Genomic DNA, 55,916 nt, shown 5'->3' on the forward strand with positions numbered 1-55,916 from the left:
TCCTCGACGCGATCCTCAGCTCCGACGCCACGTCGGCGGACTTCGCGGCGCTCAAGCTCCCCGAGTCCTACCGGGCGGTCACGCTCCACAAGGACGAGGAGCAGATGTTCGCCGGCCTCGACAGCCGCGACAAGGACCCCCGCAAGTCCCTTCACCTCGACGAGGTGGCCCTGCCCGAGCTGGGCCCGGGCGAGGCCCTGGTCGCCGTCATGGCCAGCTCGGTGAACTACAACACCGTGTGGAGCTCGATCTTCGAACCGGTCTCCACCTTCGGCTTCCTGGAGCGCTACGGCCGCCTCTCCCCGCTGACCAGGCGCCACGACCTGCCCTACCACGTCCTCGGCTCCGACCTCGCCGGCGTCGTGCTGCAGACCGGCGCCGGCGTCAACACCTGGAAGCCCGGCGACGAGGTCGTCGCCCACTGCCTCTCGGTCGAGCTGGAGTCCCCCGACGGCCACAACGACACGATGATGGACCCCGAGCAGCGCATCTGGGGCTTCGAGACCAACTTCGGCGGCCTGGCCCAGATCGCCCTGGTCAAGACCAACCAGCTGCTGCCCAAGCCCAAGCACCTGACCTGGGAGGAAGCCGCCTCCCCCGGCCTGGTCAACTCCACCGCCTACCGCCAGCTCGTCTCCCGCAACGGCGCCGGCATGAAGCAGGGCGACAACGTCCTGATCTGGGGCGCCAGCGGCGGCCTGGGCTCCTACGCCACCCAGTACGCCCTGGCCGGCGGCGCCACCCCGATCTGCGTGGTCTCCAGCGAGGCCAAGGCCGACATCTGCCGCGCGATGGGCGCCGAGGCGATCATCGACCGCTCCGCCGAGGGCTACCGCTTCTGGAAGGACGAGCACAACCAGGACCCCCGCGAGTGGAAGCGCCTCGGCTCGAAGATCCGCGAGTTCACCGGCGGCGAGGACGTCGACATCGTCTTCGAACACCCCGGCCGCGAGACCTTCGGCGCCTCCGTCTACGTCACCCGCAAGGGCGGCACCATCGTCACCTGCGCCTCCACCTCCGGCTACATGCACCAGTACGACAACCGCTACCTGTGGATGTCCCTCAAGCGCATCGTCGGCTCCCACTTCGCCAACTACCGCGAGGCCTTCGAAGCCAACCGCCTGATCGCCAAGGGCAAGATCCACCCCACCCTCTCCAAGGTCTACACCCTGGAGGAGACCGGCCAGGCCGCCCTCGACGTCCACCACAACAAGCACCAGGGCAAGGTCGGCGTCCTGTGCCTCGCCCCCGAAGAGGGCCTCGGCGTCCGCGACCACGAACTGCGCGAGAAGCACCTTCCGGCCATCAACCGCTTCCGGGACGTGTGATGACCGACGCTCAGAAGCGCGACCGCCCCTGGCTGATGCGCACCTACGCCGGCCACTCCACCGCGAGCGACTCCAACGCGCTCTACCGGCGGAACCTGGCGAAGGGCCAGACCGGCCTTTCCGTCGCCTTCGACCTGCCGACCCAGACCGGCTACGACTCCGACCACATCCTCGCCCGCGGCGAGGTGGGCCGGGTCGGCGTCCCGGTCGGCCACGTCGGCGACATGCGCACCCTGTTCGACGGCATCCCGCTCGAACAGACCAACACCTCCATGACGATCAACGCCACCGCGATGTGGCTGCTGGCGCTCTACCAGGTGGTCGCCGAGGAGCAGGGCGCCGACATCGCCAAGCTCACCGGCACCACCCAGAACGACATCGTCAAGGAGTACCTGTCGCGCGGGACGCACGTGTTCCCGCCCGGCCCGTCGGTGCGCCTGATCACCGACATGATCGCCTACACGGTCGGCAACATCCCCAAGTGGAACCCGATCAACATCTGCAGCTACCACCTGCAGGAGGCCGGGGCCACGCCCGTCCAGGAGATCGCCTACGCGATGTGCACCGCCATCTCGGTGCTCGACGCCGTCCGCGACTCCGGGCAGGTGCCCGCCGAGCGGATGGGCGACGTGGTCGCCCGGATCTCCTTCTTCGTCAACGCCGGCGTGCGCTTCGTCGAGGAGATGTGCAAGATGCGCGCCTTCGCCCAGCTCTGGGAGAAGGTCACGCTGGAGCGGTACGGCGTCACCGACGCCAAGCAGCGCCGGTTCCGCTACGGCGTCCAGGTCAACTCGCTCGGGCTGACCGAGGCCCAGCCGGAGAACAACGTCCAGCGGATCGTCCTGGAGATGCTGGCCGTCACCCTCTCCAAGGACGCCCGCGCCCGCGCCGTCCAGCTGCCCGCCTGGAACGAGGCGCTCGGCCTGCCCCGCCCGTGGGACCAGCAGTGGTCGCTGCGGATCCAGCAGGTGCTGGCCTACGAGTCGGACCTGCTGGAGTACGGCGACCTCTTCAACGGCTCCGAGGTGGTCGAGGCCAAGACCGCCGCGCTGCTGGCGGGCGCCGAGGCGGAGATCGCCAAGGTGCTGGAGATGGGCGGGGTCATCCCGGCCGTCGAGTCCGGCTACCTCAAGTCCAACCTGGTCGCCTCGCACGCCTCCCGCCGGGCCCGGATCGAGTCCGGCGAGGACAAGATCGTCGGCGTCAACTGCTTCGACACCACCGAGCCCAGCCCGCTCACCGCCGACCTGGACACCGCGATCATGGTGGTCGACCCGGCCTCCGAGCAGTCCGTGCTCGCCGCCCTGGAGGCCTGGCGCGAACAGCGCGACGAGGCCGCCGCCCAGCAGGCGCTGGCCGAGCTCAAGGCCGTCGCCGCCACCGAGGCCAACCTGATGCCGGCCACCCTCGCCTGCGCCCGGGCGGGCGTCACCACCGGCGAGTGGTCCTTCGCCCTGCGCGAGGTGTTCGGCGAGTACCGCGCCCCCACCGGTGTGGGCGGCGCGCCCGTCGCGGTCGCCGCCGAGCCCGGCGGGGAGCTGGAGCAGGTCCGCGCCGCCGTCGCCGCCACCGCCGAGGAACTGGGCGCCGGCAAGCTGCGCCTGCTGGTCGGCAAGCCCGGTCTGGACGGACACTCCAACGGCGCCGAGCAGATCGCCGTCCGGGCCCGCGATGCCGGGTTCGAGGTGGTCTACCAGGGCATCCGGCTCACCCCGGAGCAGATCGTCTCGGCCGCCGTGGCGGAGGACGTGCACTGCGTGGGCCTGTCCATCCTCTCCGGCGCCCACTCCGAGCTGGTGCCGGACGTCCTCAAGCGGCTGCGCCGCGCGGGGGTGGAGGATGTCCCGGTGATCGTGGGTGGCATCATCCCGGCAGCGGACGGCGAGGCCCTCAAGGCCGCCGGCGTCGCCGCCGTGTTCACCCCGAAGGACTTCGGCATCACCACCATCATCGGCCGGATCGTGGACGAGATCCGGCTCGCCAACAAGCTCCAGCCGTGGACGCCCGCACCGACCGCGGCCACGAACTGACCAGCTGACCAGCTGACCACTGGGAAGGAACCGAACCACCCTCATGACGACCGTCAACCGCCTGCGCCCGCGCCGCTCCTGCCTCGCCGTACCGGGCAGCAACCCGCGCTTCCTGGAGAAGGCCCAGGGCCTCCCGGCCGACCAGGTCTTCCTCGACCTGGAGGACGCCTGCGCCCCGCTGGTCAAGGAGAGCGCCCGCCACAACATCGTCGACGCGCTGAACAACGGCGACTGGGGCAACAAGACCCGCGTCGTCCGCGTCAACGACTGGACCACCCACTGGACCTACCGCGACGTGATCACCGTGGTCGAGGGCGCCGGCCCCAACCTCGACTGCATCATGCTGCCGAAGGTCCAGGACGCCGAGCAGGTCAAGGCGCTCGACCTGCTGCTCACCCAGATCGAGAAAACCATGGGCTTCGAGGTCGGCAAGATCGGCATCGAGGCGCAGATCGAGAACGCCAAGGGCCTGATCAACGTCGACGCCATCGCCGAGGCCTCGCCCCGGCTGGAGACCATCATCTTCGGCCCCGCCGACTTCATGGCCTCGATCAACATGAAGTCCCTGGTGGTCGGCGAGCAGCCGCCCGGCTACGGCGCCGACGCCTACCACTACATCCTGATGCGCATCCTGATGGCCGCCCGCGCCAACGACCTCCAGGCGATCGACGGCCCCTACCTGCAGATCCGCAACCAGGAGGGCTACCGCGAGGTCGCCCGCCGCTCCGCCGCCCTCGGCTTCGACGGCAAGTGGGTGCTGCACCCGGACCAGGTCGCCGCCGCGAACGAGATCTACTCGCCCTCGCAGGAGGACTACGACCACGCCGAGCTGATCCTCGACGCCTACGACTACTGCACCTCCGAGGCGGGCGGCGCCAAGGGCTCCGCGATGCTCGGCGACGAGATGATCGACGAGGCCAGCCGCAAGATGGCCCTGGTCATCGCCGGCAAGGGCCGGGCCGCCGGCATGCAGCGGACCACCAAGTTCGAGATCCCGGAAAGCTGAGGACCCGACCCATGCAGTTCGGACGCACCTACGAGGAGTTCGAGGTCGGCGCGGTCTACAAGCACTGGCCCGGCAAGACGGTCACCGAGTACGACGACCACCTCTTCTGCCTGCTCACCATGAACCACCACCCGCTCCACATGGACACCAACTATGCGGAGAAGACGACGGACTTCGGCAGGAACGTCGTGGTGGGCAACTACATCTACTCGCTGCTGCTCGGCATGTCCGTCCCGGACGTCTCCGGCAAGGCGATCGCCAACCTGGAGATCGAGTCGCTGCGCCACATCGCGCCGACCTTCCACGGCGACACCATCTACGGCGAGACCACCGTCCTCGACAAGTGGCCGTCCAAGTCCAAGAACGACCGCGGCATCGTCCACGTGGAGACCAAGGGGTACAAGCAGGACGGCACGGTCGTCTGCGTCTTCCGCCGCAAGGTGATGGTGCCGACCGAGACGTACATCAAGGAGCGCGGCGGCGAGCAGCCCGGGCGCCCCGAGCCGCTCTCCTGAACCTCTCCCCTCTATAGAGACCCCGGACGGGGAGGCCGCCGTCATCGGCCGACCCCCACCCGGTCGGGGGCCCTGCTGCCGCAGCCACGCCGGCAGGGCCCCCGGAAATCCCCCCCCCCCGCCCTCTTCAGACATTCCGGAGCCGCACGATGGGACGCCTCGCACAGACCGACGGCCTCACCGAGATCCAGCGGGACATCCTCGCCACCGTGCGGGATTTCGTCGACAAGGAGATCATTCCGGTCGCGACCGAGCTGGAGCACAAGGACGAGTACCCGACCGCCATCGTCGAGGGCATGAAGCAGCTCGGGCTGTTCGGCCTCACCATCCCCGAGGAGTACGGCGGCCTCGGCGAGTCCCTGCTCACCTACGCCCTGGTGGTCGAGGAGATCGCCCGCGGCTGGATGTCGGTCTCCGGCATCGTCAACACCCACTTCATCGTGGCGCACATGATCAACGCCCACGGCACCCAGGAGCAGAAGGACTACTTCCTGCCGAAGATGGCCGCCGGCGAAATCCGCGGCGCCTTCTCGATGTCCGAGCCCGGCCTCGGCTCCGACGTTTCGGCCATCTCCACCAAGGGCGTCAAGGACGGGGAGTTCTACGTCCTCAACGGCCAGAAGATGTGGCTCACCAACGGCGGCACCTCCACCCTGGTCGCGGTCCTGTGCAGGACCGACGAGGGCGGCAACACGCCGTACAAGAACATGACCACCTTCCTGATCGAGAAGACGGCCGGCTTCGGCCCGAACCCGACCGTCCCCGGCCTCACCGTGCCCGGGAAGATCGAGAAGATGGGCTACAAGGGCGTCGACACCACCGAGCTGGTGCTGCAGGACGTGCGGATCCCCGCCGACCGCATCCTCGGCGGCGTCCCGGGCCGCGGCTTCTACCAGATGATGGACGGCGTCGAGGTCGGCCGCGTCAACGTCGCCGCGCGCGGCTGCGGCGTCGCCCGCCGCGCCTTCGAGCTCGGCATCTCCTACGCCCAGCAGCGCTCCACCTTCGGGAAGAAGATCGCCGAGCACCAGGCGATCCAGTTCAAGCTCGCCGAGATGGCCACCAAGGTCGAGGCCGCCCACCAGATGATGGTCATGGCCGCCCGCAAGAAGGACAGCGGCGAGCGCAACGACCTCGAAGCGGGCATGGCCAAGTACCTGGCCTCGGAGTACTGCAAGGAGGTCGTCGAGGACGCCTTCCGGATCCACGGCGGCTACGGCTTCTCCAAGGAGTACGAGATCGAGCGCCTCTACCGCGAGGCCCCGATGCTGCTCATCGGTGAAGGAACTGCGGAGATCCAGAAGATGATCGTCGGGCGCCGGCTCCTGGAGGAGTACCGGATCGCCGAGTGACCGCCCGGCCTCCCGCCCCGGGCGGGACCGCCGAGTGATTGCGGGGCCGCCCCGATTGACGGGCGGCCCCCTCCGAACCGCCGGTCGACGGGCGTGCGGGCCCGTCCCGGCAGAGTGCCGTGCCCCGTCACGGCCCGGCCTGGTCCGCCAGGGTCCGGCACGGCCTCCGGAAAGCGGCCGCAGGGCGTACAGCTGCAGCGACGCGCCCTGCGGCCGCTTCCGTACACCTTCTTCCGGCCGCTACGGGCCGTGTCCCCCACGGGTTCCGCGCCCCACCCCGCTGAGACAAGAGTCACCAGCCGTGTCCGGTCCCTTGGGAACCGGACCGGGGCGAGCTACGGTCGTAGAGGCGGGACACGTGCACGCGCTCCCACCGGACACATGAACGAGCAGGCGGGTTGCCCACCCACCGTGTGCTCCCGATAGCATCCACCGGGACAGCAAGCCGTCCCTCTATTACCGATCCCGCGGTGGCCCCCGTCCAGCGGCCATGATCCCCCGCGACAAAGGTCTTCGATGCCCATCAGCCCGTCCCCTCACACCTCCGTCACGGACAGCGATGCCCTCGCATCCCCGACGGCCGGTCGGCGACCCCGCGTGACCATCGCGCGCGGAGCCACCCCCTGGTTCGTCCCCACCCTCGCCACGGCCGCCGTGACCACCGCCCTCACCCGGCGCAACGGCAAGTGGGCCCTGGCGGCGGTACCGGCCTGTGCGCTCAGCGCGGGCATGCTGTGGTTCTTCCGCGACCCCGAGCGTGAGATCGGCACGGGCAGAGTGATCTCCCCCGCCGATGGCGTGGTGCAGAGCATCGACGCCTGGCCGGACGGCCGCACCCGCGTCGCGATCTTCATGAGCCCGCTGAACGTCCACGTCAACCGCGCGCCCCTGCCGGGCACGGTGACGTCGGTCGAGCACGTCGCGGGCGGTTTCGTGCCGGCGTTCAACAAGGACAGCGACCAGAACGAGCGGGTCGTCTGGCACTTCGACACCGAGCTCGGCGACATCGAGATGGTGCAGATCGCGGGGGCCGTGGCCCGCCGCATCGTGCCGTACGTGGCCGCCGGAACCAAGGTCGAGCAGGGCGACCGGATCGGCCTGATCCGGTTCGGCTCCCGGGTCGACACCTACCTGCCGGCCGGCGTCGAGGTCGGCGTCGAGGTCGGCCAGAAGACCACAGCCGGGGTGACGCGCCTTGACCGTGACTGAACCTGAGACAATCGTCGGCCTGGACGACGAGGAGACGGCCCTGCGCCGCCGCCGCTGGGCGCGCGACCGCGAGCTGCGTGCCCCGCGCTCCCCGCAGCACCTGTCCACCGCCGACTTCCTGACCCTGGGGAACGCCGTCTGCGGCTTCCTGGCGATCTACTCGATCACCACCGGGGTCCTGATCCCGCACATCACCAACCCGGACGCCGCTCCGGACCGGCACAGCGCGGCCACCGCCGTCACGCTGCTGCTGATCGGCTCGATGTGCGACCTCTTCGACGGCCTGGTGGCGCGGAAGCTCCGCTCCTCCGCCCTCGGAGCCGAACTCGACAACCTGGCCGACCTGATCAGCTTCGGCATCGCGCCGGCCTACTTCGTCGCGGTCTGGGGCATGGTCTCGCAGGGCTCCAACCGGACGCTCTCGGCGCTGATCGCGCTGACCGTGCTGCTCGCGGTGGTGCTGCGGCTGGCCCGCTTCTCGGCCGTCAAGATGCGGCCCGGGGTGTTCCAGGGCATGCCCTGCCCGATGGGTGCGATGACGGTGATCGCCATCGTGCTGCTCGACCCGCCGTTCCTGCCCGGTCTGCTCGCCATCTTCGGCGCGGCGTACCTGATGGTCAGCCGGATCGAGTACCCGAAGCCGCAGGGGCTGCTGGCCACCGCCACGCTCTGCTGGGTCGTGGTGGCGATCGGCTGCCTGGCCGCCTGGGCGACCGGCCTGCCCGGTGGCGACACGTTGATGCACGTCGGCGCGTTCGCCCAGATCACCCTCGCCGCGATGGCGCCGCTGCTGGTCATCCGGCGCAAGGTGGGGCAGAAGGTCGGCGACGTCCGCGCCCGGCGGGCGGAGTCCCGGCTCGGCTGAACCGCCTCGATGTGGGAAGGGCCCGGAACCGTCTGGTTCCGGGCCCTTCTTCGTGCGCTTCTCTCCTCACGCACCACCGGAGTGGACGCTGAAGGCGGAGCGGCGGGCCGCGCGGGCCACGCCCGGGTCCGGGTGCACACCGGAGACCGCCGTCAGCACCGAGGCCGCCCGGGGGTGACCGGACTGCCGGGCGCGGGCGAACAGCCGCACCGGGTCACCCGCCGAGGCGCCCTCGACGTGGCCCACCAGCAGCTCCGTCTCGCCGTGGTCCAGCACCGCCGCCGCGGTGTCCACCCACAGCCAGGCCGCGTCCTCGGCGCCCAGCACGTCCGCCGGGGAGACCCCCTCGTCGGAGCGCTCGGCCAGCCACAGGAGCGCGTACGGGCGCAGCACCGGCTCGTCCACCGAGGCCCGCACCGCCTGCTCGGCCGGGCCGCCGGCCACCCGCAGCGCCTCGAAGGCCAGCCCGCGCACCAGCGCGTCGTCGCCCTGGGCGGCTTCCAGCAGCTCGGCCACCGCGCGGTCCGCAGGGCGGGCCGCCACCCAGGCGCGGAACTCCGCCCGCGCCGGGCCCGGCGAGTAGTCGGCGCAGGCGTTCAGCAGCTCGAAGGCGCTCTGCTCGATGTGCCCGGCCGCGGTCTGGGCGACCGTGCAGATCTCCTCCAGCTTCGCCCGCACCGCCCAGTGGCCCAGCGGGGACAGCTCGGCGGCATCGTTCCTGCGCACCACGGCACCGACCGCCGCCAGGCCGTCCAGCATCCAGTCCAGGACGGCGGCCACGTCGGAGGGGGCGGCCGGGGTGTCGATCTGCGGCGCCCGGCAGGTGCCGCGGACGGCGGACACCGCAGAGGCGGCGTGCGGCACCGGCGACAGGCCCGGGTTGCCGAGGCCTGCGCCGACCCGTCGCTCGTCCAGGCCGCGGCGCAGCAGCTCCAGCAGCTCGCTCTCGGCCACCGGGCCGTCGACCAGGTGCAGGAAGGACAGCAGCTGGGGAGCCTGGTCCACGGCCTGGCCGGCCAGGACGGCGAACACCCCGCGCAACGCGGCGGGCGGCACCGGGGCGAGCAGCGTCCAGGCGTCGAACAGCCCGGACCAGCCGCGCACCACGGCCTCGTCGTCGTGCTCCCAGGCGTGCAGCCGCCAGCCGGGGCCCGCACCGCCGTCCCGGGCCTCCACCAGGCCCACCAGCAGCGCCTGGCCCCACGCCTTGGCGGCGGCGCCGACCGTCATCGCCAGCGCCCGGCCGGCGGCGCGGGCGTCCTCCGGGAGCAGCTCGCCGCGCTTGTCGACCTCTTCCAGGTCCCCGGCCCAGCGGGCGATCCGGACGGCGTCCACCAGCATCCGGCGGGCCAGCGGCGCCAGCTCGGCCGGCGCGGGGAAGCCCTCCGGGACCGGAACCCGGCCTCGGCCGGGTGCCGGCGCGGGCCCTCGTCGCCGGGGTACACCGGCCCCGCCCGGCCTGCCACCGGAGGGCCGGTGGGCCGTACCGGGAAGACGGGTCACCGTCGCACCGGTACCGATCGTCGGCGGGAGCGGGGCATCACGGTCGCGCGGGTTCCGAGACGTCACGTCGAGCAGTCTTCCCCTTGCACGGGCCTTCTGTCACATCCGGTTGTCCGTACGACCGCTGGACCGGGTACCGCACCTCCGCAAGATCGGGCAACAGTGGCAAACCGCCTGGCCGGAAACGTGTGGCGGGGTCATGCCAGGTATGCGGCGAGGCGTCGCACTGACCGTTCGGTCGGTCACCCTCCGTGCCGGGAGCGGGGCGTTCCGGAACCGCGGGAGCGGGTCGGGCGGAAGCGGAGGGCTGGAATCCGGCCAGGTGGCATGTGCCTGCGGGGTGGTGGTGATGCGCAGGAAGTCGGCGGGGTCGACTGCCGTGCGGTGGAGGGTGCTCCGATTTCCGAGGTTCGGGAGCAAATTTCCTCCTTTACCGCTTTACCGCTTTACCGGTTCACCGCTTCGCCCGGCACCGTTCGGCGGCGCGGCCGCCGTTATCGGACTCGGTGCGGCGGATTCGGTGCGGCGGATTCGGTGCGGCGGATTCGGTGCGGCGGATTCGGTGCGGCGGGGTCGGAGCAGCGGGGGCAGAACAGCGGGGTCAGAGCAGCGGGGTGAGCCAGCGCCGGAGGAGTTCGGTGTAGTGCTCGGGGGCGGAATTCCACAGGGCCGCGTGTCGGGCGCCCGGGAAGCGCTGGAGGTTCACCACGTCGGGGCGGGCGGCGGCCAGGCGCTCCACGGTGGCGAAGGGGGCGAACCGGTCGTCCGGACTGTGCAGGACCAGGGTGGGCACCCGCAGGTCCGCGCCCTCCGCAAGGCGGGAGAAGTCCGCGAGGTCCACCCCCGTACGGCCCTGGGCGGCCAGCGCGCCCAGTTCGGCGGAGACACCGGTGAAGCCGGTCCTGGCGGCGTCGCGGCGTGCCGCGCTCGGGAGGTCGAGGACCGGCGAGTCCAGGACGAGCCCGCTGACCGCGTGCGCCCAGGCGGAACGGGAAACGGTCTGCAGGACCGTGGTGGCGCCCACCGACCAGCCGTAGAGGATCACCCGGCCCGCGCCGCTGTCCAGGGCCAGCCGCACCGCCGACTCGACGTCCCGCCACTCGGTCTCGCCGAAGTGGCTGTAGCCGTCGGGGGAGGCCGGGGCGCCCGCGTCGCCGCGGTAGGTGACGGCGAGGGCCGGCAGGCCGAGGCGGTGCAGGGCGGGCAGCACCGGGAGGGTCTGCTGGCGGTCGGCCTCCGGGCCGTGCACCAGGATCACCCAGGTGCCACGTTTGCCGTCGATCCGCCAGGCGGGCAGGGCGCCGAGCTCGCCGTCGGCGGCGGTCGCGGTGAAGGCCAGGCCGAACGCCTGGGCGGGGTCGCCCAGGTGCACGCGCGGGGTGAAGCGGACCTCGGTACCGGGCCTCAGGGTGCCCCGGTCGGCCCGGACCAGCCGACGGGTGACGCTCTGTGCGTCGCGGTGCAGGATCTCCTCGACCACCGCGTGCCCGTCGTCGTCCCACTCGACCGCCCAGCGGCCGGGCAGCAGGCTCTCGGGGCGGCGGCTGAACGTGACCCGGCCGGCGCCGAGGCTCTGCACGACCACCGGCCCCGCCTCCGGCTCCACCGGCCCCGGCACCCCGGGGCGGACCATCCGCTCGGAGGCCCGGCGGCCGACCACCAGGACGGCGGCCCCCGCCCCGACGGCGGCGGCCGCCACGACGGCTGCGGTTCCCCAACGCATTTCGTTCCCCGCTCTGTTTCACGGACCGGACGGTGTTCGAGCACCAGTCCACCGGAACTCCTCCGTTCCGGCCACCGGGCGGGCCCGTCCGGCGGAACGGACCTGCGGCCTGTCGGGCCGGTGGGACCGACGGACTGTCGGGCCGGTGACGGTCAGACGGGGATGGCGGGGCCCTGGGTGCTGAGGAGGTGCCAGAAGCGGGGCGTGAGGGGCTGTGTGGCGGCCCGGGGCTGGGTGGTGGTGCCCCAGTGGGAGGGGACGTGGTGCTCCTGGTGGAGGACCGGGAGGACGGCGGCGAGGTCGGCCTCCGGGACGGGCACCAGGCGGGCGAGCGGGCCCAGGTGGGGCTGCCAGCGGCCGGCCACGCACTGGCGCAGGAGGCGGTCGAGGGCCTCGCCGCGTCCGGTGGCCTCGACCAGTTCGGTCAGCCGCAGGCCCAGCACCTGGGCGAGGGCGTGGGTCTGGTCCGGGTCACCGTCCCACTGGCCGGTCAGTTCGGCCTGCCGGTAGGCGGGCAGCGACACTCCGGCCCGCTCGGCGACGGTCTCCTGGGGGAGCTCCCGGGCGAGGCGGTGGTCACGCAGGCTCACCGGGCGGCCGTCCATCAGTTGGTCGGCCGGGCACCAGAGGGCCCTGGCCAGTGCGACGAACTCGGCCTCGCCGGGGCGCAGCTCGCCGTTCTCCCAGGCGAGCACGTGGCCGGGCAGCAGCCGTACGCCGTGGGCGGCCATGCCCTCGGCGACCTGTTCGGGGGTCAGCCCGAGGCCGGCCCGGTGGGCGCGGGCGGCCTCGGGTGAGAACGGGACGGGAGAAGGGGCGGCAGTGGTGGGGGACTTTCTGCGGCGCATGGCACCGAACCGTAGGTGCGGTGCCCGGCCCGGCCCAGCCGACGAACGCACGAAGTGGAGCTGACGGGCCCTCCCCCGTGCTGGGCGATCGCACAGGTCCGGTACCCGTGGCGGGTGTGACCGACCCCTCCTTGACCTCGGTTGACTCCCGGTTCGGCCGCGTGATGGGATCCTGGGGCCAAACGGAGGCATGGAGAGGAAGCCGGTGCGAGTCCGGCGCGGTCCCGCCACTGTCACCGGGGAGCACGCTCGGAATCCCTCCTCGCCCGCCATCGCGCAGGAGGGGCCCATCACGGCGGGCCGTCAGGAGCCGCTGGAGGGCGCGGGGGTGCGTTCGACCCGGAAGCCAGGAGACTCTCGGCCCCCGGTACGTCGATCCAGGGCGCGGACCCTGAGTGAGGACACCCACGCGATGCAGGCTGCCCCGCCCCGTCGGACTCCGAGCTGCCCGTCGAGCTGCCTGCCGCCGTGCGCCCGCTGACCCGGGCCGCCGCCTTCGCGCTGGGGTCCGTCGCGGGATACGCCGCCGACGCCCGTTTCGCCGACCCGCGCCGCGGCCACCCCGTCGCCCTCTTCGGCAGCGCCGCGACCCGTCTGGAGCGCCGCGTGTGGCGCGACCACCGTGCCGCCGGAGCCGGGTACACGGCGCTGTGCGTGGGCGCGGTCGCGGCCGGCGCGCTGGCGCTGGACCGTACGCTCGGGCGCCGTCCGGCGGGCCGGGCCGCGCTGGCGGCCGCCGCGACCTGGACGGTGCTCGGCGGCACCTCGCTGACCCGGGAGGCGCGCACCATCGGCCGCTCGCTGGCCGCGGGCGATCTGACGGCCGCCAGGGAGCGGCTGCCGCACCTGTGCGGGCGGGATCCGAGCGCGCTGGACGGGCAGCAGATCGCCCGGGCGGTGGTCGAGTCGGTGGCCGAGAACACCGCCGACGCGGTGGTGAACGCGCTGGCCTGGGGCGCCCTGGCCGGCGCCCCGGGGCTGCTCGCCTTCCGCGCCGTCAACACCCTGGACGCCATGGTGGGCCACCGCTCGCCCCGCTACGCCCGCTTCGGCTGGGCCTCGGCCCGGCTGGACGACGTCGTGGGCTGGCCGGGCGCCCGGCTGACCGCGCTGCTGACGGTGGCCGCCGCGCCCGAGCCGCGGACCGCCTGGCGGGTCTGGCGCCGGGACGGCTCCGCGCACCCGAGCCCGAACGCCGGCCAGGCCGAGTCGGCCTTCGCGGGCGCGGTGGGCGTACGGCTCGGCGGGACGCTCCGGTACGGCGAGCGAGTGGAGCACCGGCCGGTGCTGGGCGCCGAGTTGCGGCCGGTGACGGTGGACGACATCGAGCGGGCCTGCACGCTGTCCCGGCGGGTGGGCGCGCTGGCGCTGGGTACGACGGTCGCGGGGCACGTCCTGCTGCGGATGCTGTTCGGGAGGGGTGGAGCATGAACAACGCGCTGCTGGTCGCCGGGACGACCTCGGACGCGGGCAAGAGCGTGGTGACGGCCGGGATCTGCCGTTGGCTGGCCCGTCAGGGCGTGCGGGTGGCGCCGTTCAAGGCGCAGAACATGTCGCTGAACTCCTTCGTCACCGCCGACGGCGCCGAGATCGGCCGTGCCCAGGCGATGCAGGCGCAGGCCGCCCGGGTGGAGCCGGAGGCGGCGATGAACCCGGTGCTGCTGAAGCCCGGCGCGGACGGCCGCAGCCAGGTGGTGTTGCTCGGCCGGCCGGTCGCCGAGGTGGGCGCGCTGGACTACCGCGAGCGCAAGCCCGTTCTGCTGGAACGCGCCCTGGAGTGCCTGGCGGACCTTCGCCGGCGCTACGACGTGGTGGTGTGCGAGGGTGCCGGGTCGCCCGCCGAGATCAACCTGCGGGACCGGGACATCGCCAACATGGGCCTGGCCACGGCCGCCGCCCTGCCCGTGGTGGTGGTCGGGGACATCGACCGCGGCGGGGTCTTCGCGGCGATGTACGGGACGCTGGCGCTGCTGTCCGCGGAGGACCAGCGGCACGTGGCGGGCTGGTTCGTCAACAAGTTCCGCGGCGACGCCCGGCTGCTGGCACCCGGCCTGGAGATGCTGCACGAGCTGACCGGCCGTCCGGTGCTGGGCACGCTGCCGATGCTGCCGGGGCTGTGGCTGGACGCCGAGGACTCGCTCGACCTGTCCACCGTGGTGGACCGGGCGGAGGGGCCCGGCCCGCTCGGGGCGGACGTGCTGCGGGTTGCCGTGGTGCGCTTCCCCCGGCTGTCCAACTTCACCGACCTGGACGCGCTGGCGCAGGAGCCCGGCGTGCTGGTGCGCTGGGCGACCCGGCCGGAGGAGCTGGCCGACGCCGACCTGGTGGTGCTGCCCGGCAGCCGGGCCACGGTGGCGGACCTCGCCTGGCTGCGTGAGCGCGGCCTGGAGCCGGCGCTGAAGGCCCGGGCGGCGGCCGGGCTGCCGATCCTCGGGGTCTGCGGCGGTTACCAGATGCTGGCGCGCTCGATCGACGACGCGGTGGAGTCGAAGGCGGGCCTCGTCGACGGGCTCGGTCTGCTGCCGACCGACGTCCGCTTCGGCGCCGAGAAGGTGCTGGCGCGGCCGGTCGGCGAGGCGTACGGCCAGCGGGTCGAGGGCTACGAGATCCACCACGGGGTGGTGTCCGTCGAGGGCGGCGAGGCCTTCCTCGACGGCTGCCGGGTCGGCTCGGTCTGGGGCACCACCTGGCACGGCGCGCTGGAGAACGACGGCTTCCGCCGTGAACTCCTGCGCGAGGTCGCCGAGTTGGCCGGGCGGGCGTTCGTTCCGGCGCCGGACACCTCCTTTGCCGAGGCCCGCGAGGCCCGGTTGGACCGGCTGGGCGACCTGATCGAGGAACACGCGGACACCGACGCGCTGTGGAAGCTGATCGAGGGCGGGGTGCCGGCGGCCGGAACGCTGCCCTTCCTCCCGCCCGGGGCACCTGGGAGTGACGCATGAGTGACGTCCGCTATCCGTTCACCGCGATCGTCGGCATGGCCGACCTGCGGCTCGGGCTGCTGCTGAACGCGGTCTCCCCGGCCGTGGGCGGCGTGCTGGTGCGCGGTGAGAAGGGCACCGCGAAGTCGACCATGGTGCGCGCGCTGGCCGGGCTGCTGCCCTCCATCGCCGCCGTGGACGGCTGCCGCTTCGCCTGCGACCCGGCCGCGCCGGACCCGCAGTGCCCGGACGGGCCGCACACCGCCGCCGCGAGTCACGAACGCCCTTCCCAGCTGGTCGAGTTGCCGGTCGGCGTGGCCGAGGACCGGATCGTCGGCTCGCTCGACCTGGAGCGCGCACTGGCCGAGGGCGTGAAGGCGTACGAGCCCGGGCTGCTGGCCAAGGCGCACCGCGGCGTGCTGTACATCGACGAGGTGAACCTGCTCCAGGACCACGTGGTCGACCTGCTGCTGGACGCCGCCGCGATGGGCCGCTCGTACGTCGAGCGCGAGGGCGTGTCGGTGCGGCACGCGGCGCGGTTCCTGCTGGTCGGCACCATGAACCCGGAGGAGGGCGAGCTGCGGCCGCAGCTGCTCGACCGCTTCGGCCTGACCGTCGAGATCGCCGCCACCCGGGACCCCGCCGAGCGCGCCGAGGTGGTCCGGCGCCGGCTCGCGTACGACGCCGACCCGGCCGGCTTCGCGGCACGGTTCGCGACACAGGAACGGGAACTGGCCGAACACATCACCGCCGCGCGGGAGTTGCTGCCCAAGGTCGAGCTCACCGACGCGGCTCTCCGTCAGATCACCGCTGTGTGCGCGGCGTTCGAGGTGGACGGGCTGCGCGCGGACATCGTGATGGCCCGCACGGCGGTCGCGCTGGCCGCCTGGGACGGGCGGACGGAGGTGCTGGAGGAGGACGTCCGCAAGGCCGCCCAGCTGGCCCTGCCGCACCGGCGCCGGCGCAACCCCTTCGACGCGCCGGGGCTGGACGAGGAGCAGTTGGACCGGACGCTGGAGGAGCACTCCCAGCCGGAGGAAGAGGAACCGGAGCCCGAGGGCGACGGTCCCGGTCCGGACGCTCCCGGTCCGGACGGGGACGGCGGTGACGGCGGCCCCGACGGCGGCCCCGACGGCGGCGGCGGTCCGGAGGGCGGCGGCCCCGACGGCGGCGGCGCCCCCGAGCCGTTCGACGGCGGCGCCCAGGAGGCCTCCGCCCCGGAGAGCGGCACCCCGGAGTCCGAGCCGCCCGCGCAGCAGCCCGTCCCCGCCCAACACCCCTCCCCCGCCCGGGAGTCTGCGCCGGTCGCCGCCGGGGACCCGTACCGCACCCGGCTGTTCACCGTGCAGGGCACCGGCCACGGCGCCCAGGGCCGGCGCTCCCCCGCCGAGACCACCGGCGGGCACACCGTCCGGGCCCGCCGACCGCAGGGCACCCTGAGCCGGCTGCACCTGACCGCGACCCTCCGGGCCGCCGCGCCGCACCAGGTGGCGCGCGGGCGGGACGGCCGGGCACTGGTGCTGCACAAGGACGACTTCCGCGAACAGGTGCGCCAGGGACGGGAGTCCAACCTCGTCCTGTTCGTCGTGGACGCCTCCGGCTCGATGGCCGCCCGGCAGCGGATGACCGCCGTCAAGGGCGCGGTGCTGTCGCTGCTGATGGACGCCTACCAGCGCCGGGACAAGATCGGCATGATCACCTTCCGGGGTGCGGACGCCGAGCTGGCGCTACCGCCCACCTCCTCGGTGGAGGTCGGCGCGGCCCGGCTGGAGTCACTGCCCACCGGCGGCCGCACCCCGCTGGCCGCCGGCCTGCTGCGCGCCCACGAGGTGCTGCGGGTCGAGCGGCTGCGCGACCCGAACCGGCGCCCGCTGCTGGTCGTGGTGACCGACGGGCGGGCCACCGGCGGGCGGGACGCGCTCGCCCGCTCGCAGCGCGCGGCCGCGCTGTTCGCCGCCCAGGGCACGGCCAGCGTGGTGCTGGACTGCGAGTCCGGACCGGTCCGCCTGGGCCTCGCCCGCACCCTGGCCGGGCTGCTCGGCGGCAGCGCCGTCAGCCTGGAGGAGCTGCGCGCGGAGGGCGTCGCCTCGCTCGTCCGCGACAGCCGCTCCGCGGGCCGTACGACCACCGGTCCGACCGGTCCGACCACTGCGACCAGTCCGACCAGTCCGACCACTCCGACCGCTCCGATGCGAAAGGCGGCCTGACCGACATGCCCAAGGGTGTCCCCGAGAGCGTTCCCGACGACGGCCTGACCACCCGCCAGCGCCGTACCCAGCCGATCACCGCCGTGCACACCGGCCCCGGGAAGGGGAAGTCCACGGCCGCCTTCGGCATGGCGCTGCGGGCCTGGAACCAGGGCTGGTCGGTCGGGGTGTTCCAGTTCGTGAAGTCCGCCAAGTGGAAGGTCGGCGAGGAGAACGCGCTGCGCGTGCTCGGCGCCTCCGGCGAGGGCGGCAGCGTGGACTGGCACAAGATGGGCTCCGGGTGGTCCTGGATCCAGCGCTCCGCCGAGCAGGAGATGACCAGCGAGGAGGCGGCCAAGGAGGGCTGGGAGCAGGTCAAGCGGGACCTCGCGGCCGAGACCTACCGCTTCTACGTGCTGGACGAGTTCACCTACCCGATGCACTGGGGCTGGATCGACCCCGAGGAGGTCGTCTCGGTGCTCAAGGACCGCCCGGGCAGCCAGCACGTCGTCATCACCGGCCGGTACGCCCCGGAGGCGCTGACCGGATTCGCCGACCTGGTCACCGAGATGACCAAGGTCAAGCACCCCATGGACGCCGGCCGCAAGGGCCAGCGCGGCATCGAGTGGTGACCTCTTGAGCACCGTCCCCCGCCTCGTCGTCGCCGCACCCTCCTCCGGCGCCGGCAAGACCACCGTCGCCACCGGCCTGATCGCGGCGCTCGCCGCGCGCGGGCTGGCGGTGTCGCCGCACAAGGTCGGCCCGGACTACATCGACCCGGGCTACCACGCGCTCGCCGCCGGGCGCCCGGGCCGCAACCTGGACGCCTTCATGTGCGGGCCGGAACGGATCGCCCCGCTGTTCCTGCACGGGGCCGCGGGGGCGGACGTCGCCGTGGTCGAGGGGGTCATGGGTCTGTTCGACGGGGCCTCCGGGCGTGGGGAGCTGGCGTCCACCGCGCACGTCGCCAAACTGCTGCGGGCGCCCGTGGTGCTGGTGGTGGACGGCTCCTCGCAGTCCCGCTCGGTGGCCGCGCTGGTGCACGGCTTCGCGTCCTGGGACCCGCAGGTGCGGCTGGCCGGGGTGATCCTCAACCGGGTCGCCTCCGACCGGCACGAGCAACTCCTGCGCGAGGCCCTGGAGGAGGGCTCCGGCGTGCCCGTCCTGGGCGCGCTGCGCCGCTCGGCGGCGGTGGCCACGCCGTCCCGCCACCTCGGGCTGATCCCGGCGGTGGAGCGCTCGGCCGAGGCGCTCAAGGCGGTCGCGGACATGGGCTCCCTCGTCGCGGACTCGGTCGATCTGGACGCCGTCCTGGAACTCGCCCGCACCGCGCCGGAGTTGGACGCCGAGCCGTGGGACCCCTCGGCGGAGGTCACGCCGGTCGCCGGAAGGCCGCGGATCGCGGTGGCGGGGGGCGCCGCGTTCTCCTTCTCGTACGCCGAGAACGCCGAACTGCTCGGCGCGGCGGGCGCGGAGGTCGTCCCCTTCGACCCGCTGCACGCCTCGGAACTGCCGGAGGGCACGGCCGGGCTGGTCGTCGGCGGCGGCTTCCCGGAGCTGTACGTGCGGGAGTTGAGCGGGAACGCCGCGCTGCGCTCGGCCGTCGCCGCGTTCGCCGCCACGGGCGGGCCCATCGCCGCCGAGTGCGCCGGACTGCTTTACCTGGGGCGGGAGTTGGACGGCCTGCCGATGTGCGGGGTGCTGGACACCACCGCCCGGATGACCGAACGGCTCACCCTCGGCTACCGGGAGGCCGTCGCCCTGCACGACTCCCCGCTCGCACCGGCCGGCGCCCGGGTGCGCGGGCACGAGTTCCACCGGACGGTCTGCGAACCGGGCGCGGGCGACCACCCGGCCTGGGGCTGGCGCCTGCCGACCGGGCCGCGGACGGAGGGCTTCGCGGGCGGCCACGTGCACGCCTCGTACCTGCACCTGCACTGGGCGGGGACGCCCGAGCTGGCCTCGTCGTTCGCGACGGCCGCGGCGGCTTTCAACGGCCGGGGCGGGGCGGGGTCCTGAAGCCGGGGGACCGGGGCCCCGAAGCCGGGGCGGAACCGGGGACGCGGCCGTAGGGTGGGCGCATGCATGTGATCGTCCTCAACGGCGGCTCCAGTTCCGGCAAGTCGAGCATCGTCCGGCGCCTCCAGGAGCTGCTGCCAGAGCCCTGGCTGCACCTCGGCGCGGACACCATGGTCGACGCGCTGCCGCCCTGGCTGCTCGGCGGGGACGGGGGCATCGGCGGTCTGGAGGACGGCGACGGCACGGTGGCGGTCGGGCCGGTCTTCGCCCGGCTGGACGCCGCCTGGACGCTCGGCGTGGCGGCGATGGCCCGGGCCGGGGCGCCGGTCCTGGTGGACGAGGTGTTCCTCGGCGGCGCCGCCTCGCAGCAGCGGTGGCGCGCGGCGCTGGAGGGCCTCGACGTGCTCTGGGTCGGCGTGCGCTGCGACCCGGAGGTGGCCGCCGCCCGGGAGGCCGCGCGCGGCGACCGGGTCGCCGGGATGGCCGCCGCGCAGGCCTCGGTGGTGCACGAGGGCGTCGCGTACGACCTGGTCGTGGACACCTCGCGGACCTCGGCGGGCGACTGCGCCGAAGCGATCCTCGCCCGGGTGACCGCGGCGCGTTGAGGCGCCGTGGCGGGCTCCTGCGGTTGACTGTCCGGCGGTGACGCCCTCGCAGCAGCACCCACCCCTTCCGGTTCCGGCAACACCACTCATCCCACGGAGGCACGCCCATGGCCAGGCAGCACGAGTACACCGCCGAGATCAGCTGGACCGGCAACCAGGGCACCGGCACCAGCGACTACCGCTCCTACTCCCGCGACGTCGAGGTCACCGCCGAGGGCCTGCCGGCCATCCCCGGCTCCGCCGACCCCGTCTTCCGCGGCGACAGGGCCCGCTGGAACCCGGAGCAGCTGCTGCTCGTGGCGCTCTCCCAGTGCCACCTGCTCTCGTACCTGCACCTGTGCGCGGTGAACGGGGTCGTGGTGACCTCGTACGTCGACCGGCCGGTGGGCACCATGACCGTGTCGCCGGAGGGCGGGCACTTCACCTCGGCGGTGCTGCACCCGCGGGTCGAGGTCGCCGAGGCCGGCATGGCGGAGCAGGCGCTCGCCCTGCACGCGCAGGCGAACCGGGCCTGCTTCATCGCCAACTCGGTCAACTTCCCGGTGCAGCACGAGGCCGAGGTGACGGTCGCGGGCCAGGAGTAGGGCCGGGCCTCTCGGACAGGCCCTACAGGGCGAGGGTCTGCCAGCCGCGGGTGATCTGGTCGTGGACGGCCGCCGGGTCCGGTGGCGTCGACCGGGCCGCCGCCAGCGCCGCCAGCAGGCCCGTGCCGTCCGCCGGGCGCTGCGCCGGGTCGATGGCCAGGGCGCGGGTGACGACGGCGGCGAATGCCGGGTCGAGGTCCCGGACCGCCGCCAGCGCGGCCGGTTCGGGACCGGTCTCCACGATCCGGCGGATCACCGCGCCGGTGTTGGTCGCCGCGAACGGGCTGGCGCCGTGCGCCGCGCACACCACGCAGCAGGCCCAGGCCCACACGTCGGCCGCCGGGCCGACCCGCTCCTCGCCGAACTGCTCCGGCGCCATGTACGTCAGGGTGCCCGGCCCGCCGCCGGTGGCGGTCAGCCGGGTGCCGTCCACGATCGCCGCGATGCCGAAGTCCAGCAGGCGCGGGCCGGCCGTGGTCAGCATGATGTTGGCCGGCTTGAGGTCCCGGTGGACCAGCCCCAGCCGGTGCACGCCCGACAGTGCCACGGCCAGCGCCAGCGCGAGGGCGCGCAGCGCCTCGGCGGAGCGGATCGGCCCCTGCTCGCGCAGGTGGACGTCCAGCGGGCGTCCGTCCAGCAACTCCATGGCCAGGTAAGGGCGTCCGGAGTCCACGCCGGTGTCGAGCACCCGGGCGGTGTAGGCGCCGGGGACCATGGCCAGCACCTCGGACTCGCGCTGGAAGCGGCGCAACAGGTCCGCGTCGTGGAGGAGTTCGAGGTTGATGGTCTTCAGTGCGACCTGGGTGGCGGAGCCCTGACGCTGGGCGAGGTAGACCGTGCCCATGCCGCCGGAGCCGATCCGGCCGAGGAGTTGGTAGCCGCCGATCGTACGGGGCTCGTGGGCACCGAGCGGGGTGCCGCGGGGCGGGCTCGACGGCACGGGCGGGGCGGTCGGGGGCTGCGCGGCGGGCGGGGTGAACTGCGTGGGCACGTAAGCGGGTTGCGGCGTCTGCGGGGTGTACGGCGTGTGCGGTGGCACGGTGGGGGCGTACGGATTCTGCGAGGCCTGCCGTGCCTGGGCGGCCCGGGCGGCGTCGGCCTCGGGGGTTCCCGAACCCTCCGGGCCGACCGGCTTGGGGTGGCGGCTCACCAGCAGGGCGGTCACCTGGAAGACCAGGGCGGTGAAGATCACGCCGACCGGCAGGAGGAACACGCCGATCACCGCGCGGAGCAGCACCAGAGCGATCAGCCGCGCCCGGGTCGAACCGGACGTCCAGACCTCCCGGGGCAGGCCGGTGGTCAGCAGCTTGCGCTGGGTCAGGTACCAGAGCAGCAGCCACAGCAGCAGGAACCCGATGAAGAGGGCGAGGTACCAGGTCCGCGCCACGGCCACGGAGATCCGCCACTCGTGGCCGAGGTACACGGAGTTGTTCAGGTCGAACGGCCGTTCCAGCAGGTAGTAGCTGTGGAGGTCCTCGCCGTGCACGGCGAAGTACGCTGCGAGGGCGGCGACCGGACCGGCCGCCAGCTCACCGAAGGTCGCACCGAGACCGCCGGGCGCTCCCCCGGTCGCGTCGGCACCGGTGGCCGCCAGCGCCCGCCGCCGGGTGGCCGTTTGGGCGCGCGCCAGCACCGGAAGCGTCACCAGCCTTACCAGCAGCGCCAGTCCGACCGTGATCAGCAGCGCCATGTCGAGCAAGTCCAGCATGTTCCCCCCCAGCCTGATCGGGCACACGGAGTATAGGGGGGCACCCGGGGACGCCCTCCCACCCCGTCGGCCCTCCCTGCTCAGCCCTCCTCGTCCAGCAGCGCGGCGAGGTAGCGGTCGAGGTCGACGCGCAGTTCCTCCGGCATCGGCACGTGCCAGTGCCCGCTGCCGGCCGTCGCGTTGAACAGCACACCGTCGCACCAGCGGATCAGCCGACGGGCGTCGGCCTCGGGGTCGGTGGAGCCGGAGGCGGCGAGCAGATCGGCGGCGAGCCGGATGAAGCGGGCGCCCAGGCGGTCGTAGACGGCGCGCAGTTCGGGCCTGCGGGTGGCCTCCAGGGCGAGTTCCAGGCGGGCCAGGGTGAGCCTGCGACCGCTGGTGAGCGCCTGGAAGAGCGCCTCGGCGCCGACCTCGATCAACAGGTCGCGCGGCGGGAGGGTGGCACCCGGGAGGCCGTCCTCGGCGAGGACGGGGTAGTCGGCGGTCTCTCGCTCGACGATCCGGGTGAGGACGAGTTCCAGCAGGGCGGCCCTGGTCCGGGCGAGGTTGGAGGTAGAGCCGGCGGGCAGGCCGGACGCGTCGTCCACGGCACGGTGGGTGAGCCCGCGCAGGCCGGCGTCGGCGATCAGGTCGATGGCGGCGTCGGCGATCAGGGTCGGCCGCGGGGGCGTCAGCGGGGCTGTCATGGGTCCGATCATGGCCTTTCCGGCAGGGCTCCCCCAACTCACTACAGCCGTAGTTTACCGCCCACTACATGTGTAGTAGCGTGCTGGAACAGTGGCCACTACGGCTGTAGTGGCCAGATCGTGTGACACGCGCGAGAAGAGGAGCCCCCTCATGCCTCCCACCGACCCGCACCGGGCGATCGTCGTCGGCGGCGGAATCGGCGGCCTCACCGCCGCCCTCGCCCTCCACCGACAGGGCATCCCCGTCACCGTCCACGAACGCGCCGCCTCGCTGGAACCCGTCGGCGCCGGGCTCGCCCTCGCCCCCAACGCCCTGCGCGCCCTCGACCGGCTCGGCGTCGGCCCCCGGCTGCGCGCCCTCGCCGCCCCGCACCCCGCCATCGGCGTGCGCCACCCCTCCGGCCGCTGGCTCGCCCGCACCAGCACCGCCGCCGTCGAAGCCCACTTCGGCGACCCGATCGCCGCCGTCGCCCGCGCCGACGTCATCGCCGCGCTGGTCGACGCCCTCCCGGAGGGCACCGTCCGCACCGACTCCCCCGCCACGGTCGTCGACCCGGGCGACGACCGGCGGCCCGCCGTCGTCCGCACCGCCGACGGGGACCGGCCCGCCGGGCTGGTCGTCGCCGCCGACGGCATCCGCTCCACCACCCGCCGCCTGCTGTTCCCCGAACACCCCGGCCCCCGCTACAGCGGCTTCACCACCTGGCGCGTCATCATCACCCCGGACCGCCGCCCGGCCGCCGCCGGCGAGGTCTGGGGCCCCGGCCGGCTCGTCGGGATCGTCCCGCTCGCCGACGGCCGGATCTACGTCTACGGCGCGGCCCTCGCCCCGGCCGGCGCCCGGGCCGCCGACGAACTCGCGGAGCTCCGGCGGCTGTTCGGCGACTGGTGCGCACCCGTCCCCCAGCTGCTCGCACTCGCCGAACCCGACCGGGTGCTCCGCAACGACATCTGGGACCTCGCCGACCCGCTGCCCGCCCACCACCGCGGCCGCGTCGCCCTCCTCGGCGACGCCGCCCATGCCATGTGCCCCTTCCTCGGCCAGGGCGCCTGCCAGGCCATCGAGGACGCCGTCGTCCTCGCCTCCCTCCTGACCCCCACCGCCGACCCGGCCACCGCCCTCCCCGCCTACACCGCCACCCGCCTCCCCCGCGCCACCGCCGTCGTCGCCGCCTCCCGCCGCACGAGCGCCCTCATCGCCCTCCACTCCCCCGCCGCCACCCTCCTCCGCACCACTGCCGTCACCCTCGCCGGCCTCCTCCCCACCCCCACCCTCCTCCGCCGCTCCGCCCCGATCTTCAACTGGCAGCCCCCGGAGCTGTCGGGCGGGGCGTGAAGGCACGCCACCGGCACCCACACGGCGGTCGGAAAGGTCTCGATCCAGCACTCCTGGCCGCGGGAGCGATGACGGCCCGGGCATCCTTCGACGACGTCGACCCGGACCGTCCGCAACGGCCGGCTCAGCCGGGCGGGTGTCGGAACACCCTCGTGCCGACCGGCGGCCCGTCCGGCGGTAGTAGCGGATGCTCCCGGCTAGGCGTCGGTGTCCTTCGGATGCCGCGGCGAGGCGTGAACGAAGTACACCGTGTGCGCCGCCTCGTCCACCAGGTACCGCACCCGGCCGCCGGCGGTGACCTCGTAGTCGACCGCATCGGCTGCACCCGCATGGTCGGCCGGGCCCCAAGTCCGGGCGGGTGTCGGTGGGGGCGGGGAGGATGGGCGGCATGAGTGACTCCAGGCGGGCCATTGCCGATTACTGGGACGCTGCCGCGGCGGGGTTCGACGACGAGCCGGATCACGGCTTGCGGGCGGCCGGGACGCGGGAGGCGTGGGATCGGCGGGTGCGGGGGTGGATGCCGGCGCGGGCGGCGGACGTGCTCGATGTCGGGTGCGGAACGGGCTCGTTGGCGGAGCTGGTCGCGGTGGGCGGGCACCGGGTGACCGGGGTGGATCTGGCGCCGCGGATGGTGGCGCGAGCCCGGGCCAAGCTGGCGGCGGCCGGGCTGGCGGGGCGGTTCCTGGTGGGGGACGCGGGCGCGCCGCCGGTGCAGGAGGGCGGTTTCGACGTACTGCTCTGCCGGCACCTGATCTGGACGCTGCCCGACCCGGAGCGGGCCCTGCGCGCCTGGGTCCGGCTGCTGCGGCCGGGCGGGCGGCTGGTGCTGGTCGAGGGGCGGTGGCGCGAGGCGGGTGCGCAGGCGGAGCCGTACGTCGCGGGGGCGGAGCGGCTGCCGTGGGGCGGCGGTGTCGGGGCGGAGCAACTCGCCGCGGCAGTGGGGCCGTTGGTCGCGCAGCTGCGGATCGAGCCGCTCAGCGGGGACGCCGCCCTGTGGGGCGGCCCGGTGGGGGACGAGCGCTACGCGCTGGTCGCGGACCTGTAGCGGGAGGTCACGAGCCGCTGCCGGAGGTGCCGTCGAGCGGGTCGCGGCCGCGGTGCGGCGGTTGACGAGTCCCGCACCGGTGCGACCGCGATTCAGTCGAAGAGGGACTCGGTGTCGCCGTGGGCGACGAGGAGCTTGCGCAGCAGGGCGTCGAGCTGGGCCCGCTCCTCGGCGTCGAGGGCGGTGAGGATCTGCTCCTCGTTGCGCAGGTGGCCGGGCAGGGCGGCGTCGATGAGCTCCTTGCCGGCCGGGGTGAGGCGGACCAGGACGGCGCGGCGGTCGGTGGGACAGGGGTTGCGTTCGACCAGGCCCTTGGCGGACAGCTTGTCGACGCGGTTGGTGATGGCGCCGGAGGTGACCATGGCGGACTTGAGCAGGGCGCGGGCGTTGAGCTCGTAGGGCTCGCCGGAGCGGCGCAGGGTGGCGAGGACGTCGAACTCGGAGGAGTCCAGCCCGCAGGTGAGGAAGTACTCGCGGAGGGCGGCGTCGACCCGGACGTTGAGCCGCCGGAGCCGGCCGATCAGGGCCATGGCCTCCAGGTCGAGGCCCGGGTCGACCCTCCGCCACTGCTCGGCGATGTCGTCGACGGTGTCGCGCTGCTGCATGACCTGTCATCTCCCTCTCGGTGCCGACCGGTACAGATATCTTAACATTCACATACTTGACGTTCGCCGATCTCGGGCGTAGAAATATCTCAACGTTCAGATAATCAACGTTGAGGGGATCGGGATCACCATGGACCGCAAGCGCGCGGGCATCGCCGCCACCGCCGCACTCGCCCCGGCCGCCTGGGGCACCACCTACCTGGTGACCACCCAGCTGCTGCCCGAGGGCCGTCCGCTGCTGCTCGCCGCACTGCGCGCGCTGCCGGCCGGGCTGCTCCTGCTGATGATCGGCCGCACACTGCCCAAGGGGCGCTGGTGGGGGCGCGCGGCGGTGCTCGGGATGCTCAACATCGGGCTGTTCTTCCCGCTCACCTTCGTCGGCGCCTACCGCCTGCCCGGCGGCGTCGCGGCCACCATCGGGGCGATCCAGCCGCTGCTGGTCGCCGGGTTCTCGATCGGGGTGCTCCGGGTACGGCCCGGGCGCCGGGCGCTGCTCGCCGGGCTGGCCGGAGTCGGCGGGGTGGCGCTGCTGGTGCTCAAGAGCGGGGCGAAGCTGGACGGCATCGGGATCGCCGCGATGGTCACCGCGATCGGCCTGATGGCCATGGGCACCGTCCTCACCCGCCGCTGGGGCCGCCCGGAGGGGGCCACCATGGTCGACCTCACCGCGTGGCAGCTGCTCGCCGGCTCGCTCTTCCTGGTCCCGCTCGCGGCGCTGGTCGAGGGCGCACCGCCGGCGCTGAGCGCCTCCAACGTGGTGGGCTTCGCCTACCTCGGGCTGTTCAGCACCGCGCTCGGGTACGTGCTGTGGTTCCGCGGCATCGACCGGCTCGGCGCCGGGCCGGCGTCCTTCCTGGGGCTGATCAACCCGGTGGTGGCCACCGTCGGCGGCCTGGTCGTGCTCGGCCAGACCCTCACCCTGTGGCAGGTGCTGGGCCTCGTCCTGGCGCTGAGCGCCATGCTCATCGGCCAGGCCCCGGCCCGCCGGGGTTCCGCGGCAGGCCCGGCGCCCGCGGCTCAGGCGCCCGCGGCTCAGGCGCTGGCGGCTCAGGCGCCCGCCGCCCAGCAAGCGGTCACCCGGGCGCCGGTCGCCCGGGGAGCGGGTGCCCAGGCACCCGCCGTCGAGCCGGAAGCGCTCCGGACCGCGGCCGCCCGCTGACGACCCCCACCTCGCCTCCGCCCCGACCGGCCACCGCCGGCGGGGCGGAGGCGTCTTCCGGCAGCGCCCGCCGGTGCCGCCTCAGCCCGTGGCGCGGATGTAGATGTCCGCGGACCCCGGCAGTCCGCCCGGGATGGCGGCGACGTAGATCCGGCGGGCCGTCGGCGCGTGGGTGGGGACGGCGGACGGGGTCGCCGTGGGCGTCCAGGTCGCGGTGGGCGTCCAGGTCGGGGTGGGCGTCCACGTCGGGGTGGGGCTCGGGCCGGCTGTGCCGCCGCCGGGGGCCTCCCCCTCGGGCTCCGCTGCCGCTGCCTCGCTTCCCTCTCCCTCGCCGTCCGGGTCGGTCTCGGTCGGCGTGGGCGTCGGCGTGGGCGTCGGCGTAGGCGTAGGCGTCGGCTCGGTCGCGATCGGCGTCGCGGGCGGGGACGGGGTGTCCGGCACGGCGGGTGCCCCGGGCGTCGCCGGGGCGCTCACCGGACCCGGCCCCGAGGAGGAAGCCGGCTCCTCCGGCAGCTCCGGCGCCTCCGCCGGCTCGTCGCCCCCGAGGGCGGCGGCGAGGTCCGGCGGCAGCGGCGCGGGGGCGCCGGGCTCGGGCAGACCGTAGGTGTGCAGGAAGTCGTCCAGGCCCGGTTCCTTGCCACCGCCGAGCCGGTAGTGCAGGTAGGCGACGGGCGCGCCGTCCGAGGTGCGGGTGTAGACGGCGCCGACCGGGACGTAGTAGCGCCCGGCGCCGGGGTGCTGGGAGGGGTGGAGGCCGGCCAGGCGTTCGGCGCGGTCGCGGTCGGTCTCCCGGCCGCCGACCCCGTCGACGGTGAGGGCGTTGACGCCGCGCACCACCAGGGCGGCGGCGACGGACACGCACAGCACCAGTCCGACGGCGACGGTGCGCCGCAGGACCGGGCGGCCGTGCAGGGCCGGCCACGAGTCGGTGACCATGCGCTCGGGTGGGATGCCGTCCACGGTTGTCTCGCTCCCCCGTATCGATCAGGACGTCCGACCGGACCCGCCGGTCAGGGCGTCACACTGTGCTCGACGTGGGACGCTAGCGGAGAGTTCCTCAGCCCAGGTAGGCGGGGGCGACGGCAGCCCTGGTGACCGGCCGAGCGGCGCCCGAGCCGTCCGCCGGGACGGTCCACAGGTCGGCGCCGTAGTCCCCGGGCAGCGCGTAGAGCAGGGTGCCGTCGTCGGACCAGAGCGCCTGGTCGTCGATGTTGCGCTGCTCGGCGGTGGCGGTCTCCGTCCCGGTCGCGAGGTCCAGCACGTACAGCCGCCAGGGGGCGTCGGGCGACAGGCCGGGGACGCGCTTCTTGTAGGCGACGCGGGTGCCGTCCGGGGAGAGGGAGGGGCATTCGACGTTGTCGTGCAGGGTGGTGAGGGTGCGGGCGGCGAGGTCGCCGCGGACGAGGTGGGTCTGGCCGGAGGTGGCGAGGGTGGCGTAGAAGGTGTTGTCGTCGGCGAAGGTGACGCCCCAGATGTTGACGTCGTGCGCCTGGTACGGGTGCCCGTCCTTGACGACGGCGAAGTCCTCCAGGTTCTCCCGCAGGTTCCAGTCGCGCACGTCCACGATCGAGGTGCGGGTGGAGAAGTCGGTGCCCGCGTAGGAGTCGCCGCTGACGAAGACCGTCCAGGCGGCGAGGTGCCCGGACGGGGAGACCCGGGCGCGGGTGGGGATGCCCGCGGCGGGGAACGAGCGCCGCTCGCGCAGGTGGTCGTCGAGGACCACGGCGCGGTAGGTGTCCTCCAGCGCGCCGTGCTCCGCCCGGAGGCAGATGCCGGTGCCGGCGGCGGCGTGGAAGCGCAGGCACTGGGTGCCGGAGGCGGTGCGCGGGCCGTCGGGGCGGTCGGCGGGGACGGTGGTGATCTCGTCCCGGTGCGGGCCCCAGGCCATGTTGCGGAAGAGCAACTGGCGGCCGCTCGAAGGCACTTGGAGCGAGACGCTCCCGGGTGTGACGACCGGGCCACCCGACTGGGCCTGGTCCCGGCGGGCGGTGCGGTCGGCCGCGTGGAGGACGGCCCCGGTGCCGACGGCGCCGAGCACCAGGACGGCGACCAGCAGCACGATCACCCTGGTGCGGTTGTTCTGCAGGTTCACGCGCCCTCCTCGGCGGCGACGGCGACGGCCCCGGACGTACGCAGCACCACCGCCGCGCCGGCCACGCACAGCGCCAGCGCCCCCGCCGACCAGGCGAGCGCGGTCGGGCCGCCCACGGCGCTCCACAACGCGCCGAACAGCAGGGAGCAGGCGAACCGGGCCAGCGCCTGCCCGGTGCCGACCAGGGCGAGGCCGGCGCCGCGCTGCTCGGCGGGTACGGCGTCGGCCGCCGCGGCGGCGAGCACGCCGTCGGTGGCGGCGTAGAACGAGCCGTGCAGCACCAGCACGCAGAGCGCCGCGGGCAGTCCGCGCAGCGGCGAGAGCAGCAGTCCGTACGCGAGCAGCAGCACCCCGTGCCCGAGCAGGAAGAGCCGGCGGCGGCCGATCCGGTCGGCGAGCGTCCCGAGCGGGACGGCGAGCAGCAGGAAGGCGGCCGCGGTGCCGAGCGGCAGCAGCGGGAACAGGTTGACGGACAGCCCGAGCCGGCGCTGGATCAGCAGGTAGAGGAAGGAGTCGCTGACGGTGGTGAGCCCGAGCAGCACCGCGCAGCCGGTGAGCCGGCGCAGTCCGGGCAGGCGCAGCAGGGTGAGGCTGCTGCGCAGCGAGGGCGCGATAATTGACGCCTCGTCACCCTCCTGCCGGCTGGGCACGAACAGCACCAGGATCAGCACGCCCAGCGCGGCGACACAGGCGCTGACGGTGAACACCGCGTCGTAGCCGTGCCGTTCGCCGCCGTCGGCGAGCATCGGGCCGCCGGCCAGGCGCAGCACCAGGAAGGCGGTGAGCGGGCCGAGCAGGGCGCCGGCCGTGTCCATCGCCCGGTGCACGCCGAACGCCCGTCCGCGGTGGGCGGGTTCGGTGGCCAGCGAGATCATCGCGTCCCGGGGTGCGGTGCGCAGGCCCTTGCCGGTGCGATCGACGGCGATGACGGCGCCGATCAGCGGCACGGTGTGGACCAACAGCAGCAGCGGCCGGCACAGCGCGGAGAGCCCGTAGCCGACGGCCGCGACGGCCTTGTGCCGGGCGGCGCCGTCGCGGCCGCGGCGGTCGGCGAGGTGGCCGCCGACGAGCCGGACCAGCGCGCTGAAGCCGTTCTGGATGCCGTCGAGCAGCCCGAAGCCGAGCGGGGAGAGGCCGAGTCCGGTGAGCAGGTAGAGCGGGAGCACGGCGTTGACCATCTCGGAGGAGATGTCAGTGACCATGCTGACGGTGCCGAGGGCGAGGACCGCTCCCGGCACGGCGCGCAGGGCGGCGCCCCGCCGCACCTGGCCGGCGGCCGGTGCGACGGGGGCCTTGGAGCTGCGGGAGTCCGCGACGTACACGGGCGTCAGTTCCAGATGCCGGTGATGTCGGTGGCGCTGGCGGAGTTGCCGGCGTGGGCGTTGACGCCGGCCAGGTCCTCCAGGGTGTGGAGCACGTCGTAGTGGTTGTAGGTGGTGGCGGTGGAGCTGCCGGGGGCGACGTGGGCGCCGTAGACCAGGGTCGGGATGCGGTTGCCGGCCAGGCGGTTGTCCTCGTCGAAGGTCACCACCAGCAGGCTGTTGTTGCTCCTGGCCCACTGGGCGTACGCGTCGAGGTTGGACTGGAGCCAGGAGTCGCCGGTGCCCACCGAGCAGTCGTGCATGTCGTCGCACAGGTCCGGAATGACGAAGGAGACCTTGGGCAGGGTGGTGAAGTCGGTCGGGAACGCGTCCATGCCGTAGGCGCTGGAGGTGGGCACGTTGCCGAAGCCGAACCAGGGGTTGTGCTTCTGGGCGTAGTTGCCGCTGCTGCAGTCGGTGGCGCCGACGGCGGGCAGGCCCTCGTTGTAGCTGGCCCAGGTCTGGTTGGCGGCGAGCAGTTCGGAGGCCAGGTTGGGCTGCTGCAGCGCGCCGACGTCCACGCAGCTGTCGTCGACGACGCCCTGCGAGCTGCCGGAGAACAGCATGTAGTAGTTGGGCTGGCTGGGGTGGGTGAGCGCGTACGACTGGGTCAGCGTCGCGCCGCCGGCGGCCAGGGTGCGGTTGATGTACGGCGCCCTGGAGCTGCCGATGACCTGCGAGTAAGCGTGGTTCTCCAGCATGACGACGACGACGTGGTCGGGCGAGGGCAGGCCGGCCGCGGTGTCGGCGGCCGCGCTGCCGCCCGTGGCCCACAGGCCGAGCGAGCCGGCGACCAGACCGAGGCCGGTGGCGAGGGCGGTGATCGGGCGGAGCCTGCGGCGACGGGCGGGGCGCGGGCCGGCGGTGGGGGCGGGGGTATCGGGGGTGCGGAGTCGTGCGAAGGCCATGGGGTCCTCCGGGTGTCGGGGCTGCCGGGGCGGGAGCGCCGAGAACAGTAGGATCGCGGTGGTGTCGTGTACCGCACAAGAGAGGTGAAGAACAGAAGAACAGCTGCGAGGCGGTGCCGGTACGGAGCAACCCGGCGCCGCGTCGGACGTCACACCCGCCGCGATTGACCCCTTTCGACCGCACGTGGTGGGATCACGGGGGCCCGTCAGCGTAGGGCCGGGGACGGCAAGGAGTGCGGTACGTGATCGGACTGGTCGCCATCTACGGGCCGGGCCGCCCGCTGGCCGACGAACTGCAGGCCCTCTGGCCGGAGAGCAGCCACGTCTACCGGGCCTCGCGCGGCAACTGCTTCCAGGCGCCGGAGGCGATGCAGTTCGCCCTCAACCAGCACCGACAGGTGATCGCCGTCGGCTCGCTCGCCATCGTCGTCCGGCTGCTGGCCGACGAGCGCGTCGGCGTCCCGCGCGGCGCCGAGGTGCTCTGCGTGGATCCGGGACGGCGCTGGGTGATCCCGCTGAGCCACACCGAATCGGCCGAGGAACTGGCCCGGGAGGTGGCGGCCGCCCTCGGGGTCACCCCGGTGCTCACCGGCCCGCTGCCCGACCCCGGGGACCCGCTCGACGTCCTGATCCCGCACGCCGTGCGCCACTACCGGGCCGGTGCCGATGCCGCCGCGCAGGCGACGGCGGACGGACGCCCCGTCCGGCTGGTCACCGAGGTGGCGTACCCGCTGCCCGCGCTGCCCCCGAACGTCCGGCCGGACGCGCCCGAGGACGCCCCGGTCCTGCGGGTCACCGACCGGGAGGACCCGGACGGCGATGACCTGCTGGTCGTCCCGCGCACCTTGGTCGTCGGCATCGGTGCGGGCAGCGGCACCGACGCGGCCGACGCCATGCGGCTGCTGGTGGCCGTGCTCAAGGAGACCGGGTACCTGCGCTCGGCCATCGCCCGGGTGGCCACCGTGGCGGGCAAGGCCGACCACCCGGCGGTGCGCTGGGCCGCGCGCTGCCTGAACGTGCCGGTGGAGGAGCATCCGGCGGAGGAGCTGGCGCAGGTCGCGGTGCCGAACCCGTCGGAGGCCGTCGGTACGGCGGTCGGCACCGCGAGCGTCGCCGAGGCGGCGGCACTGGCCAGCGCCGGCCGCGGTCATGGCGGCGGCCAACTCGTCGTCCCCAAGCGGAAGTCGGCGACGGCCACGGTGGCCATCGCCCGGGCCGCGGTGCGCGGACGGCTGGCGCTGGTCGGCCTCGGGCCCGGGGCGCACGACCTGCTGGTGCCGCGAGCGCTGGAGGAACTGCGGCGTGCCTCGGTGGTGGTGGGCCGGCCGGAGGCGGTCGAGGCGGTGACCGAGCTGCTCCGGCCGGGGACGCGACAGGTCGCGGTTCCGGAGCTCGGGTCGGTACGGAACACTCGCGGCGCGGTGCTGGACTGGGCCGGAGTGGCGACGGACGGCACCGGACAGGTCGTCGACCACACCGGGGCGGCCGTCACCCTGGCCGCACACGGGCACGCCGTGGCCCTGGTCGCGCTCGGCGACGGCGCGGGACTCAGCGCGCCGCCCGGGCCGTACGAGGTCCTGCGGGTGCCCGGGTTGCCGGAGGCTTCCGCATGACCGACCAGGAGGTGACCGCGCACGAGGTGACCGCCCAGGAGGTGACCGCCCAGGAGGTGACCGCGCACGAGCCCGACCTGCGCCACCACGGCGACGCCGAGGTGCGGGCGGACGGGCGCGGCCTGGTCGACCTCGCCGTCAACGTGCGGACCGGCACGCCCCCGGCCTGGCTGCGCGAACGCCTGGCCGCCACCCTCGGCGACCTCGCCGCCTACCCCGACCAGACCGCCGCCCGAGCCGCGGTGGCCGCCCGGCACGGACGTCCGGTCGAGGAGGTGCTGCTCACCTCCGGCGCGGCGGAGGCCTTCGTCCTGCTCGCGCGAGTACTGACGCCCCGTCATATGATCGTCGTGCACCCGCAGTTCACCGAGCCCGAGGCGGCCCTGCGGGATGCCGGCCACCGGGTGCACCGGGTGCTGCTCTCCCCCGAGGACGGATTCCGGCTGGGCGCCGTCCCCGAGGAGGCGGACCTGGTCGTCCTCGGCAACCCGACCAACCCGACCTCCGTCCTGCACCCCGCCGAGGCCGTCGCCGCGCTCGCCCGGCCCGGGCGCACCCTGGTGGTGGACGAGGCGTTCATGGACACCGTGCCCGGTGAGCGAGAGTCCCTCGCCCCGGTCCGGGACCTGCCCGGCCGGGTCGTCGTGCTGCGCAGCCTCACCAAGACCTGGGGCCTGGCCGGGCTGCGGATCGGCTACTTGCTCGGGCCGGCGCGGCTGATCGCCGCCCTGGGCGCCGCGCAGCCGCTCTGGCCGGTCTCCACCCCGGCCCTGGTCGCCGCCGAGGTGTGCAGCGGTCCGTCGGCACTGGCCGAGGCGGAACGGGCGGCCACCGAACTCGCCCTCCGGCGCGCGTACTTGGTGAAGGGCCTGGCCGCCTTCCCGGCGCTGCGGAGCTACGGCGAACCGGCCGCCTCCTTCGTCCTGGTCCGGCTGCCGGGAGCGGCCGCCGTCCGCGAGCGGCTGCGCGAGCACGGCTTCGCGGTCCGGCGCGGGGACACCTTCCCCGGCCTCGGCGAGGACTGGCTGCGGATCGCCGTACGGGACGAGGAGACCACCGACCGCTTCCTCAACGCCCTGGAGACGGTGCTCGGTTCAGCCTGACCTCGGCGCCCGGCTCGATCCGGCCGGGCGCCAGCACCTGCGCGTACACCCCCGCACAGGGCAGCGCCGGCATCCCCTCCAGCGGGACCAGCCGGTTGCGCTCGGCCGGCACCCGCAGCGCCTCCGCCCGGCGGGGCAGCGACCCGTGCGCCAGGGTCGGGACGGCGCAGCGCGGGGTGGGCGCCACGATCCGCAGCCGCAGCGTCCCCCCGACGGTCACCTCCCGCCCCACCCAGGCGTTCTCGACGAACCCCTCGCCCCCGGTGCGCAGCACCAGGTTGGGCCGGTAGCGCTCGGCCTCGACGCCGACGGCGCGCAGCGTGGCATCGGTGATCAGGTGCACCGGGGCGAAGTCGAAGAAGCCTCCCTCCGGGGCACCCCGGCCCAACTCGTTGACCGTAACGGCGACTTCGGCCTCGATCCCGCGCGCCAGCACCTCCTCGGGCACCGCCCGCTCGACCGCCGCGCCGGGCGGGCGCTCGGTGACCAGGGCGAGCTTGCGGCCGAGCGCCTCGGACAGCTCCGCCTCGTCCGCGGCCCGCCCGTCCGGGCCGGTGATCGCCACCCCGCCGTCCGCGGTGGCCGCCGCCGAGTACCGCAGCAGGGCCGCCCACAGCCGGGGGTTCTTCGCACTGGCCACCCGCCCGGTCGCCAGGTCCAGCAGCGCCCGCTCGCGGTCCCCGGACACCCCGCGCCCCGACACCTCCGCCGCCGAAAGCTCCTCCCCCAGCAGCGACTTCACCGGGTAGCGGAGCAGCCGCTCGACCTGACCGATCAGCACGGGGCCTCCTCCGCCCACTCCCGCAGCGCCGAGAAGTGCAGCTCGTGCAGCCCAGCCCGGGGATCGACCCACAGCGGCAGCGCCTCCCCCGGGTGGTTCGCCGCGATCCACTCGATGTCCTGCGGCCCCAACTCGTCGTCCAGCCAGACGAAGGGCCGCCCGTCCGCCCAGGCGACCAGGTCCCTGGTCTTCCAGTGCAACCCGTCCGGATCGGTGCCGAACAGGTTCGTCCAGGGGATGTACGGGAGTTCGGGCAGCCCCACCCGCGGGGCTATCAGGCTGTTCGCCTCGTCCATCCAGGTGGTCGCCCACACCAGTTGGTACGGCAGTGCCAGCAGCTCCGGCCCGTGCGCCGGATTCAGCCACACCCGCAGCGGCTCGACCTGCTCCCGCGGCAGCGGCGCGTGCCGCGCCACCCAGGACTCCGGCAGCAGCCGGTGCGTCCCGTACCCCTCCGGACACCGACTGTCCGGCGCGGCATAGGGATTGAGCGGTCCGTCCACGTCGAGCAGGAGCAGCGGTCGCCCGGTCATGCGGCGACCGCCCAGTCCCGCAGGGTCGCGAAGTCCTCGGCCCGCAGGCCGTTGCGGGGGTTGACGTGCAGCACCAGCGCCGGACCGGGGTGGTTCGTCCCGATCCACTCGGCGTCCTGCGGTCCCAGTTCGTCGTCCACCCAGACGAACGGACGGCCCTCCGCCCAGGCGACCACGTCCCTGGTCTTCCAGTGCAGCCCGTCCGGGTCCTCCCCGAACATCTCCGTCCAGCGGATGTAGGGGAGTTCGGGCAGTCCGAGGTTCGGCCCGATGTGGGTGTTCGCCTCCTCCATCCACCCGGTCGCCCACACCAGCTCGTACGGCAGCGCCAGCAACTCCGCCCCGTGCGCCGGATTCAGCCACACCCGCAGCGGCTTCGCCTCCCCCTCCGCCCGCCGGGCCTGCCGCTCCGCCCACCACGTGGGCATCAGCTCGTGGCTGCGGTACCCGGCCGGCCGCCGCAACCTCGGCGCGGCATAGGGATTGAGCGGTCCGTCCACGTCGAGCAGGAGCAGCGGCTGTCGGGTCATGCCGTGAATTGTCCGGCGGACGACCGGGATTGACCAGCGATTTGCCCGAGCCGCTACGCCCGCAGGACCCCCAACGGCCGCAGGCCCTCCCCCGGTGGGGGAGGGCCTGCGGGCGACGTGTGCCTCAGGGGCGGATCAGACCTGGCCGGCCTTCTCCAGGGCCTCGCAGCAGGTGTTGATCAGGAGGCGGGTGACGACGTAGGGGTCGACGTTGGCGTTCGGGCGACGGTCCTCGATGTAGCCCTTCTTCTCCACCTCGACCTGCCACGGGATGCGGACCGAGGCGCCGCGGTCGGAGACGCCGTAGCTGTAGACGTTCCACGGGGCGGTCTCGTGCTTGCCGGTCAGGCGGGACTGGATGTCGTCACCGTACTGGTTGACGTGCTCCAGCACCTTCTCCTGCGAGGCGCCGAGCGACTCGCAGGCGGTGATGATGGCGTCGTAGCCCTCGCGCATCGCCTTGGTGGAGAAGTTGGTGTGCGCACCCGCGCCGTTCCAGTCGCCACGGGCCGGCTTGGCGTCCAGGGTGGCGTCGATGCCGAACTCCTCGGCGGTGCGGTAGAGCAGGTAGCGGGCGATCCACAGGTCGTCCGAGACGGTCAGCGCGTCGACCGGGCCGATCTGGAACTCCCACTGGCCGGGCATGACCTCGGCGTTGATGCCGCAGATCGCCAGGCCGGCGTCGATGCAGCGGTCCAGGTGCAGCTCGACGATCTCGCGGCCGAAGACCTCCTCGGCGCCGACACCGCAGTAGTAGCCGCCCTGCGGGGCCGGGAAGCCGCCCTCCGGGAAGCCGAGCGGGCGGGAGCCCTTGAAGAAGGTGTACTCCTGCTCGATGCCGAAGATCGACTCCTGAGCGGCGTACTTCTCCTCGACCTCGCGCAGCAGGGCGCGGGTGTTGGACTCGTGCGGGGTGCCGTCCGTCTCCAGGACCTCGCAGAGGACCAGGATGTTGTCACCGCCGCGGATCGGGTCCTTGACGACCTTCACCGGCTCCAGCACGCGGTCCGAGGCGTGGCCCTCGGCCTGGTTGGTCGAGGAACCGTCGAAGCCCCAGGTGGGGATCTTGTCGGCGTTCGGCAGGACGCGAGTCTTGGAACGGAGCTTCGCGGTCGGCTTGGTGCCGTCGATCCAGATGTACTCGGCCTTGATTGCCACGGCTGGTCCCTCGCATTGCTGGGTGGTGGGTGCCCGCGTAGCGTCGCAAGCGGCCGTTTCCCGGTTGTTCCTCTCGTGTAACGCGCATGTGAACCAACCGTCCGCGTTGGCACGGTTACGGTGCGGGAGTGCCGGGCGCGGCACCCCGCACCGCTCCGGGTGGCCGGGCGCCGCCCACGGGCGTGCTCAGTGCCGACGGGCGTGCGCGGCCCGGCGGCGCCGGGTGGCCCACAGGGCGGCCGCGCCGCCCGCGACCAGGGCGGCCGCACCGGCGGCCAGCGGGCCGGTGGCGCTGCTACCGCCGGTGCTGGCGAGCGCCTCGGGCTTCCCGGCCCGCTCCACCGCCGCCTGCGGCACCGCGGCCCGCGAGGTGGTGGTGTCGGCGACCGGCTGGGCGCTGGGCGCCGTGCTCGGGGTGCCCGTCGGGGCGGGCGCGGCGGGCTTCTCGCAGCTCACCGAGGCGACGGTGACCGTGCCGGTGACCTTGGCGACGTTCAGGTTCAGCGGGTTCACCTCCACCTGCACCTCCAGGGCCGAGGCGGCGGCGGTGGTCGTGGTGGTGGTCTTCTTGGAGAACTCCACCGACACACTGCCGACCAGCGGCACGTCCACCTTGGTCGGGCCGTACAGCCCGACGGTGACGGGCTTGCCCAGCACGGTCAGCCCGGCGGGCGCGATCACGTTCGCGGTCGGCTGCCCGTCGACCGGACAGGTGACCTCGGCGCTCATCGCCTCCAGCCCGAGCAGCGCGGTGGCGGGCAGGCCGGGGGCGTGCACGTCGGCGTTGACCAGCTTGACGGAGGCGGCGGTGCCCTTGGCGTCGGAGCGGGTGACGGACCTGCCGACGTCGGCCTTGACCAGTTCGACCGGGCCGTGCTGGTCGACGCCGTCCACCTTGGCGGTGAGGACGGAGCCGTCGCTCTGCGCGGGTGTCTCCACCTTGTTGAGCGCGATGTCCACCGGGACGTCCACGGCGTTGTTCAACAGCTTGACGTCCAGGGCGACTTCGGCGGTGACGGCACGCGCCTTGCCCAGCGAGGAGGCGCCCGGCGAAGGAGCCGCCTGGACGGGCCCGGCGGTGAGCAGTGTGCACGCCACCGTGGCGGCGGCAGCAGAAACGATTCGACGAGAAGACATGGCGGGACCCCCACGCAGATGAAACGATGAGCCGCCAGTCTTCTCGAACAATCCGTCACATGAGCACCACGGAACGTCATTTCACCCGTTGGAGTGAGATTGACGTCCCGCACTGACCCCGATCTGCTACGGGCCGGCGCGGCGTCGCCCGGCCGCGCCAACTCGCCTACGGCAGGCGCCAGTCCACCGGCTGCGCCCCCTGCCGCACCAGCAGCTCGTTCGCCCGGCTGAACGGCCGCGAGCCGAAGAAGCCGCTACTGGCCGAGTACGGGCTCGGGTGCGCCGACTCGATCGCCGGGACGTCCCCGAGCAGCGGCCGCAGGTTACGGGCGTCGCGGCCCCACAGGATCGCCACCAGCGGGCCGCCGCGCGCCACCAGCGCCCGGATCGCCTGCTCGGTGACCTCCTCCCAGCCCTTGCCCCGGTGCGCGGCCGGCTTGCGCGGGGCGGTGGTCAGCGCCCGGTTGAGCAGCAGCACCCCCTGGTTCGTCCACGGGGTGAGGTCCCCGTTGGACGGCTGCGGCAGGCCGAGGTCGTTGCCGTACTCCTGGAAGATGTTGATCAGGCTCGCCGGGATCGGCCGCACCTCCGGCCCCACCGAGAAGCTGAGCCCGACGGCGTGGCCGGGGGTCGGGTAAGGGTCCTGCCCGACGATCAGCACCCGCACGTCGGCGAGGGGCTGCTGGAAGGCCCGCAGCACGTTCGGCCCGGAGGGCAGGTAGGTACGGCCTGCGGCGATTTCGGCGCGCAGGAAGTCGCCCATCGCGGCGACCCGTCCGGCGACGGGCTCCAGGGCTGCGGCCCAACCGGGCTCGACGATCTCATTCAGTGGACGCGGTGCCATGGGCGTCACCCTATCGGCCGATACCGACAGGGCGTCACCACGCACGATCGCCCGCCCGACCAGGGCGGACGCTCACCCCACCGGCCGCCCCCGCAGCACCACCAGGCGCGGGTCCGCCAGCACCCGGACATCCGCCCGGGGGTCCTCCCCGTACACCACGAAGTCGGCCGGCGCACCGTCCTCCAGCCCCGGCCGCCCGAGCCACGCCCGCGCGCCCCAACTAGCCGCCGACAGCGCCTCGGCCGGGCTCAGCCCCGCCTTCACCAGCTCCGCCACCTCGTCCGCGACCAGCCCGTGCGCCAGCGAGCCGCCCGCGTCCGTGCCGACGAACACCGGGATGCCCGCGTCGTGCGCCGCGCCGACGGTGTCGTAGCGCCGCTCGTGCAGCCGCCGCATGTGCGCCGACCAGGCCGGGAACTTGGCCTCCCCGCCGGCCGCCAGCTCCGGGAAGGTGGCGATGTTGACCAGCGTCGGAACGATGGCCACACCGCGCTCGGCGAAGGCCGGGATCAGTTCCTCGGTCAGCCCGGTGGCGTGCTCGACGCAGTCGATCCCGGCCGCCAGGAGGTCAGGCAACGACTCGGCCGCGAAACAGTGCGCGGTGACCCGCGCGCCCTCCTCGTGCGCCGCCGCGATCGCCTCGGCCAGCGCGTCGCCCGGCCAGCAGGCGGCGAGGTCGCCGCGCTCCCGGTCGATCCAGTCGCCGACCAGCTTCACCCAGCCGTCGCCGCGCCGGGCCTCGGCCCGCACGTACGCGGCGAGGTCGCCGGGCTCGATCTCGTGGGCGTAGTTGCGGATGTAGCGGCGGGTGCGGGCGATGTGCCGACCGGCCCGGATGATCCGGGGCAGGTCCTCGCGCTCGTCGATCCAGCGGGTGTCGGCGGCCGAGCCGGCGTCGCGGATCAGCAGGGTGCCGGCGTCACGGTCGGTGAGCGCCTGCTTCTCACTGGTCTCGGCGTCCACGGCGCCGTGCGCGTCCAGTCCGACGTGGCAGTGCGCGTCCACCAGACCGGGCAGCACCCAGCCGGTGACCGTCCGGACGTCCCCGGCGGTCACCGGGCGGGTGAAGCTCACCCGGCCGTCCACCACCCAGAGTTCGTCCCTGACCTCCTCTGGACCGACCAGCACCCGACCCCGGACGTGCAGCACCGCGCCATCACTCATGGCCGCACTCTACCGACGGGCACGTTCCGTGTAAGCAGCGAGAATGCGGCAGACTCGTTGCCGCACCCACCACCCCTGCGGCGAAAGGCATCGAAACCGTGAGTGAGCGCAGCGAGCGAACCATCGAGAGGTGCGCGTGGGCGAATGCCCCTGCCGAGCGGAGCGAGGCGGGCGCATGAGCGAGCGCAGCGAGCGAATCATCAAGAGGCGCGCGGGGGCGAATGCCCCTGCCGAGCGAAGCGAGGCGGGCGCATGAGTCCCTTCCTCGACCTCCCCCCGCTCAGTGCCGCCGGGTTCGCGGCGATCGAGGACCAGGTGGCCGCGCTGCTGCACACCGAGGCCGATGTGATCGTCACCCAGGGTGAGGCCCTGCTCCCGCTGGAGGCCGCGATCCGCGGTGCCGCCCACCCCGGCTCCACCGCGCTCAACATCGTCACCGGTCCGTACGGGCAGACCTTCGGCAACTGGCTGCGCTCCTGCGGGGCCACCGTCGTCGACCTCGCCGTGCCCTTCGACAGCGCGGTGAGTGCCGCTCAGGTGGCCGAGACACTCGAAAGCCACCCCGAGATCGACTTCGTCTCCCTGGTGCACGCCGAGGCCGCCACCGGCAACACCAACCCGGTCGCCGAGATCGCCGCCGTGGTCCGCGAGCACGGCGCGCTGCTGATGCTCGACGCGGTCGCCTCGGTCGCCGCCGAGCCGCTGCTCACCGACGAGTGGGGCATCGACCTGTGCGTGATCGGCGGGCAGAAGGCGATGGGCGGCCCGGCCGGGGTCTCCGCCGTGTCCGTCTCCGAGCGCGCCTGGGCGCGGATCGCCGCCAACCCGGCCGCCCCGCGCCGCTCCTACCTCTCCCTGCTCGACTGGAAGGAGCGCTGGACCGACGCCGGGCGCACCGTACTGCCGCACGCCCCGGCCCAGTTGGAGATGCTCGCGCTCGGCGCCTGCATGGACCGGATCGCCGCCGACGGCCTGCCCGCCGTGATCGCCCGCCACCGCGCCGCCTCCGCCGCCACCCGGGCCGGCGTGCGCGCCCTCGGGACGCTCAGCCCGTTCGTCCACGAGGACGCCCACGCGGCCCCGGTCGCCACCACCCTGTGCACCCCGGCCGGCCTGCACGCGGCCGAACTCGCCGCCACCCTCGATCCGGCGCTGCCGATCCAGCCGGGCGGCGGTGCGCTCGCGGCCGAAATGCTGCGGGTCAACCACTACGGCCGGGCAGCCTCGCTGGACACCGTCCGCGCCTGCCTGACCGCGCTCGCCGACGCCACCAAGGCCGACGCCGCGCCGGCCCTGGCGGCCGCCGAGGCGGCCTGGACGGCGACCGTCTGAGACGGAAGTACGCGAGGCGTCTGGGACGTACGTACCAGACGTCGGTCCGAGACGCACATCCGAGACAGGCCTCCAAGACGAACGTTCAATACGAAGGTCCGAGACGCAGGTCCGAGACAAATGTCCGAGACCAAGGTCCGAGACGACGAGCGGCCCCGGTCCGCAGACCGGGGCCGCTTCCGTACCGGCGGCTCAGTGCCCGCCCGCGTCCACCACCTCGACGCCGCGGATGTTCCGCTCGATCTCCGCCGCCGGCAGCGCCACCGCAAGGGCCCAGTAGTAGATGAACAGCGAGAACACCACCACGACCCCGATGTCCCACCACAGCGGCAGGTTCCCCTTGGCGCCCACGCCGAAGGACCCCTGCCAGGAGATGATCCCCATCCCGACGAGATAGACGGGCAGCCACTGCCCCGCCTTGAAGTCCATCCGCGGAGCGTTCGGCACCCCCTTCGAGGCGGCGTACGCCGAGTACCCGCCGAGCAGCAGGTACCCGATCACGATCGCCAGCCCGAGGCGCCACAGGGTGTCCCAGCCCGCCCAGTAGATGACCAGGCTCGCCACCACGAAGGAGATCGGCGAGATGATCGTGCCGCCGGGCAGGTGGTACGAACGCTCCATCCCCGGCAGCCGCTTGCGCAGCACCCCGAAGGCCAGCGGTGCGCCCGCGTACATCAGGACGACGGCCGAGGTGATGAAGCCGACCAGCTTCTGCCAGCTCGGGAACGGCAGGAAGCAGATCACCCCGGCGATCCAGGCGATCAGCAGGCCGAGCCAGGGCACCGAGTTGCGGTCGGTGAACTGCAGGGCCTGCGGCGCGTAGCCGTTGCGGCTGAGGCCGTAGGTGACCCGCGAGCTGGAGGTGATGTAGACCAGCCCGGTTCCGGCCGGGGAGACCACGGCGTCGATGAACAGGATCGTGGCCAGCCAGCCCAGGCCGATCAGCGTCGCCAGACCGGCGAACGGACCGCTGATCCCGGGGTAGGTGAGCTTGCTCCAGCCGCCCGCGATGGTCTCCGACGGCAGCGCGCCGATGAACACCACCTGGAGCAGCACGTAGATGACCGTGCCGATCACCACCGAGCCGAGCACCGCCCGGGGGATGTCCTTCCGGGGGTTGCGGCTCTCCCCCGCCCACTGGATGGCCTGCTCGAACCCGAGCAGCGCGAAGATCACCCCGCTGCTGCTGATCGCCGCGAGCACGCCCTTGGCACCGTCCGGCGCGAAGCCGTGGACGGTGAAGTTGGAGCCGTTGAACTCGGTGAGCCCGAGCGCGAAGATCGCCAGGATCGGGATCGCGACCTTCCAGACGGTGGCGGCGCTGTTGGTGTGGGCGAGCAGCCGGACGCCGAGGAAGTTGATCGCGACGAACACGCCCATCAGCACGGCCGCGACCACGAAGCCCGTCGCGGTCAGCGTCAGGTCCTTGTTCAGGAAGCCGTCCGCCCAGGACCAGTGCTGGGCGTAGTTGATCATCGCCTGCACCTCGATCGGCGCGATGGTCGCCGCCTGGAGCCAGGTGAACCAGCCGAAGGACATCCCGGCGAAGCCACCGAAGGCGTAGTGGGGGTAACGGGCGGTGCCGCCCGCCACCGGGAACAGCCCGCCCAGTTCCGCGTGGATCAGCGCCAGCAGGATGATCGCCACCGCGCCGATGCCCCAGGAGAGCAGGGCGGCCGGCCCGGCCGCCACTGCGGCCTTCTGCGCCCCGAACAGCCAGCCGGACCCGATGATCGCGCCCACCGAGGCCCAGAGCAGCCCGGCGAGGCCGACCTCGCGCTTGAGCCCGGTGTGCCCAGCGGCAGGCGGACTCGTGTTCGTACTGTGAGCCATCGGGGCGGTCACCTCTCGAATCAGGGAGAAATCCTCCCCGACAGTGCCGCAGACGCGAGTGCTCACCACGCCCCGAAACACCCTCCGACCTGCGCCCTCACCCGAACGGTCGCAGTGGCTTACAGCATGTGGGCCCGCCCCGAGCACCCTCGGGGCGGGCCCGTCACCCGTTCGCTCAGACGGTGCCGAAGTCCCCGTTCCGGACGGCGGAGACGAAAGCCGACCAGGCGTCAGCACGGAAGACGAGGGGAGGGCCTGAGGGGTCCTTCGAGTCACGGACGGGGACGACGCCGGAGGCGACCAAGTTCCCCGCCACCTCGACGCAGTTGCCGCCGTTGCTGCTGTACGAAGATTTGAACCACGCGGGTTCAGTGGCGGTCACGGTAGTTCCTCCCTCAGCCGGCTGATCAGGGCCACGGACTCAGCTTGCGAGAGTGCCAGGGCCTGAAGCTGATAGTAGGCCGTGAGCACCGGCAGCACTGCGCCACTGTCTTGCTCAAGGTGGCCCTGCTGCGAGCTTTCGGCGTAGGACATCAGCGAGCGGTCGGGAAGGGTGAGGATGTTCACCGGAAGATCGAACGACCGGTCTTCGCCTATGGCATACGGAGCAACCTGGAGCACCGTGTTGGGCATACCGGCGAACTCGATGAGTTGATCCAGTTGAGCTGCCATGACCGTTGGTCCGCCGACCGGCCGACGGATGCAGCTCTCGTCCAGCACGGCGTGGATCAGAGGCGGGGGGTCCCGGCGAAGGCCCGCTTGTCGGCGCGCAAGATAAGCCACTCGCTCATCACCCTGGGCAGTTGTGATGCTGCCCCGGCGTACAGCTCCCGCTGCGACGGCCTGCGCGTAGTCCATGGTCTGGAGGAGGCCCGGGACGATACCGATGTCGAACAGCCTCAGCTCCACGGCCTTCGACTCCCGCGCCACATACTGCGGGAACCCTTCGAGGAGTGCCGAGGTCTTGATGTCGAGAGCTCTGCGGGCGAACACGCGGTCCCACCCGAACGCCCTGTCAAGTTCGCGAGCCAGACGCTGCGTTGGGGGCCTCCGACCAGTTTCCACGGCCGACACATGCGTCGCGGAGTAGCCGATGACATGTGCCAGATCGTCCTGGGTCCATCCCCGCGCCTCTCGTGAAGTGCGGAGAAACACACCGAACTTCGCCATCGGGCCCCCGTCGGGGTCGAGCTCAACCTTGTTCATGGGCCGTGATCCCCACTCTTCGAGCAACTTTGACAGCTTGAAGACCTCCCAAGCATAGAGGAGAGTTGGCACCCCAGGTAGTCATCTCACTACTGAGAGGAGCGGGTCTTGAAGCTGCACCACACCCCACCGACCCCTTCGCCCCAGATCCCCGCCGAGCGCTTCCAGGTGGTGATCTACCCGGCCAAACCCACCTCCGCCTTCCCCGAGTTGGAGATGCGCACCTGCGAGAACTACGCGCTCGCCCACCACTGGGACGTCGCCCTCACCGTCCTGGACGACGAGACCGACAAGCCTCCGGAGCAGCGCCCCCTGCTCCTGGCCGCGCTGCAGACCATCAGCGACCGGACCGCCGGAGCGATCCTGACCCCGTCCAGAACCGCCATCTCCCCCATCGGCGGCGAGTTCGACGAGTTCGCCGCCCAGGTCGAGAAGGCCGGCGGCTTCCTCCAGGTGGCTCCCCGGTGAACAACCGCTACGGGATCGTTCCCGTCGACGCCCCCGGCGGGGCGGACTACCCGGTCTGGGTCATCCACGACCACCGCACCGGCCACCTGGTGAAGGCCCTCCCGCCCCGCCCCGAACCGCTCCGCTTCTACTCGTACGACCAGGCCCAGCGGTGGGTGAGCGCCAACGACCGGACGCTCCCGACCCCAGAGGTCGCCGGGTGACCACCGCCCTCTCCCGCAAGCGGTACGAGATCCGCCTGATCGGCCCCCGGAGCCCCCACTTCCTCCTCCTGGACAGCTGGGGAATCTGGGCCCCCGACCAGCACCGCTACCTCCGCGTGCGCGGCACCTCGGGCAGGATCAGACGCTTCTGCACCCGCGCCGCCGCCGAGGCCTACCTCCGGTCCACGCCCGGCGACCCCCAGTAGCCGTGCGCCCCCGTCCGACCGGGCAGGACGGGGCGCCGCACAACGGGACGAGCCGCCTCAGGACGGCACTTCGGCGAGGTGGCGGAACTTGCGGGCGTCGTTGGCCAAGTCGTCCGTGTCGAGCGTGATGTCGTCGCCGTGCTCCAGGTAGACGGCCCACATGCTGCCGTCGACCCAGACGCAGAAGGCCATGTCCTGGGGCTTCCCCGCCTTCGTCATGCCGCTGGCGTGGCCGCACTTCATGACGCCGCCGCGCTCACCCGGGTCGACGGTGCGCACGCTCTCGACGTGGAAGCCGGTCGACGACTCGGTGATCAGCGTGTCGATCACGCCCGAGGGCGAGACGATGGGCAGCTCGCGGACGGTGAGGAGGACGCTGCGCGACCTGTCCGAGGTCTGGTAGCCGGTGACCTTCACGTCCCTGGCGGCCCTGGACGGCTTGGACAGCTGCGCCGCGGGGACGCGCGACAGACCCAGGAACTCCTCCGGCGGGCTGTAGCGGTACGCGCGGAGGTCGGCCGTGTCGTGGGCGAAGGCGAGCGCGAGGGCGATGAAGGCGGCGAACCCCAAGGCGCCCAGGGTCAGCCAGAGCCGCTGGCGCGAGCCCGGCGGTGGGGGCACGGTCGGGATGGGGGCGACGGGGGTCATGTCCACCAGGACGTCGACGTCCTGGTGTTGATCTTGATCGGGCACCGGCATATCCGAGCAGGTCGGAGCCGTCGGCGCAAGGGATTTGACGGCGGTCTCGACGGACCGTTCCACGGACGTTCATCCGGTCGGCACGCGGAACTCACCGTGGAGCGGCAAGCTCCGAGCGAGAGGTGAAGTTGGCTATACAACTCAGCCCAGAAGGAGAGCCATGACCCAGCAACCGCCGCCCTACTGGCTGCGCGACAACTGCCCGTGCACCGAGTGCCGGGACCCGCGCAACGGGCAGAAGCTGTTCCAGATCGACGACCTGCCGCCGGACCTCTCCATCGCGGCGAGCAAGGAACTCGACGGCAACCTGGAGGTCCTCTGGTCCGACGGGCACCGCTCCCGCTACCCGCTCGCCTGGCTGCACGACCCGGACGACGGGGGCGACGGCCGCACCGAGCACGGCAAGCGACTCTGGACGGCCGCTGACTTCGCCCGCGGCATCCCCGAGGCCGACTGGGAGGCCTACCTCGCCGACCCCGCCGAGCAGGCCGCCGTCCTCGCCGCCGTACGGCGCAGCGGTTTCGCGCTGCTGCGCGGAGTACCCACCGCGGAGCGCCAGGTGCTGCGGGTGGCCGAGAGCTTCGGCTACGTCCGGGTCACCAACTACGGCGAGCTGTTCGACGTCCGGGTCGAGCCCGACCCGAACAACCTCGCGTTCACGAACAGGGCCATCGCCCCGCACACCGACAACCCCTACCGGGACCCGGTCCCCACCCTCCAGCTCCTGCACTGCCTGGAGAACTCGGCGACCGGCGGTGACTCCGGCCTGGTGGACGGCTTCAAGGCAGCGGCGATCCTCCGCGACGAAGCCCCCGAGGACTTCGAGATCCTCACCCGCACTCCCGTCCCCTTCGTCTTCCGCGACCGCCGCACCGAACTGCGCGCCGACCGTCCGCTGATCGACGTGGACCCGCTCGGCCGGATCCGCGAGGTCCGCTTCAACAACCGCTCGATCGGCACCCTCCGAGCGAACGACGTGGACGCCTTCTACACCGCCTACCGCCGCTTCGCCGCGATCACCCTGCGCCCCGAGCTCCAGCTCACCTTCCGCCTGGACCCCGGCGACTGCCTGGTCTTCGACAACACCCGCCTCCTGCACGCCCGCACCGCCTTCCAGCAGGACGGCCGGCGCCACCTCCAGGGCTGCTACGCCGACCTGGACGCCCTGCACAGCACCCTCGCCGTGCTGCACCGCCGCACCGCCGCCCTGGACGAGCTGGCCGAGCTGTTCGCGGGCGAGGGCGCCGGGGAGTACCTGAGCGAGGCGGTCACCATGGCCGAGCACATGCTCCAGGCCGCCGCCGCTGCCGAGGCGGACGGGGCGCCGGACCATCTCATCGCCGCCGCCCTGCTGCACGACGTCGGGCACTTCCACGGCGCCCTGCACGGACGCGACCTGATGCAGGGCAAGGACAACCGTCACAGCGACAGCGGCGCCGACTGGCTGGCCCGCTGGTTCGGCCCGGAGGTCACCGAGCCGGTCCGGCTGCACGTGGCCGCCAAGCGCTACCTGTGCGCCGTCGAGCCCGGCTACCGCGCCGAGCTCTCCCCCGCCTCCGCGTACACCCTCACCGTCCAGGGCGGCCCGATGGACGACCGCGAGGCCGCCGCCTTCGCCGAACTCCCGGGCGCCGACGAGGCGGTGGCCGTCCGCCGCTGGGACGAGCAGGCCAAGGAACCGAATGTGAGAACACCGGACTTCGACCACTACCGCCCGCTGCTCGCGTCCCTGATGAGCTGACCGGATGCCCGGGGGCGGAGGCCTCAGTCCAGTTCCCGGGCGTGCCGCGAAAGCGCCGACGTGGCCAGCGAGTTGTGCACGCTGAAGGCCACCGTTCCGGGCAGGTAGCGGTCCTGGGACCACTCCACCGGCGTGCCGGTCGGGTCGGTCGTACGCCGCCGCTCGCGCAGCAGCGGGCCGCCCCGGCGGCAGCCGAGCAGCCGGGCGTCCTCCGCGTTGGCCGCGACGATGTCGATGGTGTGGTCGGCGTCGGTGAACAGGATGCCGTGCTCGCGCAGCACCTCGGTGTGGGAGACCACGTCCGGCGGCAGTTCGGCGACGATCTCGCCGACCCGCGGCGGGTAGACGGTGCGCTCGACCATCACCGGCGTGCCGGACAGGGTCCGCAGCCGGACCGTCACGTACACCTCGGCGCCCGGCTCCAGGCGCAGTTGCTCGCGCTCGGCGGCGTCGGCCGGGCGGCGCACCAGGGAGTCCAGGATGCCGCCGGGCTCCTCGCCCATCGAGTACGCCCAGTGGGTGAAGCTGAGCAGTTCGGAGAAGCTCTGCACCCGGGCGCCGCCGAGCACCACCCGCCGGGTGCCGCGGCGGGAGGTGACCAGCCCGTCGGAGCGCAGCACGGCGAGCGCCTGGCGGACGGTCCCGCGGGAGACCCCGTACTGCTCGGCGAGCGCGCCCTCGGCGGGCAGCCGGCCCGCCTCGCCGTACGCGCCGGTGGTGATGGCCTCGCGCAGGTCGGCGGCGACCTTGCGGTACAGGGCGCCGGTCGCACGGTCGCCGGTCGCACGCTCGACGGAGCGCCCGGGCTCTACTGCCACGTCACTCAATTGTCCCTCCAGGGGCGGTGTCCTGCGCAGCCGTACCGGCGCGGACAGCCCGACCTTATCCCGCTGCGCGGTTCGAGCATCGCACCGAACGGATCACGCTCGGATGGCCGGATTCCACCGTTCCCGCAGCCGACCCCGGCTCTGGGCCGTCCGTTCACCTTCCCGTCACCGAACTTCGGGTTACTTACCCCGTCAGCGAAGTTGGCTAGTCAACTCGGACGGTTCCGAACTCTTCTCGGACGGCTCCGGACCCCGCCACCCGGCTGATCCCCCGTTCAAGACACCCGCTTGCAGTTCCCCCGTCTCAGGAGACTGACCCGTGTCCGTGCACCGCGCCCGCTCCGCCGCCTTCGCGGCCGTTCTGACCGCCGCCGCGCTGTCCCTCACCGCCTGCGGCTCCGCCGGCTCCTCCTCCTCGAAGGCCGGCAGCAACGACCTCGCGGGCGGCAAGAGCGCCAAGACCGCCACCTCGGTCGCCGACTTCGGCGGCATGGACGCGCTGGTCGCCGCCGCCAAGAAGGAGGGCAAGCTGCACGTCATCACGCTGCCCCGCGACTGGGCGAACTACGGCAAGCTGATGGACGACTTCAAGGCGAAGTACGGCATCGACATCGAGGACGAGAACCCGGACGGCTCCAGCCAGGACGAGATCAACGCGATCACCTCCCGCAAGGGCCAGGACCGCGCCCCCGACGTCGTCGACCTCGGCTCGGCCTTCGCGATCAGCGCCGGCAAGCAGGGCCTGCTCGCCCCCTACAAGGTGACCGACTTCGACAAGATCCCGGCCACCATGAAGGACGCCAACGGCCTGAGCTACAACGACTACGGCGGCTACATGTCGATCGGCTGCGACGCCAAGAAGGTGTCCGCCTGCCCGAAGACCTTCGCCGACCTGCTCAAGCCCGACTACAAGGGCATGGTCGCCCTGAACGGCAACCCGACCAAGGCCGGTGCCGCCTTCGGCGCCGTCTACGCGGCCGCGCTCGCCAACAACGGCTCGCTGGACAACATCCAGCCCGGCATCGACTTCTTCGGCAAGGTCAAGCAGGCCGGCAACTTCAACCCGGTCGAGGTCACCCCGGCGACCATCGAGAAGGGCGAGACCCCGATCAGCATCGACTGGTCGTACCTGAACGCCGGCTACAGCGACAAGTTCAAGGACAAGGGCATCGACTGGCAGGTGTCCATCCCCTCGGACGGCTCCTACGCCCAGTACTACAACCAGGCGATCAACAAGGACGCCCCGCACCCGGCCGCCGCGCGCCTGTGGGAGGAGTACCTCTACAGCGCCCAGGGCCAGAACGGCTTCCTCGGCGGCTACGCCACCCCCGCCCTGTTCGACGCCATGAAGACCGCCGGCACCCTGGACGCGACCGCCGCCGCCAAGCTGCCGACCGTCGAGAAGCCCTTCACTACCTTCCCGACCCAGGACCAGACGGACGCGGCCAAGAAGGTCGTGACCGAGAACTGGGCCAAGGCGATCGCGGGCTGACCTGAGATGACCACGGCTCCCACCCCGGTGCCGGCCACCGCCTCCGCCGCCCAGAGCGGCGGGGGCGCCCCCGGCCCCGCCACCTCCCCCACCACCCCGGCCGTTCCGACCGTTCCGGCCGCGACGACTGCGACGGCGAGCATGACCGCGAGGACCGCGACCCCCCGCCCCGCCGGGCGCCGGGCCGGCGGCAGCCGCGCCTGGCTCGCCGCCCTCCCGCTGATCCTCTTCTTCGTGATCGGCTTCGGCCTGCCCGCCGTCGCGATCGCCATCGGCGCCTTCACCACCTCCTCGGACGCCCCCGACGGCGGCGGCACCTTCACCACGGACAACCTCACCGGCTCCCTCCAGGGCGCGTACTGGACGGCCCTGTGGGGCAGCGTGAAGCTCTCCCTGCTGACCGCGCTGATCGCCACCGTGGTCGGCCTGCCGCTGGCCCAGGCCGTGGCGACGTCCCGGTTCCGGGCCTTCCGCGAGGCCGTGATGTCCGCCTCCGGCGTGCTCGCCAACTTCGGTGGCGTCCCGCTGGCCTTCATGTTCGTCGCCACCCTCGGCAACTCCGGCGAGGTCACCAAGAAGCTCGGCCTGACCGCGCACGGCTGGAACCTCTACACCTTCTCCGGCCTGTCGGTGGTCTACCTCTACTTCCTGGTGCCGCTGATGGTCATCACCATCACCCCGGCCCTGGAGGGCCTCAAGTCCCAGTGGCGCGAGGCCGCGTCCAACAACGGCGCCACCTCCCTGCAGTACTGGCGGCACGTGGCCCTGCCCGTCCTGCTGCCCTCGCTGCTCGGCGGCTTCGTGCTGCTGTTCGGCGCCTCGTTCGCCGCGTACGCCACCGCCGAGGCCATGGTGGGCAGTTCGGTGCCACTGATCTCGATGCAGATCGGCGACGCGCTGTCCGGCAACGTCCTGGTCGGCCAGGGCAACCTCGCCCTCGCCCTCGGCCTCGACATGATCGTGGTCGCCTGCCTGGTGATGGCCCTGTACCTGCCCCTTCAGCGCCGGAGTGCCAAGTGGCTCGCCTGATCAATCGCATCCGTTTCGGCCGCGGCCTGGTCCTGCTGATCTGCGGGATCTACTTCGCGGTGCCGATGGCCGCCTCGCTGTGGTTCAGCGTCGACGACAACAAGGGCGGCACCACCTTCCGCGCCTACACCGAGCTGCTGAACGCCCCCGGCTTCACCGACAGCCTGGTGCTGAGCCTCGAACTGGCCGCCGTCACCGTGGCGGTGCTGCTGCTCCTGCTCGTCCCGGCGGTGCTCGCCGCCCGGCTCGGCGCGCCGAAGCTGCGCCCGGTCATCGAGATCATGTGCTCGATGCCGCTGGTCGTCCCGGTCGTCGCACTCACCACCGGCATCATCGGCGTGCTGCGCTGGGGGCCGGACTACCTCCAGGACACCCCGTTCTTCCAGACCGTCGTGGCCATCCAGGACCCGGACTTCCCGGTCGTCCTGGTCATCGCGTACGTGCTGATGGCTCTGCCGTTCGCCTACCGGGCGATCGACGGCGGCCTGCGCGGCGTGGACGTGGTCACCCTGGTCGAGGCCGCCCGCAACTGCGGGGCCGGCTGGCTGCGCGCGGTGTTCACCGTCGTCCTGCCCAACCTGCGCAGCTCGCTGCTGAACGCCGCCGTCCTCACCGTCGCCCTGGTGCTCGGCGAGTTCACCACCGCCTCCATCCTCGGCTTCACCCCCTTCTCGGTGTGGATCAACTCCAACGGCAAGAGCGACGGCCAGATGTCCGTCGCGGTCTCGATGCTCAGCCTGCTGATCGTCTGGCTCGTCCTGCTGCTGATGTCCGCCGTCGGCCGCGGCCGCAAGGCCGCCCGGTCCTGAACCACCCCACGTTCTCCAGGAGTTACCAGCCATGACCACGGCCACCGCCCTCGCGAACGGCGCCCCGCTCGCCCCCGGAAGCACCTCGGGCAGCGCCACCGTCGAGTTCCGCTCGCTGCGCCGCGCGTTCGGCGCCACCACCGCCCTCGACGGCCTGGACCTCTCCGTCCGGCCCGGTGAACTGCTCGCCCTGCTCGGCCCGTCCGGCTGCGGCAAGACCACCGCGCTGCGCATCCTGGCCGGCTTCGAGCAGCACGACTCCGGCGAGGTGCTGGTCGACGGCCAGGACATCACCGCGATCCCGGCCCACAAGCGCGACGCGGGCATGGTGTTCCAGTCGTACAGCCTCTTCCCGCACCTGACCGCGCTGGACAACGTCGCCTTCGGGCTGCGGATGCGCGGCACCGGCAAGGCAGAGCGCCGCAAGCGCGCCCAGGAGCTGCTGGAGCTGGTCGGCCTGCCGCACCGCGCCGAGCACTACCCGCACCAGATGTCCGGCGGCCAGCAGCAGCGCATCGCGCTCGCCCGCGCACTCGCCCTGCAGCCGCGCGTGCTGCTGCTCGACGAGCCGCTGTCCGCGCTGGACGCCAAGGTCCGCCTCCAGCTGCGGGAGGAGATCCGGCGCCTCCAGCAGGAGCTGGGCATCACCACCCTGTTCGTCACCCACGACCAGGAGGAGGCGCTGTCGATGGCCGACCGGGTCGCCGTGCTGCGGGCCGGAAGGCTGGAGCAGTGCGCCACCCCGTCCGAGCTGTACGGCCGGCCGGCCACCGCCTTCGTCGCCGAGTTCGTCGGCACCATGAGCCGCATCCCGTGCACCCGCACCTCGGACGGCGTCCAGGTGCTCGGCCACCGGCACGCCGTCGACGGCGAGGTCCCGGCCGACGGCGAGCTGCAGGTGCTGGTCCGCCCGGAGAACGTCCTGCTCAGCCCGGACGCGACCGGCCCGGCGCTGGTGGTCACCGCGTCCTTCCTGGGCGCCGTCACCCGGCTCACCGTCCGCCTGGACGACGGCACCGAGGTCAAGGCCGACCTGCCCACCGAGGCCGCCGCCGCCCTGCCGGCCGGCTCCCGTGCCCGGCTCACGCTGCCGGAGCGCCCGGTGTTGGTGGACCGCCGCGCCGCCTGAGAACCTCTTCCCCGCACCGACGAAGAACCACCGAAGGTACCGCCATGCCTGAATCCGCACTGCCCGCTGCCGTCCTCTTCGACATGGACGGCACCCTGGTCGACACCGAACAACTGTGGTGGCAGGCCGCCGCCGAACTCGCCGAGGAACTGGGCCACCCGCTCACCGACCGGGACGCGCCCGAGGTGCTCGGCCAGGCCGTCGGGCACACCGCCGCCCACCTGCACAGGGTCAGCGGCACCACCCGCCCCGAGGCCGAACTCGCCGCCCGGCTGGGCGAGTCCTTCGCTGGGAAGGTCGCCGCCGAGACGGTGCCCCGCCCCGGCGCGCTGGCCCTGCTGGCCGCCCTGCGCGAGGCCCGGGTGCCCACCGCGCTGGTCTCCGCCTCGCCGCGCCAGGTGGTGGACCTCGTCCTCTCCTCCATCGGCCGCGACTGGTTCGCCGTCACCCTGGCCGCCGAGGACACCGCCCGCACCAAGCCCGCGCCCGACCCGTACCTGGCCGCCGCCGAACGGCTCGGCCTGGCCCCGGCCGCCTGCGTCGCCGTCGAGGACACCCCGACCGGGGTCGCCTCCGCCGCCGCGGCCGGCTGCGCGGTGCTCGCCGTGCCCTCGACCGCCGTCCCGATGCCCGACGGCGGGCGGATCACGCTGCTGGACAGCCTGGAACGGGCCGACCTCGCCCTGCTGGGGAAGCTCTGCGCCACCCCGGCCGTTTGACAGCGACATGCCCTACGTTCTGCTCACCCTCGCCATCCTCAGCGAGGTCTGCGCCACCAGCTGCCTCAAGCTCACCGAGGGGTTCACCCGCCTCTGGCCCAGCCTGGGGGTGGGCGTCGGCTACGCGCTGTCCTTCTTCCTGCTCGGCCGCGCGCTCAAGCACATCCCGGTCTCGGTCGCGTACGCGGTCTGGTCGGGGGCCGGGACGGCGGCGGTCGCCGGGATCGGCGTGGTGGCCTTCGGCGAGTCGCTGGGAAAGCTGCAGATCCTGGGGATCGCGCTGATCATCGTCGGGGTGGTCGTGCTCAATCTCAAGGGAAGTCACTGACACGAAGTCTGGCGCTTTGTCAGATCACGCTGGCCGCAGGCCGGGTCGGGACGTCGTACGCTCCGGCGTCCCCGGCCCGGCCCGTTCGCTACCGTGTCCCCATGACGAACCCGCGACCGCACCACTACCGCTACGCCCACCGCGAACTCCCGCGCCATCTGCTGAAGTTCGGTGCCCAGGTGACCAGTCCGGCGCCGAACGGCGACAGCCTGGTGCCCGCCTTCACCAAGCTCTGGGACAGCTTCGGCGAGACCCTCCAGCCCGAGGACCGGCTGCCCAGCCAGGGCCTCGACTGCCGTCACGTCGAGGTCGACGGCACCCGCCTGCTCCTGATCACCCTGCCGACCCCGGCCGGCACCACCGAGGCGTACTTCTGCGCCTCCGTCCTGCCCAAGGGCGCCAAGGCAGTCCGCTACCTGACCCTGGAACACGCGATCAACCCGATGGACGGGAGCCCCGGCACCGTCCTCGGCGAGTGGACCACCGAGAGCCACCTCAACCACGGCCCCGGGCCCGCCCCCGTCGCCGAACTCTTCGTCGCCGCGGTGGTGGACCTCACCGCCCCGAAGAAGCGCGGCTTCTGGCGCCGTTGACCCACCGCGGCCGCTTCCTCCCCCGCAGGTGTGACCGCCCCCGGAACACGGATCGCCCACGTACCGAACGGCGCTATGCTCGGCCGGTCCGACAACCGACGCATCGGGGGAGACAGTGGCCGATTTGACGGTCAGTCCCGAATTCCTCGCCAAACTCGCCAAGGACCTCAAGGGCTGCGGGGACGAACTCGACCAGGGGCTGAAGGCACTCAAGGAGGCGAGCCGCGACGGGCTCGGCTTCGACTTCCTGGAGGACGCCGGCAAGCACTTCCAGGAGAAGTGGGAGTACGGCCTCAAGAAGGTCCGGGAGTGCGTCAAGGTCCTCGACGAGGGCCTGGAGAAGGTGCGGCAGTCCTACGCGGGCACCGAGCAGGACATCACCAAGGCCCTCACCCCCGCGCGGGGGCAGTCATGACCGACCCCAGGCCCGCGCCCGACTGGTCCGGCCTCGGCTTCAACCCCACCCCGGGCGACCCCGCCGCCGTGGCCGGCCTCAGCAGCAGCCTGCGCCGGGTCTCCCAGCACCTCACCGGCGTCCACACCACGCTGGCCCAGATCTCCGGCGACCAGGGCCAGTGGACCGGCGACGCCGCCAAGGCCTTCGCCGCCCGGTTCGGCAAGCTCCCCGGCTACCTCCAGGACGCCGCCGACTCGATCACGGCCGCCTACCGGGCCCTCGACTTCTGGTACCAGGCGCTCACCGAACACCAGCCCAAGGCGGCCGAGTTGGCCCGCGCCGCGGTCACCGCCCAGCAGGACAGGGCACAGGCCGAACAGGCCCACCGCACCGCGGCCGCCGCCCCCGACCTCGCCCTGGCCGGCCGGAGCTTCCCCGACGAGGCCTC

General features: G+C 73.1%; 55 protein-coding genes and 1 riboswitch (1 of these 56 running past the window's edge). Of the genes, 33 read left to right on the forward strand and 22 right to left on the reverse strand.

Translation table 11 applies throughout. The features are described from left to right. The 7 genes from ccrA to ACIRVF_RS22975 form a co-directional block, all read left to right on the forward strand. Positions 1-1,328, forward strand: a 1,328-nt coding sequence (gene ccrA / locus ACIRVF_RS22945) for a crotonyl-CoA carboxylase/reductase (RefSeq protein ID WP_402820735.1), incomplete at its 5' end; no start/stop codon positions are given. After that, a complete protein-coding gene (locus tag ACIRVF_RS22950) occupies positions 1,328-3,358 on the forward strand; it encodes a protein meaA (RefSeq protein ID WP_402820737.1) in 2,031 nt (676 codons plus the stop codon). The genes ccrA and ACIRVF_RS22950, both read left to right, overlap by 1 nt. Before the next feature lie 43 nt (positions 3,359-3,401). Then, positions 3,402-4,364 carry an HpcH/HpaI aldolase/citrate lyase family protein gene (locus tag ACIRVF_RS22955; protein WP_380412918.1) on the forward strand — a complete coding sequence of 321 codons (963 nt, stop codon included), beginning with the start codon at positions 3,402-3,404 and terminating at the stop codon, positions 4,362-4,364. 11 nt (positions 4,365-4,375) lie between these two features. Continuing rightward, on the forward strand, positions 4,376-4,879 hold the full coding sequence (locus tag ACIRVF_RS22960; protein ID WP_402820742.1) for a MaoC family dehydratase: 504 nt from the start codon (positions 4,376-4,378) through the stop codon (positions 4,877-4,879). A 149-nt stretch (positions 4,880-5,028) separates the two neighbouring features. Continuing rightward, positions 5,029-6,231 carry an acyl-CoA dehydrogenase family protein gene (locus ACIRVF_RS22965; RefSeq protein WP_402820745.1) on the forward strand — a complete coding sequence of 401 codons (1,203 nt, stop codon included), beginning with the start codon at positions 5,029-5,031 and terminating at the stop codon, positions 6,229-6,231. Positions 6,232-6,747: 516 nt separating this feature from the next. Continuing rightward, positions 6,748-7,440 (forward strand): phosphatidylserine decarboxylase, encoded by a 693-nt coding sequence (locus tag ACIRVF_RS22970; protein WP_402820748.1) that lies wholly within the window; start codon positions 6,748-6,750, stop codon positions 7,438-7,440. Further along, the gene (locus ACIRVF_RS22975) at positions 7,427-8,305 is read left to right on the forward strand and encodes a CDP-alcohol phosphatidyltransferase family protein (RefSeq protein ID WP_402820751.1); all 879 of its coding nucleotides are present in this window, start codon (positions 7,427-7,429) and stop codon (positions 8,303-8,305) included. The genes ACIRVF_RS22970 and ACIRVF_RS22975 overlap by 14 nt, the downstream gene beginning before the upstream one ends. Before the next feature lie 66 nt (positions 8,306-8,371). Here ACIRVF_RS22975 and ACIRVF_RS22980 read toward each other — a convergent pair whose 3' ends face one another. The 3 genes from ACIRVF_RS22980 to ACIRVF_RS22990 all read right to left on the reverse strand — a co-directional run bounded on the left by ACIRVF_RS22980 (position 8,372) and on the right by ACIRVF_RS22990 (position 12,379). Beyond that, positions 8,372-9,646, reverse strand: coding sequence for a hypothetical protein (locus tag ACIRVF_RS22980; RefSeq protein ID WP_402820754.1), 1,275 nt, complete (start codon positions 9,644-9,646; stop codon positions 8,372-8,374). 763 nt (positions 9,647-10,409) lie between these two features. After that, complete coding sequence (locus tag ACIRVF_RS22985; RefSeq protein WP_402820757.1) at positions 10,410-11,531, reverse strand: alpha/beta hydrolase family protein; 1,122 nt, start codon at positions 11,529-11,531, stop codon at positions 10,410-10,412. Positions 11,532-11,683: 152 nt separating this feature from the next. Further along, on the reverse strand, positions 11,684-12,379 hold the full coding sequence (locus ACIRVF_RS22990) for a helix-turn-helix domain-containing protein (protein WP_402820760.1): 696 nt from the start codon (positions 12,377-12,379) through the stop codon (positions 11,684-11,686). A 194-nt stretch (positions 12,380-12,573) separates the two neighbouring features. Next, positions 12,574-12,736: riboswitch (cobalamin riboswitch) on the forward strand. A 120-nt stretch (positions 12,737-12,856) separates the two neighbouring features. Here ACIRVF_RS22990 and ACIRVF_RS22995 point away from each other — a divergent pair. From ACIRVF_RS22995 to ACIRVF_RS23025, 7 genes are all read left to right on the forward strand, one after another. Beyond that, positions 12,857-13,810 (forward strand): cobalamin biosynthesis protein, encoded by a 954-nt coding sequence (locus tag ACIRVF_RS22995; RefSeq protein WP_402821254.1) that lies wholly within the window; start codon positions 12,857-12,859, stop codon positions 13,808-13,810. Then, complete coding sequence (locus tag ACIRVF_RS23000; RefSeq protein ID WP_402820763.1) at positions 13,807-15,321, forward strand: cobyric acid synthase; 1,515 nt, start codon at positions 13,807-13,809, stop codon at positions 15,319-15,321. The genes ACIRVF_RS22995 and ACIRVF_RS23000 overlap by 4 nt, the downstream gene beginning before the upstream one ends. Beyond that, positions 15,318-17,507 (forward strand): putative cobaltochelatase, encoded by a 2,190-nt coding sequence (locus ACIRVF_RS23005; RefSeq protein WP_402820766.1) that lies wholly within the window; start codon positions 15,318-15,320, stop codon positions 17,505-17,507. Before ACIRVF_RS23000 ends, ACIRVF_RS23005 begins: the two co-directional genes overlap by 4 nt. 5 nt (positions 17,508-17,512) lie before the next feature. Continuing rightward, positions 17,513-18,118: a cob(I)yrinic acid a,c-diamide adenosyltransferase gene (gene cobO, locus ACIRVF_RS23010; protein ID WP_030285582.1), complete on the forward strand. Its 606-nt coding sequence runs from the start codon at positions 17,513-17,515 to the stop codon at positions 18,116-18,118. A 4-nt stretch (positions 18,119-18,122) separates the two neighbouring features. Continuing rightward, positions 18,123-19,505 carry a cobyrinate a,c-diamide synthase gene (locus ACIRVF_RS23015; RefSeq protein ID WP_402820769.1) on the forward strand — a complete coding sequence of 461 codons (1,383 nt, stop codon included), beginning with the start codon at positions 18,123-18,125 and terminating at the stop codon, positions 19,503-19,505. A 68-nt stretch (positions 19,506-19,573) separates the two neighbouring features. Then, positions 19,574-20,110 (forward strand): chloramphenicol phosphotransferase CPT, encoded by a 537-nt coding sequence (gene cpt, locus ACIRVF_RS23020; RefSeq protein ID WP_402821257.1) that lies wholly within the window; start codon positions 19,574-19,576, stop codon positions 20,108-20,110. A gap of 107 nt (positions 20,111-20,217) precedes the next feature. Further along, positions 20,218-20,694 carry an OsmC family protein gene (locus tag ACIRVF_RS23025; protein WP_402820772.1) on the forward strand — a complete coding sequence of 159 codons (477 nt, stop codon included), beginning with the start codon at positions 20,218-20,220 and terminating at the stop codon, positions 20,692-20,694. 22 nt (positions 20,695-20,716) lie between these two features. On the opposite strand, the gene ACIRVF_RS23030 is transcribed toward ACIRVF_RS23025, so the two are convergent. Together ACIRVF_RS23030 and ACIRVF_RS23035 are read right to left on the reverse strand one after the other, a co-directional pair. Next, the gene (locus ACIRVF_RS23030) at positions 20,717-22,402 is read right to left on the reverse strand and encodes a serine/threonine-protein kinase (RefSeq protein WP_402820775.1); all 1,686 of its coding nucleotides are present in this window, start codon (positions 22,400-22,402) and stop codon (positions 20,717-20,719) included. A gap of 80 nt (positions 22,403-22,482) precedes the next feature. Further along, complete coding sequence (locus ACIRVF_RS23035) at positions 22,483-23,088, reverse strand: TetR/AcrR family transcriptional regulator (protein ID WP_402820778.1); 606 nt, start codon at positions 23,086-23,088, stop codon at positions 22,483-22,485. A 151-nt stretch (positions 23,089-23,239) separates the two neighbouring features. Here ACIRVF_RS23035 and ACIRVF_RS23040 point away from each other — a divergent pair, with 151 nt between their 5' ends. Next, positions 23,240-24,424 (forward strand): FAD-dependent monooxygenase, encoded by a 1,185-nt coding sequence (locus ACIRVF_RS23040; protein ID WP_402820783.1) that lies wholly within the window; start codon positions 23,240-23,242, stop codon positions 24,422-24,424. A 388-nt stretch (positions 24,425-24,812) separates the two neighbouring features. Continuing rightward, positions 24,813-25,469: a class I SAM-dependent methyltransferase gene (locus ACIRVF_RS23045; RefSeq protein ID WP_402820786.1), complete on the forward strand. Its 657-nt coding sequence runs from the start codon at positions 24,813-24,815 to the stop codon at positions 25,467-25,469. A gap of 92 nt (positions 25,470-25,561) precedes the next feature. On the opposite strand, the gene ACIRVF_RS23050 is transcribed toward ACIRVF_RS23045, so the two are convergent. Then, positions 25,562-26,074, reverse strand: a complete 513-nt coding sequence (locus tag ACIRVF_RS23050; RefSeq protein WP_402820789.1) for a MarR family winged helix-turn-helix transcriptional regulator — start codon at positions 26,072-26,074, stop codon at positions 25,562-25,564. Between the two features lie 130 nt (positions 26,075-26,204). Here ACIRVF_RS23050 and ACIRVF_RS23055 point away from each other — a divergent pair, with 130 nt between their 5' ends. Next, positions 26,205-27,233: an EamA family transporter gene (locus ACIRVF_RS23055; RefSeq protein WP_402820791.1), complete on the forward strand. Its 1,029-nt coding sequence runs from the start codon at positions 26,205-26,207 to the stop codon at positions 27,231-27,233. 81 nt (positions 27,234-27,314) lie between these two features. On the opposite strand, the gene ACIRVF_RS23060 is transcribed toward ACIRVF_RS23055, so the two are convergent. From ACIRVF_RS23060 to ACIRVF_RS23075, 4 genes are all read right to left on the reverse strand, one after another. Further along, positions 27,315-28,193 carry a hypothetical protein gene (locus ACIRVF_RS23060; protein ID WP_402820794.1) on the reverse strand — a complete coding sequence of 293 codons (879 nt, stop codon included), beginning with the start codon at positions 28,191-28,193 and terminating at the stop codon, positions 27,315-27,317. 97 nt (positions 28,194-28,290) lie between these two features. After that, positions 28,291-29,325: a TolB family protein gene (locus tag ACIRVF_RS23065; protein ID WP_402820797.1), complete on the reverse strand. Its 1,035-nt coding sequence runs from the start codon at positions 29,323-29,325 to the stop codon at positions 28,291-28,293. Beyond that, positions 29,322-30,647, reverse strand: a complete 1,326-nt coding sequence (locus tag ACIRVF_RS23070) for an MFS transporter (RefSeq protein WP_402820800.1) — start codon at positions 30,645-30,647, stop codon at positions 29,322-29,324. Before ACIRVF_RS23070 ends, ACIRVF_RS23065 begins: the two co-directional genes overlap by 4 nt. Before the next feature lie 5 nt (positions 30,648-30,652). Continuing rightward, positions 30,653-31,594: an alkaline phosphatase family protein gene (locus tag ACIRVF_RS23075; RefSeq protein ID WP_402820803.1), complete on the reverse strand. Its 942-nt coding sequence runs from the start codon at positions 31,592-31,594 to the stop codon at positions 30,653-30,655. 242 nt (positions 31,595-31,836) lie between these two features. Between ACIRVF_RS23075 and ACIRVF_RS23080 the strand changes: the two genes are divergently transcribed. Beyond that, positions 31,837-33,207, forward strand: coding sequence for a cobalamin biosynthesis protein (locus tag ACIRVF_RS23080; protein WP_402820806.1), 1,371 nt, complete (start codon positions 31,837-31,839; stop codon positions 33,205-33,207). Beyond that, complete coding sequence (gene cobC / locus ACIRVF_RS23085) at positions 33,204-34,310, forward strand: Rv2231c family pyridoxal phosphate-dependent protein CobC (RefSeq protein ID WP_402820808.1); 1,107 nt, start codon at positions 33,204-33,206, stop codon at positions 34,308-34,310. Before ACIRVF_RS23080 ends, cobC begins: the two co-directional genes overlap by 4 nt. Here cobC and ACIRVF_RS23090 read toward each other — a convergent pair. The 7 genes from ACIRVF_RS23090 to ACIRVF_RS23120 form a co-directional block, all read right to left on the reverse strand. Beyond that, positions 34,276-35,091, reverse strand: a complete 816-nt coding sequence (locus tag ACIRVF_RS23090; protein WP_402820810.1) for an MOSC domain-containing protein — start codon at positions 35,089-35,091, stop codon at positions 34,276-34,278. The genes cobC and ACIRVF_RS23090 overlap by 35 nt on opposite strands. After that, positions 35,085-35,624, reverse strand: coding sequence for a hypothetical protein (locus tag ACIRVF_RS23095; RefSeq protein WP_402820813.1), 540 nt, complete (start codon positions 35,622-35,624; stop codon positions 35,085-35,087). The genes ACIRVF_RS23090 and ACIRVF_RS23095 overlap by 7 nt, the downstream gene beginning before the upstream one ends. Next, positions 35,621-36,154, reverse strand: a complete 534-nt coding sequence (locus tag ACIRVF_RS23100; RefSeq protein ID WP_402820816.1) for a hypothetical protein — start codon at positions 36,152-36,154, stop codon at positions 35,621-35,623. Before ACIRVF_RS23100 ends, ACIRVF_RS23095 begins: the two co-directional genes overlap by 4 nt. A gap of 135 nt (positions 36,155-36,289) precedes the next feature. Continuing rightward, the gene (gene glnII, locus ACIRVF_RS23105) at positions 36,290-37,312 is read right to left on the reverse strand and encodes a glutamine synthetase (RefSeq protein ID WP_402820819.1); all 1,023 of its coding nucleotides are present in this window, start codon (positions 37,310-37,312) and stop codon (positions 36,290-36,292) included. A gap of 186 nt (positions 37,313-37,498) precedes the next feature. Next, positions 37,499-38,449, reverse strand: a complete 951-nt coding sequence (locus ACIRVF_RS23110) for an SCO1860 family LAETG-anchored protein (RefSeq protein WP_402820822.1) — start codon at positions 38,447-38,449, stop codon at positions 37,499-37,501. A 166-nt stretch (positions 38,450-38,615) separates the two neighbouring features. After that, positions 38,616-39,293, reverse strand: coding sequence for a uracil-DNA glycosylase (locus ACIRVF_RS23115; protein WP_030285533.1), 678 nt, complete (start codon positions 39,291-39,293; stop codon positions 38,616-38,618). Between the two features lie 72 nt (positions 39,294-39,365). Beyond that, positions 39,366-40,457: an amidohydrolase family protein gene (locus ACIRVF_RS23120; protein WP_402820825.1), complete on the reverse strand. Its 1,092-nt coding sequence runs from the start codon at positions 40,455-40,457 to the stop codon at positions 39,366-39,368. Positions 40,458-40,709: 252 nt separating this feature from the next. Between ACIRVF_RS23120 and ACIRVF_RS23125 the strand changes: the two genes are divergently transcribed. Next, complete coding sequence (locus tag ACIRVF_RS23125; protein WP_402820828.1) at positions 40,710-41,789, forward strand: pyridoxal-phosphate-dependent aminotransferase family protein; 1,080 nt, start codon at positions 40,710-40,712, stop codon at positions 41,787-41,789. Between the two features lie 192 nt (positions 41,790-41,981). On the opposite strand, the gene ACIRVF_RS23130 is transcribed toward ACIRVF_RS23125, so the two are convergent. From ACIRVF_RS23130 to ACIRVF_RS23140, 3 genes are all read right to left on the reverse strand, one after another. Then, entirely contained in the window at positions 41,982-43,622 is a 1,641-nt protein-coding gene (locus ACIRVF_RS23130) for an APC family permease (protein WP_402820831.1), read from the reverse strand. Positions 43,623-43,797: 175 nt separating this feature from the next. Next, positions 43,798-44,004: a DUF397 domain-containing protein gene (locus tag ACIRVF_RS23135; RefSeq protein WP_402820834.1), complete on the reverse strand. Its 207-nt coding sequence runs from the start codon at positions 44,002-44,004 to the stop codon at positions 43,798-43,800. Then, positions 44,001-44,828, reverse strand: coding sequence for a Scr1 family TA system antitoxin-like transcriptional regulator (locus ACIRVF_RS23140; protein ID WP_402820837.1), 828 nt, complete (start codon positions 44,826-44,828; stop codon positions 44,001-44,003). Before ACIRVF_RS23140 ends, ACIRVF_RS23135 begins: the two co-directional genes overlap by 4 nt. 108 nt (positions 44,829-44,936) lie before the next feature. Between ACIRVF_RS23140 and ACIRVF_RS23145 the strand changes: the two genes are divergently transcribed. Genes ACIRVF_RS23145 through ACIRVF_RS23155 form a run of 3 tightly spaced genes read left to right on the forward strand, consistent with a single transcriptional unit; the run spans position 44,937 to position 45,705 of the window. Then, on the forward strand, positions 44,937-45,296 hold the full coding sequence (locus tag ACIRVF_RS23145; protein WP_402820840.1) for a hypothetical protein: 360 nt from the start codon (positions 44,937-44,939) through the stop codon (positions 45,294-45,296). After that, the gene (locus tag ACIRVF_RS23150) at positions 45,293-45,499 is read left to right on the forward strand and encodes a hypothetical protein (protein WP_402820843.1); all 207 of its coding nucleotides are present in this window, start codon (positions 45,293-45,295) and stop codon (positions 45,497-45,499) included. Before ACIRVF_RS23145 ends, ACIRVF_RS23150 begins: the two co-directional genes overlap by 4 nt. Further along, positions 45,496-45,705, forward strand: a complete 210-nt coding sequence (locus tag ACIRVF_RS23155) for a hypothetical protein (RefSeq protein ID WP_402820846.1) — start codon at positions 45,496-45,498, stop codon at positions 45,703-45,705. The genes ACIRVF_RS23150 and ACIRVF_RS23155 overlap by 4 nt, the downstream gene beginning before the upstream one ends. A 57-nt stretch (positions 45,706-45,762) precedes the next feature. Here ACIRVF_RS23155 and ACIRVF_RS23160 read toward each other — a convergent pair whose 3' ends face one another. Beyond that, entirely contained in the window at positions 45,763-46,398 is a 636-nt protein-coding gene (locus tag ACIRVF_RS23160; protein WP_402820849.1) for a hypothetical protein, read from the reverse strand. 166 nt (positions 46,399-46,564) lie between these two features. On the opposite strand from ACIRVF_RS23160, the gene ACIRVF_RS23165 reads away from it, so the two are divergent. Beyond that, entirely contained in the window at positions 46,565-48,145 is a 1,581-nt protein-coding gene (locus tag ACIRVF_RS23165) for a phosphonate degradation HD-domain oxygenase (protein ID WP_402820852.1), read from the forward strand. A 23-nt stretch (positions 48,146-48,168) separates the two neighbouring features. Here ACIRVF_RS23165 and ACIRVF_RS23170 read toward each other — a convergent pair whose 3' ends face one another. Beyond that, a complete protein-coding gene (locus ACIRVF_RS23170; protein ID WP_402820855.1) occupies positions 48,169-48,963 on the reverse strand; it encodes a GntR family transcriptional regulator in 795 nt (264 codons plus the stop codon). A gap of 328 nt (positions 48,964-49,291) precedes the next feature. Between ACIRVF_RS23170 and ACIRVF_RS23175 the strand changes: the two genes are divergently transcribed. The 9 genes from ACIRVF_RS23175 to ACIRVF_RS23215 form a co-directional block, all read left to right on the forward strand. After that, positions 49,292-50,464, forward strand: coding sequence for an ABC transporter substrate-binding protein (locus ACIRVF_RS23175; protein ID WP_402820858.1), 1,173 nt, complete (start codon positions 49,292-49,294; stop codon positions 50,462-50,464). A 141-nt stretch (positions 50,465-50,605) separates the two neighbouring features. After that, positions 50,606-51,493 carry an ABC transporter permease gene (locus ACIRVF_RS23180; RefSeq protein WP_402821260.1) on the forward strand — a complete coding sequence of 296 codons (888 nt, stop codon included), beginning with the start codon at positions 50,606-50,608 and terminating at the stop codon, positions 51,491-51,493. Further along, the gene (locus ACIRVF_RS23185; protein WP_402821263.1) at positions 51,493-52,302 is read left to right on the forward strand and encodes an ABC transporter permease; all 810 of its coding nucleotides are present in this window, start codon (positions 51,493-51,495) and stop codon (positions 52,300-52,302) included. Before ACIRVF_RS23180 ends, ACIRVF_RS23185 begins: the two co-directional genes overlap by 1 nt. Before the next feature lie 31 nt (positions 52,303-52,333). Beyond that, complete coding sequence (locus ACIRVF_RS23190) at positions 52,334-53,431, forward strand: ABC transporter ATP-binding protein (RefSeq protein ID WP_402820861.1); 1,098 nt, start codon at positions 52,334-52,336, stop codon at positions 53,429-53,431. Positions 53,432-53,475: 44 nt separating this feature from the next. Continuing rightward, positions 53,476-54,150, forward strand: coding sequence for an HAD family hydrolase (locus tag ACIRVF_RS23195; RefSeq protein ID WP_402820863.1), 675 nt, complete (start codon positions 53,476-53,478; stop codon positions 54,148-54,150). 7 nt (positions 54,151-54,157) lie between these two features. Beyond that, positions 54,158-54,478 (forward strand): DMT family transporter, encoded by a 321-nt coding sequence (locus ACIRVF_RS23200; protein WP_402820866.1) that lies wholly within the window; start codon positions 54,158-54,160, stop codon positions 54,476-54,478. A 101-nt stretch (positions 54,479-54,579) separates the two neighbouring features. Beyond that, a complete protein-coding gene (locus ACIRVF_RS23205; RefSeq protein ID WP_402820869.1) occupies positions 54,580-55,071 on the forward strand; it encodes a hypothetical protein in 492 nt (163 codons plus the stop codon). A 124-nt stretch (positions 55,072-55,195) separates the two neighbouring features. Then, positions 55,196-55,486, forward strand: coding sequence for a hypothetical protein (locus ACIRVF_RS23210; RefSeq protein WP_402820872.1), 291 nt, complete (start codon positions 55,196-55,198; stop codon positions 55,484-55,486). After that, a protein-coding gene (locus tag ACIRVF_RS23215) for a putative T7SS-secreted protein (protein ID WP_402820875.1) crosses the window boundary here: on the forward strand, positions 55,483-55,916 show its start. 886 nt of this gene lie beyond the right edge of the window; 434 of the gene's 1,320 nt are visible here — the first part of the coding sequence; the start codon lies at positions 55,483-55,485; the stop codon falls past the right edge of the window. Before ACIRVF_RS23210 ends, ACIRVF_RS23215 begins: the two co-directional genes overlap by 4 nt.

It is taken from the genome of Kitasatospora sp. NPDC101157 (assembly GCF_044768255.1).
In the GTDB taxonomy this organism is placed as follows: domain Bacteria; phylum Actinomycetota; class Actinomycetes; order Streptomycetales; family Streptomycetaceae; genus Kitasatospora.

Coding starts and splice junctions, on each gene's coding strand:
- ACIRVF_RS22950 (WP_402820737.1), top strand. CDS start 1,328: ATGACCGACGCTCAGAAGCGCGACCGCCCCTGGCTGATGCGCACCTAC.
- ACIRVF_RS22955 (WP_380412918.1), top strand. CDS start 3,402: ATGACGACCGTCAACCGCCTGCGCCCGCGCCGCTCCTGCCTCGCCGTA.
- ACIRVF_RS22960 (WP_402820742.1), top strand. CDS start 4,376: ATGCAGTTCGGACGCACCTACGAGGAGTTCGAGGTCGGCGCGGTCTAC.
- ACIRVF_RS22965 (WP_402820745.1), top strand. CDS start 5,029: ATGGGACGCCTCGCACAGACCGACGGCCTCACCGAGATCCAGCGGGAC.
- ACIRVF_RS22970 (WP_402820748.1), top strand. CDS start 6,748: ATGCCCATCAGCCCGTCCCCTCACACCTCCGTCACGGACAGCGATGCC.
- ACIRVF_RS22980 (WP_402820754.1), bottom strand. CDS start 9,646: ATGCTGGTGGACGCCGTCCGGATCGCCCGCTGGGCCGGGGACCTGGAA.
- ACIRVF_RS22985 (WP_402820757.1), bottom strand. CDS start 11,531: ATGCGTTGGGGAACCGCAGCCGTCGTGGCGGCCGCCGCCGTCGGGGCG.
- ACIRVF_RS22990 (WP_402820760.1), bottom strand. CDS start 12,379: ATGCGCCGCAGAAAGTCCCCCACCACTGCCGCCCCTTCTCCCGTCCCG.
- ACIRVF_RS23000 (WP_402820763.1), top strand. CDS start 13,807: ATGAACAACGCGCTGCTGGTCGCCGGGACGACCTCGGACGCGGGCAAG.
- ACIRVF_RS23005 (WP_402820766.1), top strand. CDS start 15,318: ATGAGTGACGTCCGCTATCCGTTCACCGCGATCGTCGGCATGGCCGAC.
- cobO (WP_030285582.1), top strand. CDS start 17,513: ATGCCCAAGGGTGTCCCCGAGAGCGTTCCCGACGACGGCCTGACCACC.
- ACIRVF_RS23025 (WP_402820772.1), top strand. CDS start 20,218: ATGGCCAGGCAGCACGAGTACACCGCCGAGATCAGCTGGACCGGCAAC.
- ACIRVF_RS23030 (WP_402820775.1), bottom strand. CDS start 22,402: ATGCTGGACTTGCTCGACATGGCGCTGCTGATCACGGTCGGACTGGCG.
- ACIRVF_RS23035 (WP_402820778.1), bottom strand. CDS start 23,088: ATGACAGCCCCGCTGACGCCCCCGCGGCCGACCCTGATCGCCGACGCC.
- ACIRVF_RS23040 (WP_402820783.1), top strand. CDS start 23,240: ATGCCTCCCACCGACCCGCACCGGGCGATCGTCGTCGGCGGCGGAATC.
- ACIRVF_RS23045 (WP_402820786.1), top strand. CDS start 24,813: ATGAGTGACTCCAGGCGGGCCATTGCCGATTACTGGGACGCTGCCGCG.
- ACIRVF_RS23050 (WP_402820789.1), bottom strand. CDS start 26,074: ATGCAGCAGCGCGACACCGTCGACGACATCGCCGAGCAGTGGCGGAGG.
- ACIRVF_RS23055 (WP_402820791.1), top strand. CDS start 26,205: ATGGACCGCAAGCGCGCGGGCATCGCCGCCACCGCCGCACTCGCCCCG.
- ACIRVF_RS23075 (WP_402820803.1), bottom strand. CDS start 31,594: ATGGCCTTCGCACGACTCCGCACCCCCGATACCCCCGCCCCCACCGCC.
- cobC (WP_402820808.1), top strand. CDS start 33,204: ATGACCGACCAGGAGGTGACCGCGCACGAGGTGACCGCCCAGGAGGTG.
- ACIRVF_RS23095 (WP_402820813.1), bottom strand. CDS start 35,624: ATGACCGGGCGACCGCTGCTCCTGCTCGACGTGGACGGACCGCTCAAT.
- ACIRVF_RS23100 (WP_402820816.1), bottom strand. CDS start 36,154: ATGACCCGACAGCCGCTGCTCCTGCTCGACGTGGACGGACCGCTCAAT.
- ACIRVF_RS23110 (WP_402820822.1), bottom strand. CDS start 38,449: ATGTCTTCTCGTCGAATCGTTTCTGCTGCCGCCGCCACGGTGGCGTGC.
- ACIRVF_RS23115 (WP_030285533.1), bottom strand. CDS start 39,293: ATGGCACCGCGTCCACTGAATGAGATCGTCGAGCCCGGTTGGGCCGCA.
- ACIRVF_RS23120 (WP_402820825.1), bottom strand. CDS start 40,457: ATGAGTGATGGCGCGGTGCTGCACGTCCGGGGTCGGGTGCTGGTCGGT.
- ACIRVF_RS23125 (WP_402820828.1), top strand. CDS start 40,710: ATGAGTCCCTTCCTCGACCTCCCCCCGCTCAGTGCCGCCGGGTTCGCG.
- ACIRVF_RS23130 (WP_402820831.1), bottom strand. CDS start 43,622: ATGGCTCACAGTACGAACACGAGTCCGCCTGCCGCTGGGCACACCGGG.
- ACIRVF_RS23140 (WP_402820837.1), bottom strand. CDS start 44,828: ATGAACAAGGTTGAGCTCGACCCCGACGGGGGCCCGATGGCGAAGTTC.
- ACIRVF_RS23165 (WP_402820852.1), top strand. CDS start 46,565: ATGACCCAGCAACCGCCGCCCTACTGGCTGCGCGACAACTGCCCGTGC.
- ACIRVF_RS23180 (WP_402821260.1), top strand. CDS start 50,606: ATGACCGCGAGGACCGCGACCCCCCGCCCCGCCGGGCGCCGGGCCGGC.
- ACIRVF_RS23190 (WP_402820861.1), top strand. CDS start 52,334: ATGACCACGGCCACCGCCCTCGCGAACGGCGCCCCGCTCGCCCCCGGA.
- ACIRVF_RS23195 (WP_402820863.1), top strand. CDS start 53,476: ATGCCTGAATCCGCACTGCCCGCTGCCGTCCTCTTCGACATGGACGGC.
- ACIRVF_RS23200 (WP_402820866.1), top strand. CDS start 54,158: ATGCCCTACGTTCTGCTCACCCTCGCCATCCTCAGCGAGGTCTGCGCC.
- ACIRVF_RS23205 (WP_402820869.1), top strand. CDS start 54,580: ATGACGAACCCGCGACCGCACCACTACCGCTACGCCCACCGCGAACTC.